Annotated in this window: 60 protein-coding genes and 1 tRNA gene (2 of these 61 running past the window's edge); 32 read left to right on the plus strand and 29 right to left on the minus strand. The window is 65.6% G+C overall.

The window, feature by feature from the left end; translation table 11 throughout:
- On the minus strand, positions 1–78 hold the 5' end (the start) of the coding sequence (locus tag ACODTW_RS06395) for a BolA family protein (protein ID WP_488945123.1). 210 nt of this gene lie to the left of the window's left edge; only the first 78 of its 288 coding nucleotides appear in the window; it begins with the start codon at positions 76–78; the stop codon falls past the left edge of the window.
- An 80-nt stretch (positions 79–158) separates the two neighbouring features.
- Between ACODTW_RS06395 and ACODTW_RS06400 the strand changes: the two genes are divergently transcribed.
- The 6 genes from ACODTW_RS06400 (at position 159) to cobT (ending at position 5847) form a co-directional block, all read left to right on the plus strand.
- Positions 159–1097 carry a DMT family transporter gene (locus tag ACODTW_RS06400; RefSeq protein ID WP_488945124.1) on the plus strand — a complete coding sequence of 313 codons (939 nt, stop codon included), beginning with the start codon at positions 159–161 and terminating at the stop codon, positions 1095–1097.
- Between the two features lie 71 nt (positions 1098–1168).
- Positions 1169–1765: a J domain-containing protein gene (locus tag ACODTW_RS06405; RefSeq protein WP_488945125.1), complete on the plus strand. Its 597-nt coding sequence runs from the start codon at positions 1169–1171 to the stop codon at positions 1763–1765.
- A 38-nt stretch (positions 1766–1803) separates the two neighbouring features.
- Entirely contained in the window at positions 1804–2796 is a 993-nt protein-coding gene (cobS, locus tag ACODTW_RS06410) for a cobaltochelatase subunit CobS (protein WP_488945126.1), read from the plus strand.
- Positions 2797–3132: 336 nt separating this feature from the next.
- Positions 3133–3411 carry a hypothetical protein gene (locus ACODTW_RS06415; RefSeq protein ID WP_488945127.1) on the plus strand — a complete coding sequence of 93 codons (279 nt, stop codon included), beginning with the start codon at positions 3133–3135 and terminating at the stop codon, positions 3409–3411.
- A gap of 122 nt (positions 3412–3533) precedes the next feature.
- Entirely contained in the window at positions 3534–3830 is a 297-nt protein-coding gene (locus ACODTW_RS06420; protein ID WP_488945128.1) for a hypothetical protein, read from the plus strand.
- 124 nt (positions 3831–3954) lie between these two features.
- Entirely contained in the window at positions 3955–5847 is a 1893-nt protein-coding gene (gene cobT / locus ACODTW_RS06425; RefSeq protein WP_488945129.1) for a cobaltochelatase subunit CobT, read from the plus strand.
- 33 nt (positions 5848–5880) lie between these two features.
- Here cobT and ACODTW_RS06430 read toward each other — a convergent pair whose 3' ends face one another.
- The 3 genes from ACODTW_RS06430 to ACODTW_RS06440 are packed head-to-tail and all read right to left on the minus strand — an operon-like array spanning position 5881 to position 7928.
- The gene (locus ACODTW_RS06430) at positions 5881–6303 is read right to left on the minus strand and encodes a DsrE family protein (RefSeq protein ID WP_488945130.1); all 423 of its coding nucleotides are present in this window, start codon (positions 6301–6303) and stop codon (positions 5881–5883) included.
- 18 nt (positions 6304–6321) lie between these two features.
- Entirely contained in the window at positions 6322–7119 is a 798-nt protein-coding gene (locus ACODTW_RS06435) for a HesA/MoeB/ThiF family protein (RefSeq protein WP_488945131.1), read from the minus strand.
- 8 nt (positions 7120–7127) lie between these two features.
- Positions 7128–7928, minus strand: coding sequence for a TSUP family transporter (locus ACODTW_RS06440; protein ID WP_488945132.1), 801 nt, complete (start codon positions 7926–7928; stop codon positions 7128–7130).
- A 141-nt stretch (positions 7929–8069) separates the two neighbouring features.
- On the opposite strand from ACODTW_RS06440, the gene ACODTW_RS06445 reads away from it, so the two are divergent.
- The 7 genes from ACODTW_RS06445 (at position 8070) to ptsP (ending at position 12838) form a co-directional block, all read left to right on the plus strand.
- On the plus strand, positions 8070–8312 hold the full coding sequence (locus tag ACODTW_RS06445) for a type II toxin-antitoxin system Phd/YefM family antitoxin (RefSeq protein WP_488945133.1): 243 nt from the start codon (positions 8070–8072) through the stop codon (positions 8310–8312).
- Positions 8312–8716 carry a type II toxin-antitoxin system VapC family toxin gene (locus ACODTW_RS06450; RefSeq protein ID WP_488945134.1) on the plus strand — a complete coding sequence of 135 codons (405 nt, stop codon included), beginning with the start codon at positions 8312–8314 and terminating at the stop codon, positions 8714–8716. The genes ACODTW_RS06445 and ACODTW_RS06450 overlap by 1 nt, the downstream gene beginning before the upstream one ends.
- Before the next feature lie 148 nt (positions 8717–8864).
- The gene (locus tag ACODTW_RS06455; protein WP_488945240.1) at positions 8865–9359 is read left to right on the plus strand and encodes an HPr kinase/phosphorylase; all 495 of its coding nucleotides are present in this window, start codon (positions 8865–8867) and stop codon (positions 9357–9359) included.
- On the plus strand, positions 9356–10300 hold the full coding sequence (rapZ, locus tag ACODTW_RS06460; protein ID WP_488945135.1) for an RNase adapter RapZ: 945 nt from the start codon (positions 9356–9358) through the stop codon (positions 10298–10300). Before ACODTW_RS06455 ends, rapZ begins: the two co-directional genes overlap by 4 nt.
- Positions 10297–10701: a PTS sugar transporter subunit IIA gene (locus ACODTW_RS06465; RefSeq protein WP_488945136.1), complete on the plus strand. Its 405-nt coding sequence runs from the start codon at positions 10297–10299 to the stop codon at positions 10699–10701. Before rapZ ends, ACODTW_RS06465 begins: the two co-directional genes overlap by 4 nt.
- 20 nt (positions 10702–10721) lie before the next feature.
- The gene (locus ACODTW_RS06470; RefSeq protein WP_488945137.1) at positions 10722–11015 is read left to right on the plus strand and encodes an HPr family phosphocarrier protein; all 294 of its coding nucleotides are present in this window, start codon (positions 10722–10724) and stop codon (positions 11013–11015) included.
- Between the two features lie 23 nt (positions 11016–11038).
- Positions 11039–12838, plus strand: coding sequence for a phosphoenolpyruvate--protein phosphotransferase (gene ptsP / locus ACODTW_RS06475; protein ID WP_488945138.1), 1800 nt, complete (start codon positions 11039–11041; stop codon positions 12836–12838).
- A gap of 129 nt (positions 12839–12967) precedes the next feature.
- On the opposite strand, the gene ACODTW_RS06480 is transcribed toward ptsP, so the two are convergent.
- From ACODTW_RS06480 to hisB, 7 genes are all read right to left on the minus strand, one after another.
- On the minus strand, positions 12968–13324 hold the full coding sequence (locus ACODTW_RS06480) for a histidine triad nucleotide-binding protein (RefSeq protein WP_488945139.1): 357 nt from the start codon (positions 13322–13324) through the stop codon (positions 12968–12970).
- A 41-nt stretch (positions 13325–13365) separates the two neighbouring features.
- A complete protein-coding gene (locus ACODTW_RS06485; protein WP_488945140.1) occupies positions 13366–13692 on the minus strand; it encodes a phosphoribosyl-ATP diphosphatase in 327 nt (108 codons plus the stop codon).
- A 301-nt stretch (positions 13693–13993) separates the two neighbouring features.
- Positions 13994–14767, minus strand: coding sequence for an imidazole glycerol phosphate synthase subunit HisF (gene hisF, locus ACODTW_RS06490; protein WP_488945141.1), 774 nt, complete (start codon positions 14765–14767; stop codon positions 13994–13996).
- A gap of 4 nt (positions 14768–14771) precedes the next feature.
- The gene (hisA, locus tag ACODTW_RS06495) at positions 14772–15500 is read right to left on the minus strand and encodes a 1-(5-phosphoribosyl)-5-[(5-phosphoribosylamino)methylideneamino]imidazole-4-carboxamide isomerase (protein WP_488945142.1); all 729 of its coding nucleotides are present in this window, start codon (positions 15498–15500) and stop codon (positions 14772–14774) included.
- Positions 15497–16099 (minus strand): GNAT family N-acetyltransferase, encoded by a 603-nt coding sequence (locus ACODTW_RS06500; RefSeq protein WP_488945143.1) that lies wholly within the window; start codon positions 16097–16099, stop codon positions 15497–15499. The genes hisA and ACODTW_RS06500 overlap by 4 nt, the downstream gene beginning before the upstream one ends.
- The gene (gene hisH, locus ACODTW_RS06505) at positions 16096–16746 is read right to left on the minus strand and encodes an imidazole glycerol phosphate synthase subunit HisH (RefSeq protein ID WP_488945144.1); all 651 of its coding nucleotides are present in this window, start codon (positions 16744–16746) and stop codon (positions 16096–16098) included. Before hisH ends, ACODTW_RS06500 begins: the two co-directional genes overlap by 4 nt.
- Before the next feature lie 55 nt (positions 16747–16801).
- Positions 16802–17434, minus strand: coding sequence for an imidazoleglycerol-phosphate dehydratase HisB (gene hisB, locus ACODTW_RS06510; RefSeq protein ID WP_488945145.1), 633 nt, complete (start codon positions 17432–17434; stop codon positions 16802–16804).
- 141 nt (positions 17435–17575) lie between these two features.
- Between hisB and ACODTW_RS06515 the strand changes: the two genes are divergently transcribed.
- The 3 genes from ACODTW_RS06515 to hslU all read left to right on the plus strand — a co-directional run bounded on the left by ACODTW_RS06515 (position 17576) and on the right by hslU (position 20797).
- The gene (locus ACODTW_RS06515) at positions 17576–18847 is read left to right on the plus strand and encodes a YajG family lipoprotein (protein WP_488945146.1); all 1272 of its coding nucleotides are present in this window, start codon (positions 17576–17578) and stop codon (positions 18845–18847) included.
- A gap of 61 nt (positions 18848–18908) precedes the next feature.
- On the plus strand, positions 18909–19469 hold the full coding sequence (hslV, locus tag ACODTW_RS06520) for an ATP-dependent protease subunit HslV (protein WP_488945147.1): 561 nt from the start codon (positions 18909–18911) through the stop codon (positions 19467–19469).
- On the plus strand, positions 19469–20797 hold the full coding sequence (gene hslU / locus ACODTW_RS06525; RefSeq protein WP_488945148.1) for an ATP-dependent protease ATPase subunit HslU: 1329 nt from the start codon (positions 19469–19471) through the stop codon (positions 20795–20797). Before hslV ends, hslU begins: the two co-directional genes overlap by 1 nt.
- A gap of 173 nt (positions 20798–20970) precedes the next feature.
- Here the strand turns inward: hslU and ACODTW_RS06530 are convergent, their stop codons facing one another.
- Positions 20971–21735, minus strand: a complete 765-nt coding sequence (locus ACODTW_RS06530; protein WP_488945149.1) for an SDR family oxidoreductase — start codon at positions 21733–21735, stop codon at positions 20971–20973.
- Positions 21736–21867: 132 nt separating this feature from the next.
- On the opposite strand from ACODTW_RS06530, the gene ACODTW_RS06535 reads away from it, so the two are divergent.
- From ACODTW_RS06535 to ACODTW_RS06545, 3 genes are all read left to right on the plus strand, one after another.
- Positions 21868–22779 carry a LysR family transcriptional regulator gene (locus ACODTW_RS06535; protein WP_488945150.1) on the plus strand — a complete coding sequence of 304 codons (912 nt, stop codon included), beginning with the start codon at positions 21868–21870 and terminating at the stop codon, positions 22777–22779.
- Positions 22780–22905: 126 nt separating this feature from the next.
- Entirely contained in the window at positions 22906–25119 is a 2214-nt protein-coding gene (locus ACODTW_RS06540) for a TonB-dependent hemoglobin/transferrin/lactoferrin family receptor (protein ID WP_488945151.1), read from the plus strand.
- A gap of 13 nt (positions 25120–25132) precedes the next feature.
- Positions 25133–26134, plus strand: coding sequence for a DUF6607 family protein (locus ACODTW_RS06545; protein WP_488945152.1), 1002 nt, complete (start codon positions 25133–25135; stop codon positions 26132–26134).
- A gap of 407 nt (positions 26135–26541) precedes the next feature.
- Here ACODTW_RS06545 and hppD read toward each other — a convergent pair whose 3' ends face one another.
- Positions 26542–27657, minus strand: coding sequence for a 4-hydroxyphenylpyruvate dioxygenase (gene hppD, locus ACODTW_RS06550; protein WP_488945153.1), 1116 nt, complete (start codon positions 27655–27657; stop codon positions 26542–26544).
- A 141-nt stretch (positions 27658–27798) separates the two neighbouring features.
- On the opposite strand from hppD, the gene ACODTW_RS06555 reads away from it, so the two are divergent.
- Together ACODTW_RS06555 and phhA are read left to right on the plus strand one after the other, a co-directional pair.
- Positions 27799–28275, plus strand: a complete 477-nt coding sequence (locus ACODTW_RS06555) for an Lrp/AsnC family transcriptional regulator (RefSeq protein ID WP_488945154.1) — start codon at positions 27799–27801, stop codon at positions 28273–28275.
- Positions 28276–28425: 150 nt separating this feature from the next.
- Positions 28426–29352, plus strand: coding sequence for a phenylalanine 4-monooxygenase (gene phhA, locus ACODTW_RS06560; RefSeq protein ID WP_488945155.1), 927 nt, complete (start codon positions 28426–28428; stop codon positions 29350–29352).
- Positions 29353–29426: 74 nt separating this feature from the next.
- Here the strand turns inward: phhA and ACODTW_RS06565 are convergent, their stop codons facing one another.
- Together ACODTW_RS06565 and ACODTW_RS06570 are read right to left on the minus strand one after the other, a co-directional pair.
- Complete coding sequence (locus ACODTW_RS06565; RefSeq protein WP_488945156.1) at positions 29427–30767, minus strand: class I SAM-dependent RNA methyltransferase; 1341 nt, start codon at positions 30765–30767, stop codon at positions 29427–29429.
- A gap of 19 nt (positions 30768–30786) precedes the next feature.
- Positions 30787–31230, minus strand: a complete 444-nt coding sequence (locus ACODTW_RS06570; RefSeq protein WP_488945157.1) for an acyl-CoA thioesterase — start codon at positions 31228–31230, stop codon at positions 30787–30789.
- A 153-nt stretch (positions 31231–31383) separates the two neighbouring features.
- On the opposite strand from ACODTW_RS06570, the gene ACODTW_RS06575 reads away from it, so the two are divergent.
- Complete coding sequence (locus tag ACODTW_RS06575) at positions 31384–31626, plus strand: hypothetical protein (RefSeq protein WP_488945158.1); 243 nt, start codon at positions 31384–31386, stop codon at positions 31624–31626.
- 57 nt (positions 31627–31683) lie between these two features.
- On the opposite strand, the gene ACODTW_RS06580 is transcribed toward ACODTW_RS06575, so the two are convergent.
- Positions 31684–32325 carry a phosphoribosylanthranilate isomerase gene (locus tag ACODTW_RS06580; RefSeq protein WP_488945159.1) on the minus strand — a complete coding sequence of 214 codons (642 nt, stop codon included), beginning with the start codon at positions 32323–32325 and terminating at the stop codon, positions 31684–31686.
- Positions 32322–33038, minus strand: coding sequence for an orotidine-5'-phosphate decarboxylase (gene pyrF, locus ACODTW_RS06585; protein ID WP_488945160.1), 717 nt, complete (start codon positions 33036–33038; stop codon positions 32322–32324). The genes ACODTW_RS06580 and pyrF overlap by 4 nt, the downstream gene beginning before the upstream one ends.
- Before the next feature lie 203 nt (positions 33039–33241).
- Between pyrF and ACODTW_RS06590 the strand changes: the two genes are divergently transcribed.
- Positions 33242–33832 carry a DUF2889 domain-containing protein gene (locus tag ACODTW_RS06590; RefSeq protein WP_488945161.1) on the plus strand — a complete coding sequence of 197 codons (591 nt, stop codon included), beginning with the start codon at positions 33242–33244 and terminating at the stop codon, positions 33830–33832.
- On the opposite strand, the gene ACODTW_RS06595 is transcribed toward ACODTW_RS06590, so the two are convergent.
- Entirely contained in the window at positions 33829–34329 is a 501-nt protein-coding gene (locus ACODTW_RS06595) for a DUF2244 domain-containing protein (protein ID WP_488945162.1), read from the minus strand. The genes ACODTW_RS06590 and ACODTW_RS06595 overlap by 4 nt on opposite strands.
- Positions 34330–34435: 106 nt before the next feature.
- On the opposite strand from ACODTW_RS06595, the gene nth reads away from it, so the two are divergent.
- From nth to ACODTW_RS06630, 7 genes are all read left to right on the plus strand, one after another.
- Positions 34436–35071: an endonuclease III gene (gene nth / locus ACODTW_RS06600; RefSeq protein ID WP_488945163.1), complete on the plus strand. Its 636-nt coding sequence runs from the start codon at positions 34436–34438 to the stop codon at positions 35069–35071.
- Positions 35072–35100: 29 nt separating this feature from the next.
- Positions 35101–36264, plus strand: a complete 1164-nt coding sequence (gene hemW, locus ACODTW_RS06605; RefSeq protein ID WP_488945164.1) for a radical SAM family heme chaperone HemW — start codon at positions 35101–35103, stop codon at positions 36262–36264.
- Positions 36265–36591: 327 nt separating this feature from the next.
- The gene (locus ACODTW_RS06610; protein ID WP_488945165.1) at positions 36592–39537 is read left to right on the plus strand and encodes a methyl-accepting chemotaxis protein; all 2946 of its coding nucleotides are present in this window, start codon (positions 36592–36594) and stop codon (positions 39535–39537) included.
- 79 nt (positions 39538–39616) lie between these two features.
- Positions 39617–39693, plus strand: a tRNA-Arg gene (locus ACODTW_RS06615).
- A 251-nt stretch (positions 39694–39944) separates the two neighbouring features.
- Entirely contained in the window at positions 39945–42251 is a 2307-nt protein-coding gene (locus tag ACODTW_RS06620; RefSeq protein ID WP_488945166.1) for a penicillin acylase family protein, read from the plus strand.
- 86 nt (positions 42252–42337) lie between these two features.
- Positions 42338–42715, plus strand: coding sequence for a hypothetical protein (locus ACODTW_RS06625; protein ID WP_488945167.1), 378 nt, complete (start codon positions 42338–42340; stop codon positions 42713–42715).
- Between the two features lie 11 nt (positions 42716–42726).
- A complete protein-coding gene (locus tag ACODTW_RS06630) occupies positions 42727–42918 on the plus strand; it encodes a helix-turn-helix transcriptional regulator (RefSeq protein WP_488945168.1) in 192 nt (63 codons plus the stop codon).
- Positions 42919–42971: 53 nt separating this feature from the next.
- On the opposite strand, the gene eat is transcribed toward ACODTW_RS06630, so the two are convergent.
- Entirely contained in the window at positions 42972–44342 is a 1371-nt protein-coding gene (gene eat, locus ACODTW_RS06635) for an ethanolamine permease (RefSeq protein WP_488945169.1), read from the minus strand.
- Positions 44343–44658: 316 nt separating this feature from the next.
- On the opposite strand from eat, the gene ACODTW_RS06640 reads away from it, so the two are divergent.
- The gene (locus tag ACODTW_RS06640) at positions 44659–45921 is read left to right on the plus strand and encodes an MFS transporter (RefSeq protein ID WP_488945170.1); all 1263 of its coding nucleotides are present in this window, start codon (positions 44659–44661) and stop codon (positions 45919–45921) included.
- On the opposite strand, the gene eutC is transcribed toward ACODTW_RS06640, so the two are convergent.
- The 3 genes from eutC to ACODTW_RS06655 form a co-directional block, all read right to left on the minus strand.
- Positions 45910–46698 (minus strand): ethanolamine ammonia-lyase subunit EutC, encoded by a 789-nt coding sequence (gene eutC / locus ACODTW_RS06645; protein ID WP_488945171.1) that lies wholly within the window; start codon positions 46696–46698, stop codon positions 45910–45912. The two genes, ACODTW_RS06640 and eutC, sit on opposite strands and share 12 nt — an antisense overlap.
- Positions 46695–48086: an ethanolamine ammonia-lyase subunit EutB gene (locus tag ACODTW_RS06650; protein WP_488945172.1), complete on the minus strand. Its 1392-nt coding sequence runs from the start codon at positions 48084–48086 to the stop codon at positions 46695–46697. Before ACODTW_RS06650 ends, eutC begins: the two co-directional genes overlap by 4 nt.
- Positions 48087–48181: 95 nt before the next feature.
- A complete protein-coding gene (locus ACODTW_RS06655) occupies positions 48182–48748 on the minus strand; it encodes a TrmH family RNA methyltransferase (protein ID WP_488945173.1) in 567 nt (188 codons plus the stop codon).
- A gap of 101 nt (positions 48749–48849) precedes the next feature.
- Here ACODTW_RS06655 and ACODTW_RS06660 point away from each other — a divergent pair, with 101 nt between their 5' ends.
- The gene (locus ACODTW_RS06660; protein ID WP_488945174.1) at positions 48850–49953 is read left to right on the plus strand and encodes an asparaginase; all 1104 of its coding nucleotides are present in this window, start codon (positions 48850–48852) and stop codon (positions 49951–49953) included.
- A 36-nt stretch (positions 49954–49989) separates the two neighbouring features.
- On the opposite strand, the gene ACODTW_RS06665 is transcribed toward ACODTW_RS06660, so the two are convergent.
- From ACODTW_RS06665 to purC, 7 genes are all read right to left on the minus strand, one after another.
- A complete protein-coding gene (locus ACODTW_RS06665) occupies positions 49990–51045 on the minus strand; it encodes a magnesium transporter CorA family protein (RefSeq protein ID WP_488945175.1) in 1056 nt (351 codons plus the stop codon).
- Positions 51042–51956 carry a bifunctional methylenetetrahydrofolate dehydrogenase/methenyltetrahydrofolate cyclohydrolase FolD gene (folD, locus tag ACODTW_RS06670; RefSeq protein ID WP_488945176.1) on the minus strand — a complete coding sequence of 305 codons (915 nt, stop codon included), beginning with the start codon at positions 51954–51956 and terminating at the stop codon, positions 51042–51044. The genes ACODTW_RS06665 and folD overlap by 4 nt, the downstream gene beginning before the upstream one ends.
- A gap of 23 nt (positions 51957–51979) precedes the next feature.
- Positions 51980–52297: an ACR/YggU family protein gene (locus ACODTW_RS06675; RefSeq protein ID WP_488945177.1), complete on the minus strand. Its 318-nt coding sequence runs from the start codon at positions 52295–52297 to the stop codon at positions 51980–51982.
- A gap of 1 nt (position 52298) precedes the next feature.
- Positions 52299–52592: a YggT family protein gene (locus tag ACODTW_RS06680; RefSeq protein WP_488945178.1), complete on the minus strand. Its 294-nt coding sequence runs from the start codon at positions 52590–52592 to the stop codon at positions 52299–52301.
- A gap of 133 nt (positions 52593–52725) precedes the next feature.
- Positions 52726–53262: a hypothetical protein gene (locus ACODTW_RS06685; protein WP_488945179.1), complete on the minus strand. Its 537-nt coding sequence runs from the start codon at positions 53260–53262 to the stop codon at positions 52726–52728.
- Between the two features lie 167 nt (positions 53263–53429).
- The gene (gene purS / locus ACODTW_RS06690; RefSeq protein WP_488945180.1) at positions 53430–53672 is read right to left on the minus strand and encodes a phosphoribosylformylglycinamidine synthase subunit PurS; all 243 of its coding nucleotides are present in this window, start codon (positions 53670–53672) and stop codon (positions 53430–53432) included.
- A gap of 243 nt (positions 53673–53915) precedes the next feature.
- Positions 53916–54422: the 3' portion of a phosphoribosylaminoimidazolesuccinocarboxamide synthase gene (gene purC / locus ACODTW_RS06695; protein WP_292910787.1), read on the minus strand. It continues 258 nt past the right edge of the window; only the last 507 of its 765 coding nucleotides appear in the window; its start codon lies beyond the right edge, outside the window; the stop codon is at positions 53916–53918.

The raw sequence follows: 54422 nt of genomic DNA on the forward strand, positions 1-54422 counted from the left end.
GACATCCTTGATGGTCAGGACCTGCGGGGTTAGAGCCTGTGTCAACTTGTCCCGCATGCGGGTCGCATAGATCGCCATGACGTCTTTCCTGGCCTTGTCCGGCCGACAGATGGACGGTCCCCAGCGGACCGGCATGGCCGAAGAGGTAGTGGAACATCATGTCGGTTACCAGCCCGCCGAAGCCCGCGGCGCGTTCCGCGGCCCCTGTGTCGCGCGGCATGGCGCTTGTCCTGCTGGGGCTGGTCATCCTGCTCTGGGGTGTGAACTGGCCTGTGATGAAGCAGGTGGTCGGGCATATGCCGCCGCTGACCTTCGTTGCCTCGCGCCTGGTGCTGGGGGCGTTCAGCCTGATCGCCTTCACGGCTGCGACCCGGCAATTGCGGGTGCCGTCGCGTGCCGACCTGCCCGTGATCCTGTCGGTGGGCGTGCTGCAGATGACCCTGTTCATGCTGATGGTCACCATCGCGGTCCAGCATGTGCCGGCGGGCCGGGCCGGCATCCTGGCCTATACGACCCCGCTCTGGGTGGTGCCGCTGGCGTTGATCTTCCTGCGCGAACGGCTGAACCTGCTGAAGGCGTTGGGCCTGCTGGTCGGGCTGGCCGGCGTGGCCGTGCTGTTCAATCCCGCGGCCTTCGACTGGACGCAGCGCCCCGTGCTGCTGGGCAATGGGCTGCTGATGGGGGCGGCCCTGATCTGGGCCTTCAATATCGTGCATGTGCGCGGCCATCGCTGGGTCGGCACGCCGCTGACCCTGGCGCCCTGGCAGATGGGGCTGGCCGCCGTCCTGGCGACGATTGCGGCCCTGGCGACGGAGGATGTGACGCGCATCGACTGGTCGGGCCAGCTGCTGGTGCTGCTGATCTATAACGGCCCCATTGCCACGGCCTTCTGCTTCTGGGCCATGGTGACCGTCAACCGCGCCTTGCCGGCCATCACCACCTCGCTTTCGGTGCTGGGTGTGCCGGTGGTGGGGCTGATTGCTTCTTCCCTCTGGCTGCGGGAGCCGCTGACGGCCACCAATCTGGCGGGCCTGGGCCTGATCGCGGGCGGCCTGGCGGCCGTGGCCCTGGCCGATACACGCAAGCCGCGCAGTTGAGCGCTTGATGCGTATCGGCTTTTCGTCGGGTCTTGCTTGTCAGGTGCGGGCCCGCCCCCCATACTTCGCCGATGCATAAGAACCGGCCCAACCTCAGTTTCGACTTCCGGGAGGCACCCCGCACACAGTTGCGGGCGTGTGACCATCCCGGCTGTCTGCAGGCGGGTGAACATCGCGCCCCCAAGGGGCGTGACCGGTTGAACGAATATTACTGGTTCTGCCTGGACCATGTCCGCGACTACAACAAGTCCTGGGACTATTACGCCGGCATGAGCCAGACGGAGATCGAGCGTCAGGTGCGCCAGGACACGACCTGGCAGCGGCCGACCTGGCCCATGGGGGACTGGCGCACGCGCGAGCGGCAGACCCGCGATCGGGTGTTCAGCGGTGGATTCGCCTTTGGCGCGGAATGGAGCGGGGATGAGTCGGAGACCCGCCGTACCCCGCCGCGCGCCCGCGCCCGCACGCCGGAGGAAGAGGCGCTGATCGCCCTGGACCTGCCGCCCGACGCTGATTTCACCGCCATCAAGGTCCGCTACCGCCAACTGGCCAAGCAGCACCACCCCGACGCCAATGGCGGCGCCAAGGAGGCGGAAGAGCGGCTGAAATCCATCAACCAGGCCTACAACATCCTGAAGGCCGCCTATGGCGGCGGCCCGACCACCTGATATCAACGGCAAGATCGAAGCGAAGAATGGCTCCCGACATGGCATCCAACAGCACGGCCACCCATCCCGAACTGCCCGACATCACCGTGTCCGTGCGTGAGACGTTCGGTATCGACAGCGACATGCGCGTCCCCGCCTTCTCCACCCCGACGGAACATGTGCCGGAACGGGACAAGGCCTATCGCTTCGACCGCGAGACGACGATGGCCATCCTGGCCGGCTTTGCCTATAACCGCCGCGTCATGATCCAGGGCTATCACGGCACCGGCAAGTCCACCCACATCGAACAGGTGGCCGCCCGTCTGAACTGGCCCTGTGTTCGCGTCAACCTGGACAGCCATATCAGCCGTATCGACCTGATCGGCAAGGACGCCATCGTCCTGCGCGATGGCAAGCAGGTGACCGAATATCGCGAAGGCATCCTGCCCTGGGCCTTGCAGCATGCCTGCGCCGTCGTCTTCGACGAATATGATGCCGGCCGCCCCGACGTGATGTTCGTCATCCAGCGCGTGCTGGAAGTGGAAGGAAAGCTCACGCTTCTGGATCAGAACAAGGTCATCCGCCCGCATCCGGCCTTCCGCCTGTTCGCCACGGCCAACACCGTGGGCCTGGGCGACACGACCGGCCTGTATCATGGCACGCAGCAGATCAACCAGGGCCAGATGGACCGCTGGAACATCGTGGCGACCCTGAACTATCTGCCCCATGCCGATGAAGTGCGCATCATCCTGGCAAAAGTGCCGGAATATGACACTGACGAGAAGCGGGGCACCGTCGCCTCCATGGTCCGTCTGGCGGAAATGACGCGCAGCGGCTTCATCGCCGGCGATATCTCCACGGTGATGAGCCCGCGCACCGTCATCAGCTGGGCACAGAACGCCGCCATCTTTGGCGGTGATATCGGCTTCGCCTTCCGCGTCACCTTCCTCAACAAGTGTGACGAGGTGGAGCGCGCGACCGTGGCCGAATATTACCAGCGCTGCTTCGGGCAGGAATTGTCGACGGGTGCCTTCAAAGGCTCCCTGGTCTGACCGTTTCCAGTTCAGCAAGTTAAGGGGGCCGGCCGGACAGACGTATCGGCCGGCCCTTTGTCCTGCCCATGGTGGTGGAACCTGGCGACATCGAGGATTGACTTGCTATTATCCAGTGAATTCATCGACGGGGAATGAGTTCGCCGTAATTCATTGCAATACTGCAATTGTCAGACCCAAAATATCACATCCGTCCAGGCCAATATCCGGACTCTGCCATTGGTACTATGCGACGATTGCACAGTGGCAATTGTCGACCCCAATAATTTCGGTTAGGTTGGGCCCGGGGCGTACTGAGCAGTTCTGGAGAATGCGATAATGAGGATATCGAGTCTTTTGCTGGGGGCACTTTTGCTCGCGGCACAGCCATTGATGGCAACGGCCGCGCTGGCGCAGCAAGATGCTGCGCCCTCGGCTGATGGCGCCAAGGCCCCCGTGGCCGAAGATGCCAATAAGGAAATCTGCAAGGGCGAGAAGCCCACGGGCACCCGTCTGGCCAAGAAGAAGATCTGCAGGACAAAGGCCGAATGGGACGAGTATTATCGCCAGCAGCGGGAAGAGACCGAGCACATGCAGCGGAACGATATGGCGAACAAGACGCCGCGTTCCGGCTGATCCGCGCGTGCTGACATCCGGGTCTTTGGGGGACCCGGCCGGTGGATGGGCGGCCTCCGCCCATTCCACCGCCCTGGCGGGACCGGGGAGCGCGTGACAGACCCCAACCACAGGAGGATTGGATGAAGCATCACGTCGCCTACCCCGTCGCCATCGCGCTTTATGCGATGGCCCTGGCCGCACCGGCCGCTTTCGCACAGCAGCAGCCGGCCCAGGACAGCCAGCCGCAGGCCGCGGCCCCCGTGGTCGCCACCGATGCGGACAAGCAGATCTGTAAGAAGGAAAAGGAACTGGGCAGCCGTCTTGGAGGCAAGAAGACCTGCAAGACGAAGGCCGAGTGGGACGAATTCAATCGTCAGCAGCGCGCTGAAACCGAGCAGATGCAGCGCAACGACATGGCGAACAAGACGCCGAAATAAGCGGCGTCTGTCGCGCAACAGTGGGTCGCACTGGCGACAATGGCAAAACGGATGGGCGGAACGCTGCCCATCCGTTATTGTTTTGGGCACCGCAGCATCCCGCGGTCAGGATTTGTGACGGAAAATGACCCAGGAATCCCCCCTTGAGACCTTCAAGCGCGCCACGACCGCCACCTTGCGGGCGATTGCGGACCGAAAGGATCTGGTGGTGGGCTTTTCCTCCGAACCGCCGGGGGTGAATGGTGCCCGCGTGCGCGTGCCCCTGCCGCCGCGCGACCTGAACCCCAAGGATGTGGCCAATGTCCGCGGGTCGGCCGATGCCGCGGCCCTGCGGCTTCGCCATCATGATGCCGGCATCCATGCCAACCGCATGCCCGTCAGCGAACAGGCCCGCCTGTCGTACGAGGCATTGGAACAGGCGCGGGTGGAGGCCATTGGCGCCACACAGATGAAGGGTGTCGCCGGCAATCTTGCCGCCGCCCTGGACGAAAAATACCGCAAGCTGGGCTTCGACCGGCTGAACGATCCCGAACAGGTGCCTGTGCCCGACGTGCTGCGCCTGCTGGCGCGGGAGGCCATGACTGGCGCCCCGCCGCCGGACAGTGCGCGCGCCGCCGTGGACCTGTGGCGGCAGAAGGTGGCCGACAAGCTGGGCACGGGGCTGGACAAGCTGGGCGCGGTCATGGAGGACCAGGACGCCTATGCCAGGGCCGTCCGCCGCCTGTTGACCGACATGGACATGGATGTCGGGGCCGAACCGGACAGCGAGGACGGGGAACAGGACAATGCCCCCGAAAACCCCGATACCGGCGACAGCGACAAGGAGATGGACAGCCAGGGCGGACAGCAGCAGTCCGGTGACGACCAGTCCCAGGACATGCAGGACCAGCAGCAACAGCAGCGCCGGTCCGAAGAGGTCGCCGAGGGTGAGGATGGTGAGCGCGCCGAGGGTGAACTGGCCGAAGGCGAAGGGTCGGAGGAGCCGGGCAATCCCGGTACCCAGCCGCGTCCGGAACGCAATCGCAATGAGCCCGACGCCGGTGCCTACAAGCCCTATACCACCGCCTTCGACGAGGTGGTGGATGCGGCCGACCTGTGCGATCCCGACGAACTGACCCGCCTGCGCCTGATGCTGGACCAGCAGCTTCAGCATCTCCAGGGTGTCATCTCCAAGCTGGCCAACCGGTTGCAGCGCCGGCTGCTGGCCAAGCAGACAAGGTCCTGGGAGTTCGACCTGGAGGAGGGGATGCTGGATGCGGCCCGTCTGGCCCGTGTCGTCATCAACCCGACCATGCCTTTGTCCTTCAAGCGGGAAAACGAGACGAATTTCCGCGACACGGTGGTGACGCTGCTGATCGACAATTCCGGGTCGATGCGCGGCCGCCCCATCTCCATCGCGGCGATGAGCGCCGATATCCTGTCGCGCACGCTGGAACGCTGCGGCGTGAAGGTGGAGATCCTGGGCTTCACGACGCGGGCCTGGAAGGGCGGACAGTCGCGCGAACGCTGGATTGCCGCCGGCAAGCCGCCGCAACCGGGCCGCCTGAACGACCTGCGCCATATCGTCTACAAGGGTGCCGACGCCCCCTGGCGCCGGGTGCGCCGCAATCTGGGCCTGATGCTGCGCGAAGGCATCCTGAAGGAGAATATCGACGGCGAGGCGCTGATGTGGGCCCATACCCGCCTGCTGGGCCGGCCCGAACAGCGCCGCATCCTGATGGTGATCAGCGATGGCGCGCCCGTGGATGACAGCACCCTGTCGGTCAATAACGGGTCCTACCTGGAAAAGCACCTGCGCGCCGTCATTGACTGGATCGAGACGAAAAGCCCGGTGGAACTGGTGGCCATCGGTATCGGCCATGATGTCACGCGCTATTACCGCCGCGCCGTCACCATCATCGATGCCGAACAGCTGGGCGGCACCATGATGGAAAAGCTGGCTGAACTGTTCGACGAGGATGACCGCCGCGGCTGGGGTGCGGCCGGCCCGCGCCGCGCCGCGGGTGGCCGGCGCTGACCAGGGGCGCCGGGCGGAAAGCGGCTATCCGTTCTAGATGAAAACCAGCTGGTCGCCCAGCCGCACCAGGCCCAGCAGGGTGACCATGCCGGTCGTTTCCACCGACAGGTCGGGGCGCAGCTGCGGATCGCGGATGCCCAGCGCGCGCCAACCCATCTCGCAGGCCAGGAACAGAGCACCCAGCTCGGCACAGGCCGACAGCAGCTCGTTCAGGGTGCCGACGCCGCGATGGGCCAGGGTCGCCTCCCGCGCTTCCGGGCTGGTGCCGTCATCGGAGAAATCCAGCCGCTTCCACCCGTCACGGTCCAGCAGCGCCGGCAGGGCGCGGCCTGTGAAGAACAGGGTCACCCGCCGGCCGGTGGCCACGGCGGCGGCGGCCATGACCAGGGCGTAATGCACGCGGTCATAGCCGCCGGCCTGGATGACCAGGGCCAAACCGGGGTTGGTATCGGACATGGGCCTTGCTCCACGGGATCAGAACGGGTGGTGCGACAGATCGGGATAGGCGGGATGCGTGCCGCAGACCGGACAATCCGGGTCGCGGCGGATCTTCACGGTGCGGAAACTGGTTTCCAGCGCCGAATACATCAGCAGCCGGCCGGACAGGCTGTCGCCGATGCCCAGCAATTCCTTCAGCACCTCCACCGCCTGCAGGCTGCCCATCGATCCGGCGAGCGCGCCCAGCACCCCGCCCTCCGAACAGGACGGGATCATGCCCGGCGGCGGCGGTTCGCGGAACACACAGCGGTAGCAGGGATGCGGATCACCCAGATGCGCCTTGAAGGTCGATAATTGCCCGTCAAAGCGCAGCATCGCCGCGCTGACCAGGGTCTTGCCCGCCAGGTAGCAGGCATCGTTGAGCAGAAAGCGCGTGGCGAAATTATCGGTACCGTCGGCCACGACGCCATAGCCGCCGATAATGTCCATGACATTGGCCCGGTTCAGGCGGGTCTTGTGGATTTCCACCTTCACATCGGGATTGATGGCATTGATGCGGGCGGCGGCACTTTCCACCTTGGGCGTGCCGATTCGGCCTGTGTCATGGATGACCTGACGCTGCAGGTTCGACAGATCCACGACATCATCATCGACGATGCCGATTCGCCCCACCCCGGCCGCCCCCAGATAAAGCAGCAGCGGCGCCCCCAGCCCCCCGGCCCCGACGATCAGCGCGGATGAGGACAAAAGCGTCGACTGTCCCTCCCCCCCGACTTCCCGCAGCATGATATGGCGGGCATAGCGGTCGATCTGGCTGTCGGTCAGGTCAAGCATCAGGTCCCTCAGGCAGCGAGCAGGTCGCGGACGAAAACATATAGAGGGTGGTCAGGCTGCGCCACCAGTCGGATGGTCATACCCAGACAGACCAGCACCAGCAAGGGTCGCACCAGCTTCGCCCCAAAGCGGATGGCGGCGTGGCTGCCGGCCCAGGCGCCCGCCATCTGCGCCACGGCCATGATCAGCCCGGCCTTCCACACGATCTGTCCGCCCAGCGCGAAGACACCCAGGCTGACAACATTGCTGGTGAAGTTCAGCAGCTTGGTATTGGCCGTGGCCCGGCGCATGTTCATGCCCAGCAGCGCCACGCAGCCCAGCGCGAAAAAGCTGCCTGTACCCGGCCCGAAGAACCCGTCATAGAAGCCGACGCCGAACCCGATCGTCAGGCTGAAGGCCGGCAGGGACAGGCGCGCCCTGGCCTCCACATCGCCGACACGCGGGCTGAACAGGAAATAGACGGCGATGGCGACCAACAGGATGGGAATGACCGTGGTCATGAAGCCCGACCCCGTCATGCGCACCGTCAGGGTCCCGGCCGCCGCACCCGCAAAGACGCAGGCGACCGGCAGGGCCATGGCCCGCAATTCGATCTGTCCCGCCCGCCAGAAGGTGGCCGTGGCCATGGCCGTGCCGAAACTGCCCTGGAACTTGTTGGTGGCCAGCGCCGCCGCCGGCGAGATGCCTGCCGACAGCAGGGCCGGAATGGTGATCAGCCCCCCGCCGCCTGCGATGGCATCGATGAAACCGGCCAGAAGGGCGGCGACGCCCAGGAAGACCAGCAGGTCGGGGGACAGAAGTTCGGCCAAGATCGGTTACCGTTCACGGTTGCAGCCCACCCCTTGATAGGCCGAACCCCCGAAGGGGGGAAGCGCTTGACGTTCGAAGCGGCGTGATCCACGCTTCGGAAAGATACAACCGGTCAGAACAACTGGTTAGAAGGCGGGATCATGCGTGAAGTCCAATCCACGGAAGCCAAGGCCCATCTGGCGCAGTTGCTGAGCGACGTGGAGCGGGGGGAGACTATTGTCATTACCCGCCACGGACGTCGCATCGCCCGTCTGACGCCGGAACCCGAAGATGGGGGGGAGCGGCGACGGGCCATTACCGAACTGCGGGCGCTGGGCCGAGAAAATGGTGCCATGTCGGTGACGGATATCCTATCGGCCAAGCATGAAGGGCATCGCTACTGATGCCGTTCATTCTTGATGCCTCCGTCGCCGCCGGCTGGGCGTTCGATGACGAGACCTTGCCGCTGCCTCGCATAGCCCTGGATCGTTTGGAGAATGACCGGGCCATGGCTCCAGCGCTCTGGTGGTTCGAGATATTGAACATCCTGACCGTCAACGAACGGCGGGGGCGATTGTCCCAGGCCACGGTCACGAAATTTCTGAATCTGGTCAGAAAGCTGGGGATCGAGATCGATCGTGATCCGGATGAGGGGGTGATACTGTCACTGGCCCGCATTCATCGACTGACCGCCTATGATGCCGCCTATCTTGAGCTGGCATTGCGTCTCGACCTGCCTTTGGCGACCCTCGACCGGGAGTTGGCCGATGCCGCATTGCGGGAAGGTGTCTCGCTGCTGAAGGCCTGATCCGCTTTCCCCCTCGCCCCGCGCTCCCGCGTTTGCTAAGAAGGTTGTTCCAGTCGAACTCGGGCGGGATGGCGGGAATGCCGGAAGATGTGCGGATGGGCTGCCGGACGTTGCCTTCCACGGCCATTGATCCCATCTGTTGGTGACCATGGTCCAGGTACATGCAAGCTGTGTCGCCATTGACGGCCAGGCCCTGCTGCTGCGGGGCCCGTCGGGGGCAGGCAAGTCCGATCTGGCGCTGCGCCTGATCGACGAGGGGGCCGCCCTTGTGTCCGACGACCGGGTTGATCTGATCCGCGACGAGGATGGCCTGCTGTTGGCTTCCTCCCCCCAGCCCATTGCCGGGCTGATGGAAGTGCGGGGCCTGGGCGTGCTGCCCGTCCCGGCGGTGGACATCGCCCCTCTGGTCCTGATCGTCGATCTGGACGGTGAGGGGGAGCGTCTGCCCGAACCGACATTCGAGATTCTGGCAGGCGTGACCCTGCCACGCCTGCGCCTGGACGCCTTCCACGCCTCCACCCCCGCCAAGCTGCGTCTGGCCATGGCGGCATTGGCCAAGGGCTGGCCGCTGGTCCCGGGGGAAACCGCGTGGCGCGCGCTGGCCGCCCCTCGTCCCGCGCTGCCGCCGGGGGGGCGGGCATGACCGGTCCGTCGCCCCTGGGCCCTGATGGCCGGCTGCCTGTGGTGGTCGCCACCGGCATGTCCGGGTCGGGCCTGTCCACGGCCATGAAATGCCTGGAGGATCTGGGCTATGAGGCGGTGGACAATCTGCGCCTGTCGCTGCTGCAGCCGCTGGTCAGCCAGCCACATGACCGGCCCCTGGTCATTGGCATCGACAGCCGTACCCGCGATTTCAACGCCCAGCAGCTTCTGGCCGAGATTGCCACGCTGCGCGCCCGGCCGGATCTGAAGGTCCGGCTGCTGTTCCTGGACGCGCATGCCGACGCGCTGCAGCGCCGCTATACCGAAACGCGCCGGCCGCACCCGATGGCGGCCGACCGGCCGGTACTGGACGGCATCGCCACCGAACGTGTGCTGATGCAGCCCCTGCGCGACGCGGCGGATGATGTGGTGGATACCACCAATTTCTCCGTCCATGATACGCGCCGGCACCTGTCCGGCCTGTTCCGCCTGGATGGCGGGCCGGGCCTGACCATCTTCGTCACCAGCTTTGCCTATCGCCACGGTGTCCCGCGTGAGGCGGATCTGGTGTTCGATGTCCGGTTCCTGGACAATCCGCACTGGGACAAGAACCTGCGCCCGCAGACGGGGCTGGATCGGCCGGTGGCGGATTACATCACCCGCGATCCGGACTATGCTGAATTTTTCGGCAACCTGACCCGGTTGCTGGAACCGCTGCTGCCCCGCTATGTGCGGGAAGGCAAGCATTACCTGACCATCGCCGTCGGCTGTACCGGCGGGCGGCACCGGTCGGTCTTCATCGCCCACGGTCTTGCCGATTGGTTGAAGGACCGGGGATACAAGGTGGGCGAGGCGCATCGCGATCTCGACCGCAAGGAGCAGGCCCCGCCTGTGCCCGAAGATCGGGCGGCGGCCGGCGCAAGCTTGAGGGAAAGCGCATGATCGGCTTGGTTCTGGTTACCCATGGCAGGCTTGCCGTGGAATTCATTGCCGCCCTGGAACATGTGGTCGGCCCGCAGAAGCAGGTCTGCGCCGTGTGCATCGGCCCGGAAGATGACATGGAGCAGCGGCGCAACGACATCCTGGCCGATGTCGCCAAGTGCGATGCCGGCGACGGTGTCGTGGTGCTGACCGACATGTTCGGCGGCACGCCCTCCAACCTGGCCATCTCCATCATGGACCGCGCCAAGGTGGAGGTGATTGCCGGCATGAACCTGCCCATGCTGATCAAGCTGGCCTCTGTCCGTAAGACGGGCGCCGACCTGAAGACCGCCGTCGCCGCAGCGCAGGAAGCGGGGCGCAAATATATCAACGTGGCCTCGGCGCTGCTGTCCGACGGCTGAGTTCAGGATAAAGACCCGGAATGAGCGAAAGCACCCTGCCGCCCGACGCGTTGTCGCGCACCGTCACCATCCGTAACCGCCGGGGCCTGCATGCCCGTGCCGCCGCCAAATTCGTGCGGTTGGCCGGCGAATATGACGCGCAGGTGGAGGTGGAACGCTGTGACACGGTGGTGTCGGGCGTATCGATCATGGGACTGATGATGCTGGCTGCCAGCATCGACACCACCATCGATATCCGGACCGCGGGACCGCAGGCGCAGGAGGTGCTGGAGGCGCTGACGGCCCTGGTCGATGAGAAGTTCGGCGAAGACTAAGAAATTTCGGGGGGAACCCGCCCATGACGTCGCGATACCATCCGCCCCATGTCGGCGCGGGGGACGGCAGCACGGCTGAACGCGTGCTGCGCGGCCTGGGCGTGTCCGCTGGCATCGCCATCGGCCCGGCCCATGTCATGGAAGCCGGTGCCATCCAGGTGCCCGAATATTGCGTGGCCGAGGATGGTGTGGCCGACGAGGTGGCGCGCTTCCACACGGCTGTGGAAAAGGCCCGGCGCCAGCTGGGCAAGCTGAAGGCCAAGGCCGGGTCGCTGCCGGCCGAAACGGCGGCCGACATTGCCATCCTGCTGGACGCGCACCAGGCCATGCTGTCGGGATCGCGCCTGATCCGCGGTGTGGAACGGCGCATCCGCAGCGAACGGCTGAATGCCGAATCGGCGGTCCAGCAGGAAATCGCCGTCCTGGCGCAGAGCTTTGCCGCCATGGACGATGCCTATCTGGCCGCCCGCGTGGCCGATGTGCGCGAGGTGGGGCGCCGCCTGATCCGCAACCTGATGGAAACGCCCTATCAGGCCTTCTCCCGCCTGCCCGACGGCGCCATCATCCTGGCCGAGGAACTGTCGCCTGCCGATACGGCCCTGCTGGACCCACGCCGCATCGGCGGCTTCGCCACGGTGCTGGGCGGGGCGGAGGGGCACACGGCCATCATGGCCCGATCCTTGAGCCTGCCGGCCGTGCTGGGGGCCGCGGGGCTGCTGCAGGGGGTCGAGACGGGCGATTTGGTCGTCGTCGACGGGCGCGCGGGCCGGGTGCTGGTCAACCCGTCAGAGGATGTGCTGGCCGATTACCGGCAGCGTCAGGCCCTGTGGCGGGCGGAACGCGAACAGCTGAAGGCGCTGGGCAGCCTGCCGTCGGTCACGCGCGACGGTACACCGGTCAGCCTGAGCGCCAACCTGGAGCTGCCGCGGGAGCTGGACGGCGCCCGCGATGCGGGGGCTGCCGGTGTCGGTCTGCTGCGCACCGAGTTCATCTATATGAACCGCGACGACCTGCCGGGGGAGGAAGAGCAGTACCAGATCCTGCGCGATCTGGTCATTGCCATGGAAGGGCGGCCGGTCACGGCCCGCACCCTGGATGTGGGCGGTGAGAAGCTGGCCGGGGCCCTGGCCGACCGCTTCGCCACCCCGGCCAACCCCGCCCTGGGTCTGCGTGCCATCCGGCTGGGGCTGAAGGAGCCCAAGCTGCTGGAAACACAGCTGGCCGCCATGCTGCGCGCCGGGGCCCATGGGCCGCTGCGTATCCTGGTGCCGATGATCAGCCAGCCGTCGGAAATGCGGAAGGTGCGCGAATTGATGCGCGCCGTGGCCCGCCGGCTGCTGCGCCGGGGCCATGCCATTGCCGATCCGCTGCCGCCATTGGGGGCGATGATCGAGATACCCGGTGCGGCCCTGGCGGCCGACAGTCTGGCCGCCGTGTCCGACTTCTTCGCCATCGGCACCAATGACCTGATCCAGTACACGCTGGCCATTGATCGCGGCGATGAACAGGTCGCCTATCTCTACGATCCGTTGCACCCGGCGGTGCTGCGGCTGGTTCAGTTCACGGTGGAGGCCGCGGGCCGGGCCGGCATTCCCGTGTCGGTCTGCGGTGAAATGGCGGGCGATCCGCGCTATGCCGCCATGCTGCTGGGCCTGGGCGTGCGGGAACTGTCGATGGCGCCCGGCAACCTGCCCCTGGTCAAGCGCCGCGTGCGCGGCCTGGACCTGAACGAGGCGCGGCGGCGGGCCGGCATGATCATGAGCCAGACCGACAGCGGCCGCATCGCGGCCCTGCTGGATGATTTCAACGAGGCGCTGGGCTAAGGCCGCCGGATGGCGGCGGCCTTAGCCTGAGGGACCACAAACAGGCCGGCGACCGCCGGCCCGCGACCGCGTGGTCGCGTAAGCCAAGCCGCCGGATGGCGGCGCCCGGCGCCTGAGGGCGCAAAGCAATTACGCCAGCAACTTGCCCAGCGGACGGCCGCCGACGATGTGCAGGTGGAAATGCGGTACTTCCTGATGGCTGTCGGGACCATGGTTGGCCAGCAGACGGTAGCCGCTGTCATCCAGGCCCGCCTGACGGGCGACCAGACCGGCGGCGCGCATAAAGCCCGCGATCTCTTCCACCGTGGCCTGGGAGCTGAAATCGGCGAAGCTGACGAAGGGCCCCTTGGGGATCACCAGGATATGAACGGGCGCCTGCGGATGGATGTCGTGGAAGGCCAGGGCATACTGGTCCTCATAGACCTTCTTGCAGGGGATTTCCCCGCGCAGGATGCGGGCGAAGATATTGCTGCGATCATAGACCAAGGTGCCGTTCCTTCCGCTGTTGTTCCCTTGCCGCCCGGCCGTCAGGCGGGCTTGCGGTTTTTCTTTTCCTCGATCCCGCTGACGCCCTGGCGTCCTTCCAGGATGGCGTAGACATCGGCGGGCCGCACCCCGGCGTCGGCCCAGAGCACCAGCAGATGGTAAAGCAGGTCGGCCGATTCCGATGCCAGTTTTTCAGGCGTGCCGGCTATGGCCTCGATCACGGTCTCCACCGCCTCCTCGCCCACCTTCTGGGCGATCTTGGCGCGGCCGCGATGGAACAGCCTTGCTGTGTGCGAACTGTCCGGATCGCCGCCCTTGCGCGACAGGATGGTGGCGTAGAGATCGTCCAGGATGGCTTGGGTCGGCATGGATACTCCTGCTTCCAACGGCTCTTTGTTCGTCATGCCGGTGATGAACGATGAGGCGCCAGGTTAAGCTATCGACAATTCGTTTCCCGGCCCTTCTCCCGTCACCCCGGCGAAAGCCGGGGCCCAGCGTGAGGCGCGGTCAGCGCCGATATAAGTCTTATCGCGGCAGACGCCACTCTGCGCTGGGTCCCGGCTTTCGCCGGGATGACGGGGAGAGAACTGAACGGGTTTACGACGTCCTTATCTTAGCACCTGCGGAATTGTCACCGGAATGACGACACAAACACAATAAAAGCTCAGATCAACTCCGTACCGGGATCCCCGCCTTGGCCATGTGTTCCTTGGCCTGAGCGATGGTGTAGGTGCCGAAATGGAAGATGCTGGCGGCCAGCACGGCCGAGGCATGGCCCAGTTTCACCCCATCGACCAGATGGTCCAGATTGCCCACCCCGCCCGAAGCGATGACGGGGATGGTGACGGCGTCGGCCACGGCGCGGGTCAGTTCCAGGTTGAAGCCCTGCTTCGTCCCGTCCCGGTCCATGGAGGTCAACAGGATCTCACCGGCCCCGTACTCGGCCATGCGCTTGGCCCATTGCACGGCGTCGATGCCGGTGCGGTTGCGGCCGCCATGGGTGAAAACCTCCCAGCGCTGCTCCCCATCGGGCCCGCGTTCCACCTCCTTGGCGTCGATGGCGACGACGATGCACTGCGCGCCGAATTTCTGCGCCCCTTCGCGCACGAATTCGGGGCGGTGGACGGCGGCCGTGTTGATCGACACCTTGTCGGCGCCGGCCAGCAGCAGCTTGCGGATATCTTCCACCACGCGCACGCCACCACCCACGGTCAGCGGCATGAACACCTGCTCGGCCGTGCGTCGAACCACGTCATAGATGGTGTCGCGGTTGTCGCTGCTGGCCGTGATGTCCAGAAAGGTCAGCTCGTCGGCACCAGCCGCGTCATAGAGGCGGGCCTGTTCCACGGGGTCGCCGGCATCGACCAGATCGACGAAGTTGACACCCTTGACGACGCGGCCGTCCTTCACGTCCAGGCAGGGGATGATGCGGGCCTTCAGCATGGGCTCACTCCCCGCGCAGGATGGCCAGCGCCGCGGCCGGGTCGATACGCCCGTCATAAAGCGCGCGGCCGGAGATGACACCGTTGATGCCGGTATGTTCAACGGCCTTCAGCGCCTTCAGATCGGCCAGGGAGGAAACGCCGCCGGAGGCGATGACGGGCGTGGTCAGGTGGCTGGCCAGATCGGCCGTCGCTTCCACATTCACCCCGCCCAGGGCGCCGTCGCGGTCAATGTCGGTATAGATGATGGCGGCCACACCGCAATCCTCGAACTTCATGGCCAGATCCAGGGCCTTCAGCTCGCTGGTCTCCGCCCAGCCTTCCACGGCGACATAGCCGCCACGGGCGTCGATGCCCACAGCCACGCGGCCGGGGAAGGTCTTGCAGGCCTCCTTGACCAGCGCCGGGTTCTTCACGGCCACGGTGCCCAGGATGACGCGGGTCAGGCCGCGTTCCAGCCAGAAGCCGATGGTCGCCAGATCGCGGATGCCGCCGCCCAGCTGCGTCGGCAGCTTCACACGGCGCAGGATGGACTCCACGGCGGCCCCGTTCACGGGCGATCCGGCAAAGGCGCCGTTCAGGTCGACCAGATGCAGCCATTCGAAGCCCTGGGCCTGAAACGTTTCCGCCTGGGCGGCGGGGTCGGTGTTGAAGATGGTCGCCTGCTCCATCTCGCCGCGCAGCAGGCGGACGGCGTTGCCGTCCTTCAGATCGATGGCCGGGTAAAGGATCATGTCGCTTGCTCCGTCACGGCGGCGGCATCGGCCTTGTCCTCGGGCCGTTCCAGCACCTTGAAATAGAAATGGCCGGCAATGGTCCGGCCCTTGGCGCGGGCATAGTGCGGGTGCGTGCCCCAGCGCGTGAAGCCCATATGGTCGTAAAGCGTGATGGCGGCGCGCTGCGTCTCGCGCACATCCAGGTTCAGGATGCCGAAGCCCAGCTCGGTGGCGCGGTCGATGACGGCTTGGGTCAGCCTGCGCGCCATGCCATGCCCGCGCGCCCAGGGGGCGACGAAGCTGGTGGTCAGGTTGCAGGCGAAGGCCTGCGCCTCGTTATTGCGGGTGGGCCGGATCAACTGGGCGGACCCGGCGATGACCCCATCCAGTCGGCCGACGAACAGGGTCCGTTCCGGCACGGCCAGCACGCCCTTCCAGTACCGTTCCATCACCTCGCGGTCGGGCGGGGTGACCCAGCCGAAGCCGCCGCCATCGATGATGGCCGCCTCTGCCGCGTCGCACAGATCATACAGGTCGGACCGTTTCAGCTCCGTCACCCGTTCGACGCTGATGGTGCTGTGGGAGCCCGCCAGCGGGTTGGGTATATCCGCGTTCATGGCCGCCACCGCAGGAAATTGCCGATGATCGACAGGCCGGCGGCCTGGCTTTTTTCCGGGTGGAACTGCGTGCCCACCAGATTGTCGCGACCGACGATGGCGGGGAATTCCCCGCCATAATCGCAGGCCGCCAGCACCAGGGCCGGATCAGCCACCTTCATGGCATAGGAATGCACGAAATAGGCATGGGTGCCCGGCGCGATGCCGGCCAGCACGGGATGGGCCGGCGTCTTCACGATCAGCTCGTTCCAGCCCATATGCGGGATTTTGAAGGACGTATCGGACGGCACCAGTGCCTCCACCGTCGCGTCCAGCCAGCCCAGGCCCGGATGCACGCCATGTTCGACGCCGGCTTTGGCCATCAGCTGCATGCCGACACAGATGCCCAGGAAAGGCACGCCCTGGCGGATCACGCGGTCGGTCAGGGCGTCGACCATGCCGGGCACGCCGTCCAGCCCGGCCTTGCAGTCGGCAAAGGCACCGACGCCGGGCAGGACCACGCGGTGGGCCCGGCGCACGATGTCGGGGTCGTTGGTGGTGACGATCCGGGCATGCAGCCCGCCATCGGCCACGGCGCGTTCCAGCGCCTTGGCGGCGGAACGCAGATTGCCGGAACCGTAATCGATCAGGGCGACGGTGTCGGTCATGTCGCAAACCCAGGACGCGAACGGAACGGGAAGGGGCAGTGGGATGCCGGGTCGCTTACAGCGACCCGCCCAGCACACCCTTGGTGGACGGCACGGCATCGGCCTTGCGCGGGTCGATCTCGACCGCGGCGCGGAACGCCCGGGCCAGGGCCTTATAGCTGCTTTCCACGATATGGTGATTGTTCTCACCATACAGGTTTTCGACATGCAGCGTGGCGCCGGCGGCCTGGGCGAAGGCCTGGAACCATTCCTTGAACAGTTCGGTGTCCATGTCGCCCAGCTTGTCGCGGGTGAAATGCACCTTCCAGATCAGATAGGGACGGTTCGACAGGTCGATGGCGACGCGGGTCAGCGTCTCGTCCATGGGGATCAGCGCGTCGCCATAACGCTGGATGCCCTTGCGGTCGCCCAGCGCCTTGGCCACGGCCTCGCCGATGGCGATGCCCGTATCCTCGGTCGTATGGTGGAAATCGATATGCAGGTCCCCCACTGCCTCGACCTCCAGGTCGATCAGCGAATGTCGCGACAGCTGTTCCAGCATATGGTCCAGGAAACCGATGCCGGTGGACACCTTGTAGGAACCGGTGCCGTCCAGGTCGACGGCGACACGGATGCGGGTCTCCTTCGTCGTGCGTTCAACAACGGCACGGCGCGGGGAACGGGCGGGGGTTGCAGTCTCGTTCGACATAGGAATTAGGTATCAACCTCCCTATGCCCTGTCCACCCGACCAGTTTGCAAGGCAGGGGACGGCAGGGCGCGCGGGGGCTGGACGGGTCCCTGATTATAATTGTAAATATTGATGCCCAATCCCCTTTTCGATTGTGTCCCATGCGGCGTGCCGGCGGTTCGATCCTTGTCGTTTGCCTGCTGGCGCTGTCGGCGTGCGGCAGCGACCCGGTGCCAGTGCGCCCTGTTACCGCCGCCCGGCCCGTGTCGCTGACGGTGGGCAAGGTGCAGGTGGACCTGCCGGCGGGGCATGTCGCCGGTTCCTATGGCTTCGGCCTGTTCTGCCTGCCGCCCTATAATGATGTGCTGTGGATCACCGAAACCCGCATGCCGGCCGTGCTGGGTCAGGCGGCACGCGACGGACTGACCGCGGCGGGAATGCGCCCGACGCCGGGGACGGCGCGGGTACTGACGGGGCGGCTGGTTGATGTGCATCTGGACCTGTGCCGCCGCACCGATTTCTGGTTCGGCAAGTCAGTGGGCACCACGGGGGAAGCCAGCGTGCGCATCCTGTGGGAACTGGCTGATCCGCCCGCCGCCCCCCGGCAGTGGCAGACGGACGGCAAGGCGGAAATCGACACGCCGGCGCTGGACAAGCGCTATGACATCATTCTGCGCCAGGCCGTGCTGGATGCGGCGGGAAAGCTGGCGGCCCTGCCGGATTTCCGGGACGCGGCGACGGCACCGCCGCCAGTTGTCGGCGGATTTGTCCCGGCGGCAGCGACCGTCCGGACAGGCGCCCTTGTCCCGGCGGTGCCGGCCCCCCCGGTTGTTGTGGCTGGCCCTGACGATGCGGAAAAAGCTGATCCCGCGCCGCCCCCCGGCTCCCCCCAGGCGGCCGGTGCGGCCCTGGTGAGGCATGGAGAGGTGACGGGGATCATCATCGATGCCGGCGGGCTGGTCCTGCTGCCCGATACGGGTTCGGCCCTGCCTGATCCGGTGCCGCTGACCCTGGCGGATGGACGTACCCTATCCGCCGCCGTGAAGGCGCATGGCTTTGGCTTCCATCTGCTGGCCCTGTCCGACCCGCCCGCGGCCATCGCCTCCGCCCGGCGGCAGCGACCAGCTGTCAGCCAATGGCTGTTCCGGCCGGGGCGCGACGGGGGGCCCGTCGGCATGGTGGCGGCCCATACGGGGCCGGAACGCAGCCAGGGCCGCCAAGTGCCCAGCCTGCTGGTCGACCTGGACCCCGACCTGTCGCGTGATCCGCCCTGGTTCCTGGTCGACGGCGAAGGACGGCTGGCGGGCCTGCGCATGGGCCGGCCGCTGGCGGGGGAGCCCGCATCCTATGTCGCCCCGCCGGGGGTGTTGTCCTGGCTGCGCGGACAGGTGGTTCCATCGGAGCCGGGGGGAACGGTCACCCTGTCGCCTTGACGGGGGCGCCCGCCTGCCCACATAGCAGGGGACCAATCCCCCTATCCGGGCAGTATTCCTGATGAACGGCAATTCCAATCCCCACGATCCCATCCAGTGGCATGGCACCACCATCATTTCCGTCCGCAAGGGCGGGCAGGTGGTCATTGCCGGTGATGGTCAGGTGTCGATGGGGCAGACGGTGATGAAATCCAACGCCCGCAAGGTCCGCCGCCTGGCCGGCGGGTCGGTCATGGCCGGGTTCGCCGGGGCCACGGCCGACGCCTTTGCCCTGTTCGAACGGCTGGAAGCCAAGCTGGAACAACATCCGGGCCAGTTGACGCGCGCCGCCGTCGAAATGGCCAAGGACTGGCGCACCGACCGTTACCTGCGCCGGCTGGAAGCGCTGATGGCCGTGGCCGACAAGGATGTGTCGCTGGTCATCACCGGCAATGGCGACGTGTTGGAGCCGGAGGACGGTATCATCGGCATCGGGTCCGGCGGTTCCTACGCCCTGGCCGCTGCCCGCGCCCTGATCGATATCGACGGGCTGGACGCGGAGACCATCGCGCGCCGCGCCATGAAGGTGGCGGCCGATATCTGCGTCTATACCAACCATTCCGTCACGCTGGAGAAGATGTGATGACCAGCACCGCCACCGCCTTCTCCCCGCGCGAGATCGTTTCCGAACTGGACCGGTTCATCATCGGCCAGAATGAGGCCAAGCGCGCCGTCGCCATTGCGCTGCGCAACCGCTGGCGCCGGCAGCAATTGACGGGCCAGATGCGCGAAGAGGTGTACCCGAAGAACATCCTGATGATCGGCCCCACGGGTGTGGGCAAGACGGAGATCGCGCGCCGTTTGGCCAAGCTGGCGCAGGCCCCGTTCGTGAAGGTGGAAGCCACCAAATTCACCGAAGTGGGCTATGTCGGCCGCGACGTCGAACAGATCGTCCGCGATCTGGTGGAAGCCGCCATCGTCATGACCCGTGAGCGTCTGCGAAAGGAAGTGGCAGCCAAGGCCGAACTGCATGCCGAGGAACGCGTGCTGAACGCCCTGGTGGGCGACACGGCCAGCCCGGAGACGCGCAGCAAATTCCGCAAGATGCTGCGGGAAGGCACGCTGAACGACAAGGAGATCGAAATCCAGGTCGCCGACAATGCCGTCCCCGGCATGCCCGCCTTCGACGTGCCCGGCATGCCGGGTGCCCAGATGGGCATGGTCAATCTGGGCGACATTTTCGGCAAGGCCTTTGGCGGCGGTCGCACCAAGACCCGCAAGATGAGCGTGTCGGAAAGCCATGAGGTGCTGATGGCGGAGGAAAGCGACAAACTTCTGGACAATGAGAAGGTGGTGGCCGAGGCCATCCATGCCGTGGAACAGAATGGCATCGTCTTCCTGGATGAAATCGACAAGATCTGTGCGCGCAGCGAACATCGCGGCGGCGGCGACGTGTCCCGCGAAGGCGTGCAGCGCGACCTGCTGCCCCTGATCGAAGGGACGGTCGTGTCCACCAAGCATGGCGCGGTGAAGACCGACCATATCCTGTTCATCGCGTCCGGCGCCTTCCACATCGCCAAACCCAGCGACCTGTTGCCGGAATTGCAGGGCCGCCTGCCTATCCGCGTCAACCTGCAGCCGCTGACCCAGGCCGATTTCCGCCGCATCCTGACGGAGCCGGAATGCAGCCTGATCAAGCAATATGTGGCCTTGCTGAAGACGGAGGAGGTGGATCTGGTCTTCACCGACGACGCCATCGACGAACTGGCGCGGCTGGCGGCGGAGATCAACCGTACCGTGGAAAATATCGGCGCCCGCCGTCTGCACACCGTCATGGAGCGATTGCTGGAGGAAATCAGCTTCGCCGCGACGGAGAAAAGCGGCCAGACCATCAGTGTGGATGCCGATTATGTCCGCACGCAACTGGACGGGCTGGCCCAGAACACAGACCTGTCCAAGTTCATCCTCTGACGGGGAAAAGGGGCGGGCTTGTCGGCGCCCGCCCCCATCGACACCATGGAACTGACGGTCCCCGCCACCGACCGAATGTCGCTGCTCCCATCCGGCACCAACCACATGTGACGCGGAACCCCGGTCGATGGTGGCCGGACCCTTCCCGTGACGATCGGGAATTGACCGGCGGATCAGCCGCGCGACACCGACAGGCCGCCATCGACCAGACTGGCCGTGCCGGTGACGAAGCTGCTGTCGTCCGACGCCAGGAACAGGGCTGCCTTGGCCAGTTCTTCGGGCTGACCGGCGCGTTTCAGGGCGTGCAGGTTGTTGATGAAGCTCTGCGCTTCCTCGGTGCTGTTGGCGGTGCGGTACATCTCCGTTTCCACGGCACCCGGCAGCAGGGCGTTCACGCGGATGGCCTTCGGCCCGTATTCGGTGGCCAGCGCCTGGGTCAGGCCGATCAGGCCGGACTTGCTGGCGGCATAGGCGGCCATGCCGGCAAAGGCGGCCGTATAGCCCACGAAGGTCGAGGTGAAGATCACCGAGCCACCGCCATTGGCTTCCATCGCCGGGATCTGGTATTTGGCCCCCAGGAAGGCGCTGGTCAGGTTGACGGCCAGGGTCTGGTTCCAGCCTTCAGCGTCGATGCCGTCGGTGGGGCCCATGGCGCCCAGCGTGCCGGCATTGTTGAAGGCGATATCGAGCTTGCCGAAGCGGCCGACGGCCAGATCAACCAGGGCCTTGGCGAAACTTTCGGACTGTACGTCACCAGCCAGCGCCACGGCCTCGCCGCCGGCGGCCTGGATTTCGGCGACCAGACTGTCCAGTTCGGCCTGGCGGCGGGCGCCAACCACCAGCTTCGCGCCCTCGGCGGCGAACAGGCGGGCGGTGGCGCGGCCGATGCCGGCGCTGGCGCCGGTGATGATGGCGACTTTGTTCTGCAAGCGGTTCATTTTCAGGTCCTCCGGTTTGGGGGGCGCCGCATCGGCGCCGTTCATGATTGGACCCTACGCCCCATGAAAACTTTCATCGACGGCATGAAAATGGTTCTATCATTCAGTTTTCATGAATGATTGAGGCCAGCCATGGACCGGTTGCGGGCGTTCGAGGTGTTTGTGGCCGTCGTGGGCAAGGGCGGCTTTGCCAAGGCGGCCGAGGCGTTGAACACCTCTCCCGCCAATGTCACCCGCTATGTGGCGGAGTTGGAGACCTATCTGGGTGTCCGGCTGCTTAATCGCACCTCGCGCCGGTTGTCGCTGACGGAAACGGGGCAGGCGCTGTTCGACCGGGGGCGCGCCATCCTGGACGAGGTGGCGGAACTGGAAGCGCTGGCGGGTGCGACGAGTATGAACCCGCGGGGACGCCTGCGCATCAACGCCCCTGTCAGTTTCGGCATCCGGCATCTGGCGCCACTCTGGCCACGTTTCATGGCCCTGCATCCGGATGTGATGCTGGACGTGTCGCTGATCGACCGTGTCGTCGATATCGTGGAGGAAGGCTTCGACATGGCGATCCGCATCTCCCGCGCTGGTCCCCAAAGCCATGTTGCCCGGCGGCTGGCGGTTTCCCGCAATATTGTCTGTGCGTCGCCGTCCTATCTGGCGCGCCATGGTCATCCGGAAAGCCCGGCCGACCTGGCGGCCAATCACCGGTGCATCCTCTACACGCATGCACTGACACCCGATGAATGGCCGCTGACGGGTCCGGACGGCAGGGAAGAGGTGATCCGGGTCAACGAGGCGATGTTGACCAATAACGGCGACACGGCCCGTCTGGCGGCCCTGGACGGGATGGGCATCATCCGCCAGCCGACCTTCCTGATCGGGGATGATCTGCGCGCCGGCCGGCTGGTCCCGCTGCTGCCCGGTTTCAGCCTGCCTGACATCGATGTACTGGCCGTCTATCCCACCCGCCGCCATCTCAGCGCCAAGGTCAGGGTCATGGTGGATTTCCTGGCCGATGCCTTCAAGGGCACGCCGCCCTGGGATCGGAACTGACCCCGGCTTTCCACCGGCATGCCACGGGCCGCTCGTTCATTTCAGGCCGCTCATAATTTGCGATTGATTCTCATTATGAATCTTGATAGTCAGTTGCGAGTGGTTCGCAATTGAGGGAAGTGGGACGTGAAACGGTTCGGTATGACGGCGTTGCCGCTGGTTCTGGCTGCACTGGGGGCGCCGGCCTGGGCGCAGGCCACGGCAATGGACGCGACGGGCGGCGAGACCCAGGTCAGCGAGATCACGGTAACCGCCACCCGCACGCCCAAGGAAATCGTGGAGGCGCCGGCCACGGTCAGCACCATCGACCAGGGCAAAGTGCGCGACCGTCTGGTTACCGACATCAAGGACCTGGTCCGTTATGAACCCGGCGTGTCGGTACGGACCGCCGCGGGCCGTTTCACCGCCGCCGGCGCCCACACGGGCCGCGACGGCAACAGCGGCTTCAACATTCGCGGCCTGGAAGGCAACCGCGTGCTGATCCAGACCGATGGCATCCGCGCCCCCGACGCCTTTGCCTTCGGCGGGCAGTCGGTGGGGCGTGGCGATTATGTCGATCTGGATCTGGTGAAGAAGGTGGAGATTCTGCGCGGCCCCGCGTCGGCCCTTTACGGGTCCGACGGGCTGGCCGGTGCTGTCAGCTTTGTCACCAAGGACCCTGCCGACTTTATCAAGGGCGATGCCACCTATGGCGGAGAGGTGAAGACCGGCTACAGCAGTGCCGATGAAGGCTGGGGCAAGGGTTTCGTCCTGGCCGGGCGCAGCGGCGACTGGTCGGCCATGGTCGCCTATAACCGCCGCGACGCGCATGAGACGAAAAACCAGGGCGCGGTCGATGCGGCCAACAGCAGCCGCACCAAGCCCAACCCGCAGGACATCACCGACAATTCGGCCCTGGCCAAGCTGGTCTGGCAACCCAACGCCGACCATATCCTGCGCCTGACCTATGAACTGCTTGACCATGACATGGAAGCCGACGTGCTGACGGCCGTCGCGGTTCCACCACTCAGTTCCACCAGCACGCTGGCGCTTTACGCCCATGACATGATCCGCCGTGACCGCATCAGCCTGGATCATCGCTATGATCCGGCCGATGGCGGCTGGCTGGACAGTCTGCACTGGACGCTGTACCGGCAGGACAGCGACACCAAGCAGTTCTCCGCCGAAGACCGCAACACGGCCGCCGACCGCCTGCGCGTTGGCACCTTCAACAACAAGGTCACCGGCTTCAACGCCGACGCCACCAAGCATCTGAAGACAGGCGATGTCGACCATCTGATCGTCTATGGCGGCGACGCTTCGCTGACCCGGCAGGACGGCATCCGCACCGGCACTGTGCCGCCGGCCGGCGAAAGCTTCCCGGCCCGCGCCTTCCCCACCACCGACCACACCCTGGCCGGCCTGTTCGTGCAGGACGAGGTAAAGCTGCTGGGCGGTGCCCTGTCGCTCTATCCGGCCCTGCGTTTCGACTATTACAAAATCGATCCCAAGAGTGACGCGCTCTATGTCGGCACACCGACGGGTCAGAATGGGGATCATGTCTCCCCCAAGTTCGCGGCCTTGTACTGGCTGACAGACAATGCCGGCCTGTTCGCCAACTATGCCGAAGGGTTCAAGGCGCCGGCCCCATCGCAGGTCAATAACGGCTTCAGCAACCCGACACAGAATTACCGCTCCATCTCCAACGCCGATCTGAAGCCGGAAACCAGCCAGACCGTGGAACTGGGTCTGCGTTTCCGTGGTGCCGGCTGGCAGGCCGCGGTCACGGGCTTCAGGGGCTGGTACGATGATTTCATCGATCAGGTGCTGGTGTCGGGTAATTTCACCGCCGCCAACCCCGCGACCTACCAGTATGTCAACCTGGGCAAGGTCACCATCCAGGGGCTGGAAGCCAAGGGTAACTGGGAGGTCGGGTCCGGTTTCGGCCTGATTGCCGCCGCCTCCTACACCAAGGGTGACCAGAAGGACGGGGGCACCTCCAGACCGTTGGACAGCATCGACCCGGTGAAACTGTCGGCGGGGTTGAGCTGGGAGGAGCCAGCGGAAGGCCGCTTCGGCGGGGAATTGTCGGCAACCTATTCGGCATCGAAAAAGGCCAGCCGCATCGGCACTGCCTGCACGCCATCCTGCTTCACGCCGGGTGAATTCGTGCTGCTGGACGCCACGGCCCATTGGCGGGTGGCGGACATGGCGACGCTGCGCGCCGGCATCTTCAACATCCTGGACAAGAAATACTGGTGGTGGAGCGACGTGCGCGGCCTGTCCGCCACATCGGCCACCCGCGACAGCTACAGCCAGCCGGGCCGCAATGCCAGCGTCTCCCTGACCGTGTCATTCTGAGGAACCCCCGATCATGAAGAACCTGTTTCGCTCAGCAGTGCTGGCGTTGACCGTCTCGGTCAGCGTCCCCGCGCTGGCCCAGACTGCGGCTGATTGCGGCAAGGCTGACTGCACCCGTTTCAACGCCGACCGCGCCGCCATCCTGGCCATGGCTGGCACCTATCGCGTGAAGTTCGACTTCCGCGAAACGGTGGCCCTCGTCCCCGGGTACGAGCTGCTGGAGCCCAAGCGCAGCGGCGGGTATGAGGCTGTGCGCGTCATTGAGGATACGGGCCGGACCATCCGCCTGCAGCATCTGCTGGTGGTCAAGGACGAGGAGGACAAGCCCGCCATCGTCAAGCATTGGCGCCAGGACTGGACCTATGAGCCGGAAAAGGTCCTGACCTATACGGGTCCGGACCAGTGGAAGCTGACCCCGGTGCCCGCCGCGGAGCGGACCGACGCCTGGTCGCAGACCGTCTGGCAGACCGATGACAGCCCGCGTTATGGCGGGGTGGGGCAATGGCGGCATGACCGGGGCGAGGATCGCTGGATCAGCGCGGAGACGGCCCGGCCCCTGGCCCGCCGCGACGCCGTGCGCCACCCGGTCTATGACCGCTATATCGGCACCAACCGCCATGCCCTGACCCATCAGGGCTGGGTGCATGAACAGGACAATGCCAAGGTCGGCGCGCGCGACGGTAAGCTGACCACCTTCGTGCATGAGGTGGTGCTGAATTCCTATGTCCCGTCCACCGATTTCGATTTCAAGGCGGCCGATGATTACATGGCCAGAACGGCCACCTTCTGGGCCGCCGTACGCGCTGCCTGGGACGCTGTCGCCACGCGCGATGGCGGCATCCATCTGGTGCAGGAAGCGGAAAGCGGGTCCAGCACGGGCAAGGAGCTGATGACCATGGCCGATGATCTGGCCGCGGGCAAGCTGGCGCTGTCCGACGCGGTGGCCCGTGCCCGTTTCCTGATCGACCGATCCACCAAACCGGCCGCTGCCACGGCCGGCGCGTCGCTTGGGTGACGCGGGGGCTCCCCGGTGGAAGAAGTGACCAGCTTCCACCGGGGAGAGTTTCAAGGGTTCGGCAGGACGGTCCCGCTGTCCTGCCGCCGATCCGGCCACCGCCATGGCCGGCGCGTCGCGGGGGTGACGCGTGAACCGGGGGGATGCCGGGATATTACCGCCGGCATCCCTTCGGCATTTCTCCGACCCATGAAAAAGGGGCCGGACAAGCCGACCCCTTCTCACAAGCAAATCAGGCCGCAAAGCCTTATACCAAGCTGCGGTGAGTGAAACTCATCGTAGCCTGGTTGGCGCATTGAGCGCCCGCGACCCCATGGTCGCGCGAATCCAAGCCGCCGGATAGCGGCGCCCGGCGCCTGAGGGCTGCATTGATCTGAACCGCAAGTTCTGATCAATGCAGATCAGTATCAGTCAGCCGACAGCACGCCGCGTTCCACCTGATCACGTTCGATGCTCTCGAACAGGGCGCGGAAATTGCCTTCGCCGAAGCCGTCATCGCCCTTGCGCTGGATGATCTCGAAGAAGATCGGGCCGATGACCGTGCTGGTGAAGATCTGCAGCAGCAGGCCGCCACCCGGCGCGCCGTCCAGCAGGATGCCGCGCTTGCGCAGCTCGTCTGTCGGCTGGCCATGGCCCGGCAGGCGTTCTTCCAGCATGTCGTAATATGTGGCCGGCGGCGGGGTCATGAACACCACGCCATTTTCCTTCAGCGCATCGAAGGTCTTGATGATGTCGTTGGTCGAGAGCGCGATGTGCTGGATGCCCTCGCCCTTATATTCGCGCAGATATTCCTCGATCTGGTCGACGCGGCCTTCGACGCCGGCACTTTCATTGATCGGTATACGGATCTTGCCGCAAGGCGCGGTCAGGGCCCGGCTCTTCAAACCGGTCAGCTTGCCTTCGATGTCGAAGTAGCGGATCTGGCGGAAGCTGAACAGCTTGGCATAGAAGTCGTACCAGACATCCATGCGGCCGCGATGGACATTGTGGGTCAGGTGGTCAACCTCGACCAGCCCGCAGCCGACCGGATTCTGTTCGGCCCCGTCGACGGGCACGAAGTCGATATCATAGATGGAGGTGGGGGACGTGTAGCGGTCCACCAGATAGATCAGGCTGCCGCCGATGCCTTCGATGGCGGGAATGTTCAGTTCCATCGGCCCGACGGTACCCTTCACATCCTTGGCACCCAGTTCGACGGCGCGCTTGTGCGCGGCCGCCGCATCCTTGACGCGGAAGGCCATGGCGCAGGCGCTGGGCCCATGGTCGCGGGCGAATTGCTGCGCCATGCTGTCCGGCTCGCCATTGACGATGAAGTTGATGTTGCCCTGGCGGTAGAGCGAGACATTCTTGGACCGGTGACGGGCCACCTTGGTGAAGCCCAGGACCGTGAACAGCTTGTCCAGCGCCACCGTATCCTCGGCCGTGTATTCGACAAATTCAAAGCCGTCGGTGCCCATGGGATTGTCCCACAGGTCGCCTACCAGCTTGCCGTTTTCCACGCGCGCCGTACCGCCGTCAGCCATCATCGTCTCCCTGATCATCCGCTTGGTTGGGGAATGATTGGATAATAGGGCTGAACCCACGGGCATGTCCTTGCGAACTGCATTCGGAATCTGGCAGTGTCTGGTGAGAAATTGCGCCGATAGCCGGATTGAGGGCAGAAGATGAGTGCAAGCGGTTTGGACGCAGCAGATATCCGCATACTTGCTGCATTGCAGCGCAATGGGCGCCTGTCCAATGTGGACCTGGCCGATCAGGTGGGGCTGTCGCCCAGCCCCTGCCTGCGCCGCGTGCGCGACCTGGAGGAAAAGGGCTTCATCCAGGGCTATACGGCCATCCTGGACCGGCGCAAGCTGGGCATGGGCGTCGTCGCCTTTGTCGAGGTGAAGATCGACCAGAATGCCGAAGGCGATGCCGATTTCCGGCGCGGCATCCTGCTGCTGCCGGAGGTGGTGTCCTGCTTCGTCATGACCGGCAACATGGATTACCTGCTGCAGGTGGTGGTGGAGGATCTGGACAGCTTCGCCGACCTGTCCATGCGCAAGCTGCTGTCGATCAAGGGGGTGAAGGAGGTGCGGTCCAGCTTCGTGCTGGATGTGGTCAAGCACTCCACATCCCTGCCATTGCCGAAACCGACCTGAACCCGGCAGGAGATGGCGCTGGACCGACGCGATACCCGGATATAATTGCGCAAACACCCCCAACCTGGAGCATATCCGCAAGGAAATGCCCCGGCGCTGACGCTATGATGGCTTCCAACATATCCCGCATGATTTGGGGACGGAGCCATCATGAAGACGACCAACGCGCCCGCTGGCAACGCCTCCGCTGGCGATTTTGCGGCACGCCTGGCCGACAGCGGCAAGACGGACAAGGCGCTGCGCGGTGATTACAGCCGGGTACAGGCCGACTACACCACCGACCAGCGCTGGGAAGATTACAGCGCTGGAGAGCATACGCTGTGGCGCACCCTGTTCGACCGGCAGTCGGCGCTTCTGCCCCGTTACGCGGCGCCGGAATTCATCGAAGGGCTGAAGCGGCTGGACGTGCGCGACGGCATCCCGGATTTCCGCCGTGCATCGGATGTGCTGATGAAGGCCACGGGCTGGTCGCTGGTGGCTGTACCGGGCCTGATCCCGGACAAGGAATTCTTCGAACATCTGGCCGCCCGCCGCTTCCCCGTCACCAACTGGATCCGCACGCCGGAGGAGATGGATTATCTGGTGGAACCGGATGTGTTCCACGATTTCTTCGGCCATGTGCCGCTGCTGACCCATCCCGTCTTCGCCGATTACCTGCAGGCCTATGGGCATGGCGGGGCCAAGGCGCTGGCGCTGGGCGGTCAGGAACAGCTGGCCCGGCTTTACTGGTACATGGTGGAATTCGGGCTGATCAACACGAAGGACGGTCTGCGCGCCTATGGTGCGGGCATGCTGTCATCGCGGGGGGAGACGCAGTTCTGCATCGACAGCCCGATGCCGCACCGCATCGGCTTTGACCTGGAACGCGTCATGCGGACCCGGTATCGCATTGATGATTACCAGCAGACCTATTTCGTGCTGGACAGCTATGACCAGCTGATGGACGCGACGGCGGTGGATTTCACCCCGCTCTACGCCCGCCTGCGCACCCTGCCGGAGATTGCGCCGACAGAGATGCTGTCCACCGACCGGGTGTTCACGCTGGGCGCCCAATGCGAAGGCCACAAGGCGGCGTAAGGGTTCCCCCGACCTTTCCCGCCTGTACCGCACCCCGGTCCCCATTGCCGGGGCCGGGGTGCGCCTGTTCAGGTTTACCGCCGGAACCAGCCCACCAGTTCCAGATGCGATGACCACAGGAACTGATCGACGGGCCAGATATCGGTCAGGCGGTAACCGCCTTCGATCAGCAGGGCCGCATCCCGGGCAAAGCTCACGGGGTTGCAGGATACGCCCACGGCGACGGGCACGGTGGATGCCGCGATCTGCGCGGCCTGCGCCTGGGCCCCGGCCCGCGGCGGGTCGAAGACCACGGCCTGGAACCGGTTCAGGTCATAGGGGGGCAGCGGGTCGCGGAACAGGTCGCGCTTTTCCACCGTCACCTTGCCGCCTGTCTGCCGCGCCCCGGACGACAGGGTGTTGAAGGCGTCCGGCTCGCTTTCCACCGCATGCACCTTGCCCTTGGCGGCCAGCGGGAAGCTGAAGGTGCCGCTGCCGGCGAACAGATCGGCGATGGCAGCGGCATCCCCCACGCCAGCCAGGGTGGCGGCCACCAGCGCCGCCTCTCCCTCGCGGCTGGCCTGCAAAAAGGCGCCAGGTGCCGGTGAGACGGTGACCGACCCGAAACCCAGCACGCCCGACCGGCGCATGGCGATGGGTTCGGCCGGCTGCCATTCCCGCGCCCGCCAGGACAGGCGGGCCAGATCCTGGGCCGTGGCGAATTCGACCAGATGTTCCAGGGTGCGCAGGTCCGGGCGGCTCAGCCCTTCCAGCACCATGTCCACCCCGTCATCCAGCAGGGTCATGGCCACGTCCAGCGACTGCCCGTCGGCCAGCAGCGGGGCCAGCGCCTGACGCAGCGGGGCGATCAGCGCCACCAGCGCCGGGGCCAGCACGCTGCAATCACTCAGGTCGACCAGCCGGTGCGAATGCGCCTCGTTAAACCCCAGCCAGACGCGGCTGCCCCGGCGCGCGGCATTCATCACGGCGCGGCGACGGCCACCGGGAGAGGTGCGGGCCATCGGATGCAGTGTGACACCGTCGCCCAGCAGACCCGACCGGCCCAGCACGGTGGTCAGCGCCTCCATCTTCCAGGTCGCATAGGCGGCGTCGTCCATATGCTGGGCCACGCAGCCGCCGCAGCTGCCGAAATGCGGACAGGGCGGCTCCGCCCGTCCCTTGCCTTCTTCCAGCAGGGTGACGGGCACACCTTCCCAGCCATCACCGCGATGGGCGCCGAACTTCACCATCAGCCGGTCGCCCACCAGGGTCTGCGGCACATAAAGCCGGTGTCCATCCCATTCCGCTAACCCATCGCCGCGCCCGCCGACGCGGGTGATGACCACTTCCACCGGGCCATGCGTGGGCGGCTCCGGTGTGTGACGCTGAGGCGGACGGGCGGGGCCGGAACGACGGGCGGGCTTGCGGGGTGGCATTGTTACGATTCCAGAATAATCACAGTCGGAAGGGGGCAAGGGCGGTACGGGCAGCATCGGGGATCGGGACCGGCCGGCGGGTCGCACGATCGATCAGCACCTGGGTTGCGTCATGCGTGGCCTTGATCGTTTCGCCAACGAAAAGGGCACCTGCAACCCGGATGGAACTCGTGCCCAGCGCGATCACCCCCAGGCCGATGCGCAAGGGTGCCGGATAATGGATCTCGCCCAGGAATTCGAACACGGTGCAGCGCAGAACCACGGCCTGGCCCGGCAAGTGCGCATACACGTCCGCCGCGGTCAACAGGCCGACACGGGCATTTTCGAAATAGGCCCCGATGGCGTTGTTATTGGCATGCCCGACCGGGTCCAGGTCGGCGAAACGCACATGTTCATCCTGCCAGAACCGGTAGAGTGCCGGATCGGTCAGACGGGCATGATCGACGCTGCTGCCAGCTTTCATGGCACGGGTCCCCGGGGGCCGGTGGCACCGGCGTGATATCCATCAAATTTCATCTTGGGCATAGGGGGGCGGCGCGATTTTGGCAAGCCGTCCGGCGGAAAGGATGGTAGAAGGTCGCTACTTGAACACTTTGCCCGGAAGGGAGCCCCCACCATGACCGATGCCAACACCAGCGCCGCCGAGCAGCTTTTCGACAAGGCGCTTGATCTGGCCGAAAAGCACCTTGAAGCGGCCATGAAGGAAGGTGGCGCGCTTTCCGGATACGTCGCCATTGCCATGATCGAAGCCGCCGTCAACCAGGCCGTCGAAGAGACGAGCCATGAGGATGTGGCCGACATGCTGCGCGATCTGGCCGACCAGATCGAAGCCGATGCCGAGGAAGGCGAGGACGAGTAATCGTCACGTCCACCTTGTTTTCTGGAAGAACCCCGCCGGATTGCCGGCGGGGTTTTTTCATGGCCGTGCAACGGCTTGCAGGAACGCGCGGATCAGGGCCGGACTTTTGACCCCCGGCGCCTCTTCCACGCCGGACGACACATCGACGGTCGTCGCGCCCGTGGCGCGGATGGCGTCGGCCACGTTGGCCGGGTCCAGCCCGCCCGACAGCATCCAGGGCTTTTCCCAGGTCCGGCCCGTCAGCAGCGACCAGTCGAAGCTGACGCCATTGCCGCCGGGCAGCACCGCGCCCTTGGGGGGCTTGGCATCGAACAGCAGCAGGTCGGCCACCGGCTCGAACAGCTTGGCCGCATCCAGATCGGCCGGTTCGGCCACCTTCACCGCCTTCATGACGGGCAGGTTGAAGCGGGCCTTGATGGCCGCCACGCGCTCTGGCGTCTCGCCCCCATGCAACTGGATCAGGTCCAGCGGCACCTGTCCCGTCACATCGTCCAGCAATTCATCCGTCGGATCGACAAACAGGCCGACGACGCGGGTACCCGTGCCCACCATGCGCGACAGTTCGGCCGCCGTGGCGATGGAGACATTGCGCGGCGATTTGGGGAAGAAGACCAGCCCCACATAGCGGGCCCCGCCATCCAGGGCCGCCTGCATGGCGTCCGGTGTGCTGATCCCGCAGATCTTGGCCTTGGCACTCATGCGCCCAGTTCCTTGGCGATGCGGGCGGCGGCGGCGGCGGGGTCGGCATCGGCCGTGATGGGGCGGCCGATGACCAGATGGTCGGCCCCGGCCGCCACCGCGTCACGCGGGCCCATCACCCGCTTCTGGTCGTTGGCGGCGGCCCAGGTCGGGCGGATGCCCGGCACCATCAAGGTGAAATCGGCCGGCAGGTCGCGGCGCAGCAAGGCCACCTCCGCCGGGGAACAGACCACACCGTCCGCCCCGTTCGCCTGCGCCACCCCGGCCAGACGCCGCACCTGATCGGCGGCCGGCACGGACTGGCCCACCGCCGCCAGATCTTCGTCCGACAGGCTGGTCAGCACGGTGACGGCCAGGATGCGCATGCGCGGCAGCGACAGGCGTTCCGCCTCCTCCCGCGCGGCATCGGCCGCCGCCCGGATCATGGCCGGTCCGCCCGACGCATGGATGGTCAGGAATTTCGGTGCCAGCGGCGCGACAGAGCGCACGGCGCCGGCCACGGTATTGGGAATGTCGTGCAGCTTCAGATCCAGGAACAGCGGCAGGTCACCGGCCGCCACAACCTCGCGGATGCCGGCCGGCCCCTGGGCCATGAAGAATTCCAGCCCCAGCTTCACGCCCCCCACCAGGCCGGCAACCTTCGCCGCCATCGCCTTGGCCCCCGCGATGTCCTGCATGTCCAGGGCGACGAAGACGCGATCGGTGGGGCGCATGGGGGGGCTCCGGCAAGGGTCAAATCCGGGTGCTGGTTTAACGCGGATCGATGGACAAGCGAAGGGCCGATCGGGCAAGCGTGCCATACGCGGCTTTTCCACATTACGAAAACGTAAAGGGAAGGCTTGACCCTGATCATGGCGGCAACCCAGAATGCGGCCTGCCCACCGTGCAGGAACTGGTCAGGACCGGGAGATCATCGATGCCGTTGCCGCCGCCCGAGGTACCGCGTGAGCGCATGCATGTGCGCAGGGTCACCTGCTCCGGCTATCGCCGGGCGGATGGGCTGTGGGACATCGAGGGCCATATCACGGACGTCAAGGACCACCCGTTCTTCCGCGGGGAACGCGGAGAGATCGCGCCGGGCGAGTTCGTTCACGAAATGTGGATCCGTGTCACCTTCGACAACCGCCTGACCGTGCGGGCGGTGGAAGCGGTGACGGATGCCGCCCCCTACACCCTGTGCCCGTCCATCACGGCGAATTTCCAGCGCCTTGTGGGCCTGTCCATCGCCAGCGGCTGGACGGCCGCCGTGAAGGAACGCCTGGGCGGCACCGAAGGCTGCACCCATATGGTGGAATTGCTGGGCCCGGTGGCAACCACTGCCTTCCAGACCATTGCCACCTGGCTGGATGATCGTGACCAGGAGGCACGGGCTGCCATGGTCGCACGGGGGGAAACGCCGCCAAGGCGCCGCCGGCCGCCTATGATCGACACCTGTCATGTCTGGGCCGCCGATGGTGAGGTCGTGGCGCGTGAATGGCCGGAATTCGCGGTGGCGAAGGGGGATTAATGCCCGCGGCGCCAGCGTTCCAGCGCGTCCCGCAGGGCGCGCGCGAAGGCTTTGCGTTCTTCCGGTGACAGAAAACTGCCCACGACCAGATGCCGTCCGTGCGAGGACAGGGTGATCTGGCTGCCTGGCCGCAGCGGTTCATCCAGGTTCACGCGCAGCCAGGTCGGTTGCAGGGTCCAAAGCTGTCGCCGGTTGGCGGGATCGACCCGTTCCACGGTCAGGGCCCGGTCGGTCAGTTCCACCGTCTCATGCGCCTGTGCGCTGCGGTAACTGGCCTTGAACGCCCAGTAAAGCAGGGCGACATCGACACCCATGAAGCCGATGATGGGCCAGGCCCCGTTCAGATAGAAGATCAGACCCGTCCCCAGGCTCAACCCGCCCACAGCCCACATGATCCGCCGGAATCCGGCCGGGCTCAGGCTGCGATGCGGGTACAGCACGGCCCGGAACAGGACCGCGGCCGGATCGTCCGGTGATGGGGCGGCGAAATCGTTCATCGGCGATACGATAGGGCGGAAGGTTTGAACCGGCAAGGTGGGGAGATTGCGACAGGCTGTCCCGCCGACTATGGTAGGGCCCCCGACATCAGCCCGGTTTCCTGCTTTGAAGCGCGCCCAGATCGACGAATTCTTCCGCCGCCTGTCGGAACGCAATCCAGAGCCGCAGACGGAACTGGAATATTCCAACCCCTACACGCTTCTGGTTGCCGTCGTGCTGTCGGCACAGGCGACCGATGTGGGGGTGAACAAGGCGACCAGGGCGCTGTTTGAAAAGGCCGACAATCCCGCCGCCATGCTGGTGCTGGGGGAGGCGGTGGTGCGTGATCATGTGAAGACCATCGGCCTGTTCAAGACCAAGGCCGCCAATGTCATCAAGCTGTCGGAAATCCTGGTCGCCAAGCATGGTGGCCAGGTTCCGCGCAGCCGCGAAGCCTTGGAAGAACTGCCCGGCGTGGGCCGCAAGACGGCGAATGTGGTGCTGAACGTGGCCTTTGGGGAGCCGACCATCGCCGTGGACACCCATATTTTCCGCGTGTCCAACCGCACGGGCCTGGCGCCCGGCAAGGATGTGGAGGCGGTGGAGCAGGCGCTGCTGAAGCGCGTACCCAAGGCGTGGCGGCTGCATGCCCACCATTGGCTGATCCTGCACGGACGCTATGTCTGCAAGGCGCGCAAGCCGGATTGCGGTGCCTGCACCGTCCGTGATCTTTGCGAATTCCAGGGCAAGGTGCTGGAATAGGCGCCGGCCGTTCCGAAGAAGGACCAGAGATGACCAATGCGCCCGATCCGGGTTTCGCGCTTTATGTGCATTGGCCGTTCTGCGCGTCCAAATGCCCCTATTGCGACTTCAATTCCCATGTGCGGGAAAAGGTGGACCAGGAACGCTGGGCCGCCGCCATGCTGCGCGAACTGGATCATTTCGCCGACCTGACGCCGGGGCGCCGCCTGACTTCCGTGTTCTTTGGCGGCGGCACACCGTCGCTGATGCCGCCATCAACGGTGGAGGCCATCCTGCGCCGGGCCGATGAACGCTGGGGCCTGCCCGCCGGGACGGAAGTGACGCTGGAAGCCAACCCGACCAGCGTGGAGGCCGACAAGTTCCGCGCCTTCCGGGCCGCCGGCGTTAATCGCGTCAGCCTGGGCATCCAGGCCCTGAACGAGGCCGATCTGAAGGCGCTGGGCCGCCGCCATTCGGCGGCGGAGGCGCTGACCGCCATCGGTCTGGCCCGGTCCATCTTCCCCCGCTACAGCTTCGATTTGATCTATGCCCGGCCCGGTCAGACCGTGGCTTCGTGGCGGGAGGAACTGTCGCGCGCCCTGGACCATGCGGTCGGACACCTGTCGCTCTACCAGTTGACCATTGAGGAGGGCACGCAGTTCCATACCCTGCATGCGCGCGGGGAACTGGTCCTGCCGGAGGAGGAGGTGCAGGGCGACCTGTACGCCGCCACGCAGGAGGTCCTGAACCGGGCGGGCCTGCCCGCCTATGAAGTGTCCAACCATGCCCGGCCCGGCGAGGAGAGCCGCCATAACCTGACCTATTGGCGCTATGGCGATTATGTGGGCATCGGGCCGGGCGCGCATGGAAGGCTGACCCTGGATGGTACCAAGATTGCCACCCGTACCCACCGCGGGCCGGAAATCTGGCTGGAACGCACCCTGTCATCGGGGACGGGCGCCAAGCCGTTTGAGCCGGTGGCCCCGGCCGACCGTCTGACCGAGATGCTGATGATGGGACTTCGCCTGTCCGAGGGCGTGCCCCTTTCCCGTATCGAGACGGAAACAGGCAGACCGCTGGAAACCTGGATCGAAACGGCGCGTCTGGAAAGCCTGATCCGGCACGGCATGCTGGAGCGGCGGGGCGCCGTTCTGGCGGCCACGACCGATGGACGCGAGCGCCTGAACGCCGTGCTGGCCAGCCTGCTGGGCTGATATTCCGCCGGTCTGGTGACGACGGCTTATACTTTCTGCCAATAGGCTACTATCCCCACGGATAGGCAGTTGCATATGGAAAACCTAATATAGTTCTATAGATTTTTAACCAATTACGTTGGGCTGGAAATGATTCCCTATCCGTTTGGATATTTCCATTTCAGCGCGTCATGGAAAATGGTGGGCGAATGCCCCGACAAGGTGGAAATCTCAGTGGATTGACCTGTGGTGGCATAACCTGACGGATAATCTTCGTTTGGTCGCTTCAGTTCGTTCCGGTGGGCGCACATCATTGTCGAAGCCAGATATCGCGGAATGAGGCAATTTATGCGTGACAATGGACCGGTGACCAAGCACGAAGTCATGATGACCGACGGGGATATGCTCGTCTCCAAAACGGACACCGGCGGCCGGATCACCTTCGTCAACCAGGCTTTCATTGCGATCAGCGGTTATGCTGAGCATGAATTGCTGGGAGCCCCCCACAATATTGTGCGCCATCCGGACATGCCGAAGGAGGCGTTCGCCGATCTGTGGGCGACGGTGAAGCAAGGCAGGCCCTGGGAAGGGCTGGTCAAGAACCGTTGCAAGAATGGCGACCATTACTGGGTCCGGGCCAATGTCACGCCGTTGATCGAAGACGGCGCCGTCACCGGCTATATCTCCATCCGCACCAAGCCGACGCGGGACGAAGTGGCGGCCGCGGAGGCGCTTTATGCCGATCTGCGCGCCGGCCGCGCTAAGGATATTTTGCTGAAGCATGGCAATGTGGAGAAGGTCGGCGTCGCAGCCCGGCTGCAACGCTGGGCCCAGTCCGTGCGCGGGCGGCTGATGCTGGCCTTCGGCCTGATGCTGGCGTTGCAGCTGCTGATCGGTGCCGTTGGCATGAAGGCCGCTGATGACGGCAATGAGCGCGTCGTTGAATTGAACAATGAGGCCGTGGTCCATCTGCGCCGGCTGAAGATCGTTTCCGACGCCTATGCCGTGTTCATCGTCGATGCCTCCCACAAGGTCCGCAACGGCAACTTCGCCTGGGAAGAGGGCGTCAAGTCGATCGAAAAGGCGCGGGCCGATATTCAGCGGGAATGGAACGGCTTCGCCAGCGCCGCCTTCGACGAGGATGAGAAGCAGAACGTTGCCAAGGTCACAAAACTGGTGGCGTCCGCCGACCAGACGGTCAACGCGCTGCTGGCCGCCATGAAGGCACAGGATCGGGCGGCGCTGGATGATCTGGTCAAGAACCGGCTGTACCAGACCATCGATCCGGTGACCGACGTCATCAGCACCTTGAGCGACATCCAGATTGCGCATGGTCCGATTTTCATCGCGGAAGCGGAAGTGGCGCACAATCTGCTGATCTGGATCCAAAGCATCATTGCCGGTATCGGCATGCTGCTGACCATCGGGGCGGCCTGGTGGCTGATCGCCACGATCCGTCGGCCGCTGAACGACATGCGTATTACCTTCGACGCCATTGCCGCCGGCCGCTTCGACTATAATGTGAAGCTGCCGACGGTGCGGGAATTCCGCAGCGTCTTCGGCCAGTTGCGTGCGACCAAGGCCAAGCTGGGCTTCGGGGCGGAAGAACGGCAGGTGCTGGAAGCCAAAGCCCAGGCCGAGACCCGCACCCGCCTTTTGGAAACCACGGAAGCGATCGAAGCCGATCTGATCGCCACCTGGCAAAGTGTCGAGCAGAGCTCAAGCCGCGTTTCCAACGGCATGGTGCGTCTGAACACGGCCGTGGGGTCGGTGCGGCAGAACGCCGTGCTGCTGGCTTCCATCGCTGAACAGACGTCTGCCAATGCCCAGAATGTGGCGGCGGCCACGGAAGAACTGGGCGCCACGGGCAATGAGATCGCCCGACAGGCGGCCCTGTCGAACCAGGTCGTGGCCCGTGCCGTCGCCAGTGCGCGTGATGCCGAGGCAGCTGTCGAGCGAATGGCGGAAGCGACAGGCGAGATCCGACAGGTTGTCGGTCTGATCGCGGAGATCGCCGAACAGACCAACCTGCTGGCGCTGAACGCCACCATCGAGGCGGCCCGGGCCGGAGAGGCCGGCAAGGGCTTCGCCGTCGTGGCGGGTGAGGTGAAAAGCCTGTCGACCCAGACCCGCAGCGCCACCGACGACATCGCCCGCCGCATCGCCGCCGTACGCGATGCCGTGGATGGCAGCGTCGAGGGCATCCGCGCGGTGATCCGGGTGGTGGAGGAGATCAACCACACGGCCACCGCCACTGCTGCCGCCGTCGAGGAACAATCCGCCGCCAGCGCGGAGATTGGGCGGAACGCCGAGGAATCGGCGTCCGGTGCCACCCAGGTTTCTGGCAGCGTCACCCATATCAGCAACGAAATCGAGCAGGCCAAGAATGTGGCCGACGAAGTGGAACTGCGTGTCAACGAAACCCAGCGCGCTGTGGGGGCCCTGCGTCATCGGCTGCTGACCACCCTGCGCCAGTCGGTTGCCGGCGATCGCCGCACGCATGACCGCATCCCCACTGATATCCCGATCAAAGTGACCACGGGCGGCCATGATCTGTCGCTGCGGCTGCTGGACCTGTCGGAAGAAGGGGCGCTGCTGTCGCAAGTTGATGGCCTGCAGATCGATGCCGGTGCGCGTGCCCAGATCACCATCCCGGGATTGAGCATGATCGTCGGGCGCATTGTCGGCAGCAGCGACCTGGGCATCCATGTCAATTTCGAGATCACGTCGCGCCAGCAGACCGAAATCGCCGCCTTTGTGCAAAAGCTGATCAGTGAAGAGGCCAAGTATGTGACGGCGGCGCAGAAGGCGGCGGCGCAGATGTCCGACGCCCTGACCAGCGCCGTGAACAATGGCCGGATCAGCGAGGATCAGTTGTTTGCAACCGACCTGACCCTGATCCCGGACACCGATCCCCAGCAATTCATGGCCCCCTTCACGGAACTGACCGACAGCCTGTTCCCGGCTTTCCAGGAAGCGGCCCTGGCGCTCGACCCGGCTATCCAGTTCTGTGCCGCCGTGAACACGGTCGGCTATCTGCCGACCCACAATAAGAAATGTTCAGCACCGCAACGGCCCGGGCAGGTGGACTGGAACATGGCCAACAGCCGCAACCGTCGCCTGTTCGATGATCGCGCCGGCCTGGCCGCCAGCCGCAATAGCCGGCCCTTCCTGCTTCAGTCCTATATGCGTGACCTTGGCGGCGGCACCGTCGTCCGCCTGATGGAAGCCGATGCGCCGATCATGGTGAATGGCCGCCGCTGGGGCAATGTCCGCCTCGCCTACAAGAAGTAACCCCCGGATGCCCTCATGGTCGATCGCCATGGGGGCTTTTCCGTCGGGTCGATTGCCGCTATATGGTGGCCCGTGGTTTGCGTCCGTAGCTCATCAGGATAGAGCGCCGGTTTCCTAAACTGGAGGCAGCAGGTTCGAGTCCTGCCGGGCGCGCCACCGCCATCCCGCCGATGTCCATGCCGGACCTTGCTTTGATCTCCGCCGGAAGGGGATCGGAACGACGCCGCAGGCGTTGTACCGATCAAAATGCCGCGCCATCGCCATTCCGCTTGCCGCGCGACTGACCAACAGGGAAACTGCCGCCACCATCTATGGTTAAAGGGGGGGGGACCTTGGCGCGGAGACGGAACGGCAGGCGTGGATCGGGGTCGGCCTTCGGGCGCGGTTTGCGGATCGGGGTCGGCAGCTTGCTGGGTCTTGTCGGTTTTGCGGCCGGCGCCTTCGGTATCAACCTGCAGCTGTCCAAGCCCGTTCTGGAAGGGACGGTGTCCGTCCGCGGCCTGACATCCGCCGTCACCGTGGCCCGCGATGACCATGGCGTGCCCGTGCTGGATGGGGCCAACCGGCTGGATCTGGCGCGGGCGCTGGGTTTCCTGCATGGACAGGAACGCTTTTTCCAGATGGACCTGATCCGGCGCAGCGCGGCAGGCGAATTGTCAGGCCTGCTGGGCCCGATCCAGGTGGTGAAGGACATTGACCGGCTGCGCCGGGTCCATCGGTTCCGCCATCGGGCCCGGACGGTCCTGGACGGGCTTGCCCCCGACCAACGCGCCTTGCTGGAGGCCTATGCCGACGGTGTGAACCAGGGGCTGGCCGCACTGGGCGGCCGTCCCTTCGAATATGCCCTGCTGCTGTCCACCCCACAGCCCTGGCGGGCGGAAGACAGCGCGCTGGCCGCGTTCGCCATGTATATCGACCTGCAGGACCGTGACGGTATCGACGACCGTATCCGCGCACGCGCGCTGGAGACGCTGGGCCCGGAGCTGGCCGCCTTCCTGCTGCCGCGCGGCACGTCCTTCGATTCGGCCCTGGATGGCACCACTATGCCGGAACCGCCGATGCCGGACAGCATGGTCAAGCCGGCGCCGGTGCAGAAGGCGGATGCCGGAACCGACGGGGACGCGGTGACCTTGGGCAGCAATGCCTGGGCCGTTGGCGGCGCCTTGACCGGCACGGGGGCGGCCCTGGTCGCCAATGACATGCATCTGGGCATCAGCGTGCCCGGCACCTGGTACCGGGCGCGGCTGCGCCTGTCGGGCGAAGCCCCCATGGATGTCACGGGCGTCACCCTGCCCGGCACGCCCCTGGTGGTGGCCGGCAGCAATGGCAAGGTGGCCTGGGGCTACACCAATTCCTATATCGATACGGTTGATGCCGTGCTGCTGGACCCTGTGGAAGGGGCACCTGATCAGTACAAGACCCCTGACGGTCCCCGGCCAGTCGAGAAGGTGACGGAGCAGATCTGCCCGCATTTCGCCGATTGCGAGCCGTTGGTCGTGGAAGAGACGATCTGGGGCCCGGTGGTGGAGAAGCGGGCCGACGGTACCCGCATTGCCATGCGCTGGACGGCGCATGATGCCGATGCCATGAATCTGACCGGCATGCTGGGCATGGAGACGGCGACGTCCGTGCCCGATGCCATTGCGCTGGCCCATCAGGCCCGCCAGCCGCAGCAGAATTTTGTCGTCGGTGATGCCGCCGGCAATGTCGCCTGGACCATCATCGGCGCGGTGCCGGCCCGGTTCGGCATGGATGGCAGCCAGCCCACCAGTTGGGCCGATGGCACGCGCGGCTGGAACGGCATGCTGCCACCCGACCAGATTCCCGTCATTGCCAATCCTGAAGATGCCCGCATCTGGACGGCCAACGCCCGCATCGTCGGCGGCGACGCCTATGCCAGGCTGGGCGACGGCGGCTATGACATGGGCGCCCGGCAGGGGCAGATCCGCGACGCGCTGTTCGCCCGCGATCGGTTCGAACCGCGCGACATGCTGGCCATCCAGCTGGATGATCGGGCCACGGTGCTGGATTTCTGGCAAGGACAGCTGCTGACGGCGCTGGAGGCGCGAAAGGATGACCCGGCCTTTGCCGCCTGGCTGCCGCTGGTGCGTGACTGGGGCGGGCGGGCCGTGCCGGACAGCGTCGGCTATCGGCTGGTGCGCAGCTTCCGCCTGCTGACGGCGCAGAATCTCTACACCGCCTATCTGGGGGCCACACCCCGTCACCGCGCCGCATCCCAGCAGGAAGCGGCCCTGCGCCGGCTGTTGACCGACCGGCCGGCCGGCCTGGTTCCCGCCGGTGCCAAGGATTGGGACGGGGTGCTGGACAGCATCCTGGCCGATCTGACGAAGCAGGTGGAGGAAGCGGGCGGCATCGACACCTTCACCTGGGGCCAGCGCAATGTCGCGGCCGTGCAGCACCCGCTGGTCAAGATCCTGCCGCCCGTGGCCTGGCTGACCGATCCGCCTGAACAGGCCATGCCCGGTGACAATCTGATGCCCCGCGCCCAGGCGCCGGGCTTCGGCGCCAGTGAACGGTTTGCCGTGTCGCCGGGGCATGAGGGCGAGGGCTATTTCCATATGCCCGGCAGCCAGAGCGCCCACCCCCTGTCGCCCTATTATCTGGCCGGGCACCAGGACTGGGTGAAAGGCAATCCGACACCCTTCCTGCCCGGCGCCGCCCGCTGGACCTTGTCGCTGTCTCCCGGCGGCTGATGGAAAGTTTGCTTTCCATGTAAAGTATGCTTGACATGCTGGCCGATGGCCGGCATATGTAAAGCACACTTTACATGGAGGTTGCGATGAATATGCGGCGTTACATTGTGGAACTGGGCTCAGCGATTGCTGCCTATGGCCTGGTACTGACGGGATCCATCCTGTCGATCAAGAATGGCTGGGTGGAGGGGGACTGGCAGGTGCCCGTGGCCGTCCTGCCGATGCTGCCCATGGGGCTTGCCGCCTGGGCGATCCTGCGGCAGATCCGCCGGCTGGACGAGCTTCAGCGCCGCCAGCAGCTGGAAGCCCTGGCCTTCGCCTTTGCCGGTACGGCCATGATCACCTTCACCTATGGCTTCCTGGAAGGCGTGGGGATGCCCAAATTGTCAATGTTCTATGTCTGGCCGCTGATGGCGGCGCTGTGGAGCCTGGGCGGCTGGATCGCCCATCGCCGCTATCGCTGAAAGGACCTTCAATGAAAAACCGATTGAAGGACCTTCGGGCCGAGCGTGGCTGGTCCCAAGGCGATCTGGCGGAAAAACTGGCCGTGTCGCGGCAGACGGTGAATGCGCTGGAAAATGGTCGCTATGACCCCAGCCTGCCCCTGGCCTTCGCTATCGCCCGGCTGTTCACCCTGCCGATTGAGGCGATCTTCGAGGAGGATTGAAAACCGAACCCGGCAGGGGTTTCCTTGCCGGGTTCGGTCATGTGCGCCACAGATCAAAGATCGGTATCGCCGCGGGCCAGCACGCCCTCACCCGCCGAAACGGCGATGACGCCGCCCACGATCTCCACATCCTTTTCCGCCCGCACCTTGGCGGTCGCGATGAAATAGAGATAGGCGGGCACGAACAGGCCGACGAAAATGATGGCGATCATCGCGTTGAACCAGGCCATCACCACCAGGAAGAACAGCGACAGGCCCAGGGCGATGCCCGGAAACAGCGGATAGAGCGGGGCCTTGAACGGCCGCTCCATCGCCGGGTCGCTGGCGCGCAGCTTGAACAGGGCTGCCATGGAGATGATGTAGAGCACCAGGGCGCCGAAGGCCGACATGGTGATCAGCTCCGCCGTCTTGCCCGACAAGAGCGCAATGATGCCGATGACCCCGCCCGCGATCAGGGCCCAATGCGGCGTGGCATATTTCGGATGCAGGGTCGCCAGCACCGCCGGCAGATAGCCGGCGCGGGCCAGCGCGAAAATCTGCCGCGAATAGCCCAGGATGATGCCATGGAAGCTGGCCACGATGCCGAACAGGCCGATGGAGACCAGCATGTGGGTCCAGCCGCTATCCTTGCCCACGACGACGGCCATGGCCTCAGGCAACGGATAATCGACCGTGCTGAAATTGCGCCAGTCGCCCACCCCGGCCGTCAGGATCATGACGCCCAGCGCCAACACGACCAGGGTCCCGATGCCGGCAATATAGGCGATGGGAATGCTCTTGGTCGGTTCCTTCGCCTCTTCGGCCGCCATGGCCACGCCTTCGATGGCCAGATAGAACCAGATGGCGAACGGAATGGCGGCCAGGATGCCGGCCGTGCCGAATTCCTCGTTATTGGCGACGAAGTTGGTGACGCTGAAGGCCGGGGCCACGACACCCATGAACACCAGCAGCTCGATCACGGCCAGGATGGTCACGATCAGCTCAAAAGCCGCCGCCTGTTTCACGCCCACGATGTTCAGCCCCACGAAGACGATATAGGCGGCGATCGCCACCCCCATCACCGGCACGTCGGAGAACATGAAATGCACATAGGCGCCCAGGGCCGCCGCGATGGCGGGCGGGGCAAAGACGAATTCCACCAGCGTGGCATAGCCGGCCACCAGCCCGCCCAGTGGCCCGAAGGCCTTGCGGCTATAGGCGAAGGGACCGCCTGCCTGCGGGATGGCTGTGGTCAGTTCGGTGAAGGAGAAGATGAAGGTGGCGTACATCGCTGTCACCAGCAGCGTCGCCCACAGGAAGCCGATGGTGCCCGCTTCCTTCCAGCCATAGTTCCAGCCGAAATATTCGCCCGAAATCACCAGGCCGACGGCGATCCCCCACAGATGCACCGGCCCCAGCGCCTTTTTCAAACCCGTACCGCCCATGCCGTCCCCGCTCTTGGCAATGGGGCCGCAGCCCCGGTTGATCGAAGAATGGACTGTGATCCGGCCGGTCTTCTTCCCAAAGCGTGACCGGATGGTGCGCCGCAGCAAGTTTCACGCCACGGCCCGATGGTGCGGGATTCCGGCCTTTTGCCGCTCACCGCACCAAGGGGTGCCGCTTAGAATTTCAGCAGTTCTGTCGGCGCTGCCCGTCGAACGGGCATCTTGGTTAATATCCACCCTTCTTTGCGCATTGTCGATGGACGGACCGGGCCGCCCGTTCTATCAAAGGCATCGCAATTAAAGCCGGAACCGCCGGATGTCTTCTCTTCCCGCCCAGGAACGCCGCATCGCCTGGCTGATGACGGCGGTGCAGTTCGTCAGTGTCCTGTCCTTCATGGTCATCATGCCGCTGGGGCCGGATTTCGCGGCGGACCTGGGGATCGACACCGCCCGCGTCGGCTGGGTGCTTGCGGCCTATACCATTTCATCGGCTGTCATCGGGCTGCTGGCGGCCATGGTGCTGGACCGGTTTGACCGGCGGCCGGCGCTGGGCCTGTGCATGGTGGGGCTGGTTCTGTGCAATGTCGCGGCCGCCCTGGCCCAGGATTTATGGACCTTGCTGGCTGCCCGCGCGGTGGCCGGCCTGTTCGGTGGCCCGGCCGGTGCCCTGTCAGTGGCGATTGTCGCCGACAATGTCCCGCCCGAACGCCGCGGCAAGGCGATGGGCATGGTGATGAGCGCGGTGTCCATCAGTGCCGTGGCCGGCGTACCCGCGGCCCTGGAACTGTCGCATCTGTTCGGCTGGCGGGTGCCCTTCCTGGCGGTGGCCGGGCTGGGCCTGAGCATCATTCTGGTGGCCCTGCGCCTGATGGGGCCGCAGCGCCTGCACATGGCAGCACCGCCTGTTCCGCTGAACGAGGCGCCGGGCCATCTGCTGCGTATCGCCCGCGGCGTGCTGCCGGGTCTGGCCTTCGCCCTGTCCTTCATCGCCATCGTGCCCAGCTTCATGCTGATTACCAACATGGCGGTCTTCGTTCAGTTCAATCTGGGCTTCCCCCGCGAACAGCTGGGCATGCTCTATATGGTGGGCGGCATCCTCAGCTTCTTCGGCATGCGGGCCACGGGGACGCTTGTCGACCGGTACGGATCGGCGCCGGTCACCACCGGCACGGCGTTGGGATTGGCCAGCCTGATCTGGCTGCTTTATTACGACTGGCACTGGGCGTCGCTGCCCATCGTGGCCCTGGTGCCCGGCTTTATGCTGTTCAACACGGCCCGCATGGTGGCGCAGAGCGCCGCCGTGTCCAAGGTGCCGGCCCCGCCCGACCGCGCCGGCTTCATGGCCCTGGTGCAGTCGGTGACGCAGGTTGCCGGCGGGCTGGCGGCCATGCTGGCGTCGGCCATGCTGGAGACCGGGTCCGGTGGCGAGCTGCGGAACATGGACAATGTGGCCCTGGTGGCCCTGGTCGTCACGCTGCTGGCCCCGCCCCTGATCTGGGCCCTGGAACGGCGCCTGCCCAAGGGGGCCGGCATCAGCCACCGCGTGAACGCGGCCATGAAGGGGTCGTCAGGCGGGTGAGCGCGCGCCGTCTGTGATCTCCACCGGGCGGTCCTGCTTCAATCCGATGCCGGTCAGCTTAAGCCGCCGCGCCTCCGCCATCAGCCACGCGATCAGGTCGGCCGCCAGCGGCAGGGCATAGCCGTCGGGCCGAATGTTGGACACGCAGTTGCGTTCGGCATCGCGGGTGGTGCCCGGCCGGGGCGCGAAGGTAAGGTAGGCGCCGATGCTGTCTGCTGCGGTCAATCCCGGCCGTTCCCCGATCAGCATCACCACCATGGCCGCATTCAAGGCAGCCGCCACATCGTCACCCAGCGCCACCCGCGCCTGCTGGGCCAACACCAGGGGCGCCAGGTCCCATCCCGCCAGCCGGGGCAGCAATTCCCCCACCAGCGCGGCACCATGATCGTGCAGGGCGCGCGCCGACAGCCCATCGCCCAGGACGATGACAGCATCATAGGCCTTCTTGGGCCCCTGCCCGTGACAGCGCATGTCCGTGATCCGAGCTGCGTCGTCGGGGTGCAGCCGGCGGCCCAGGTCGGGGCGTTGCAGATAGGTCGACCGGTCCGGCGCCTGGCTGCGCACGACCAGAACCGGATGGTCGGACAGCCGCTCGGCCAGGCCATCGGCATCGAACGGCTGATGCACGGCATCACGGGCCAGCGCATGCGCCCCCTGGAACTCCAGCAGCCGCGCCACCGGCAGCGCGTCGCCCGTGCGGCCCAGCGCAATGCGGGCCGGGGTGAAGCGCCGCAGGTTGAACCAAGGATCAAATCCGGAATCGACCTTGTCACTCATGCTGCCACCCCTTCGATGAGGCGCAGCGCGCCGCTGCCCGCCGCCAGGGCCGGGCGTACCCGCGCATCCTCATCCATGACGCCCATTTTCTTGAGCCAAGCCTCAAATTCCGGCGCCGGTCGCAGGCCCAAGACCGAGCGGACATAGTTGGCATCATGGAAGCTGGTGCTTTGATAGGACAGCATCACATCATCGGCCCCGGGCACGCCCATGATGTAGGAACAGCCCGCCGCCCCCAGCAGGGTCAGCAGATTGTCCATATCGTCCTGATCGGCCTCGGCATGGTTGGTGTAGCAGACATCCACCCCCATCGGCAGGCCCAGCAGTTTGGCCGTGCAATGATCCTCCAGCCCGGCCCGGATGATCTGCTTGCCGTCATACAGATATTCCGGTCCGATGAAGCCGACGACACTATTGACCAGCAGCGGGTCGAAGGCGCGGGCCACGGCATAGGCCCGCACCTCCATCGTCTGCTGGTCCAGGCCGTGATGGGCGTCGGCCGACAGGGCGCTGCCCTGGCCCGTCTCGAAATACATGACATTCTGCCCGACCGTGCCGCGCTTCAGGGCCTGGGCCGCCTCATGCGCTTCCTTCAGGATCGACAGGTCGATGCCGAAGGACCGGTTCGCCGCCTCTGATCCGGCGATGGACTGGAACACCAGATCGACGGGACCCGCCCGCTCCATCACCTGGATCAGGGTGGTGACATGGGCCAGCACACAGGATTGCAGGGGCGCGTCGAAGCGGCGGCGCAGATCGTCGATCATGGACAGAAGGTCCAGACAGCGCCCTACCGAGTCGGTGGCCGGATTGATGCCGATAACGGCGTCACCGCTTCCATACATCAGCCCGTCCAGGATGCTGGCGGCGATGGCCTTGGGATCGTCCGTCGGGTGGTTGGGCTGCAACCGCACTGACAGGCGGCCGGCCAGGCCGATGGTGGTGCGAAAGCGCGTCACTACCCGCGCCTTGCGCCCCACGGCGATCAGGTCCTGGTTGCGCATCAGCTTGGACGTGGCCGCCACCATTTCCGGTGTCAGGCCGGGGGCCAGCGCCGACAGCGCCTCGGAAGTGGCTGCATCCGACAGCAGCCAGTCGCGGAACTGCCCCACACTCATGCCGGCGACAGGGGCGAAGGCCGCCGCATCGTGGCTGTCCAGGATCAGGCGCGTGACCTCGTCCACCTCATAGGGTACCAGGGCTTCGGCCAGGAAGGTTTTCAGCGGCACGTCGGCCAGGGCCATGCGGGCGGCCACCCGCTCCGCATCGCTTCTGGCGGCGACCCCGGCCAGATAATCGCCCGATCGGGCCGGGGTGGCGCGGGCCAGCAGGGTCTTCAGGTCATCGAACCGGTAAAGGGTCTTCGCCAAGGTCGCGCTGTAGGCCATGCCTGCCCCCTGCTGTCAGACCTGGAAGCGTAGCAAAGCCCTGGAAACTGGCAAGATGCTGCGGTGCGAAAATGATGCGCCCGGCTTTGTTCTGTCTATTCCCACCCACCCAGCAGCGGTCGCATGCGCAGGCTTTCCTTGTTGCGCACGCGGACCTTGCCATGGACATGGTCCGGCATGGCGTCGCGCGGGCCCCCCACGCGCACAGGCCGTTCCGCGAACCGGCCGAGCGAGATCATGCGGTCATAGGTGACGATGGCGGCCGCCACCGAGACATTGACGCAGAACTTGGTGGGGATCTTCACGACATGATCACAGCGGGCCAGCATGGCGGCCGACAGGTTTCCGCGCTCCGGCCCGAACACATAGGCCGCGCGCAAGGGGTGGCGGAAGCTGGGCAGCTCTGCCGCGTCATCCGTCAATTCGCACCCGACCAGCTGGCACCCCGACGGCAGTGCCATGTCGGCGATGGAGCCCCAGGGATAATAGGGCACATGGTCGACGCCGCCGGACGTGTCGGTGACGCGCAATTCGTCCATATCGACGACGCTGTTGACGGAAAAGACAAAGCTGGCCCCGAAGGCGTGGCCCGTGCGCATGATGGTGCCGAGATTGCCGGCCTTGCTGATGCCTTCCGCACCCAGGGCGAAATAACCGCGCATGATGATCCGCTGCAAACAAAGGTGAATTGCCGCGACTCCTTGCACACAAAGGGCCGGCACGGCAAGGTTCGTCCCCCGTTCCCCACCAATGCCGCCCGATCATGACCGCCTCCAATCCGCCCCATACCCCGCATGTCCATGGCCCCGGCTGTGGCCATGACCATCCCGCCCCCACCCTTGAAGCGGTCGCCGTCACGCTGCCCGACCGGGCGGCGAACCCGATCCTGATCCAGGTGACGCGCGGGCCCATCGTGGAAAGCATCCATCGCGGCCGGGCGGTGGCCGTGGGGGCGGACGGGGCCGTGCTGGCCGCCTGGGGCGATGTGACGGCTCCCGTCTATCCCCGGTCCGCCAACAAGGCGCTGCAGGCGCTGCCGCTGGTGGAGACCGGCGCCGCCGACGCCTTCGGCCTGGGTACGGAGGAACTGGCACTGGCCTGTTCCAGCCATCATGGCGAGGCCATGCATACCGAGCGTGTGGGCGCCTGGCTGTCGCGGCTGGGTCTGACCCCGGACCATCTGGAATGTGGCAGCCACGCCCCCTATCACGTTCCCACCTGGGAGGCGATGCTGCGCCGGGGGGAGGCGCCGACGACCCTGCACAATAATTGTTCGGGCAAACATGCCGGCATGCTGACCACGGCCCTGCACCGGGGGGAGGCGTTGCGCTTCTATGTCGGCTATCAGCACCGGGTGCAGCAGCGCATCCTGGGCGTCATCGAACAGGTGACGGCGCAGGATCTGTCGCGCGCGCCCTGGGGCACGGATGGCTGTTCCATCCCCACCATCGCCCTGGCCCTGGAGGCGCTGGCCTTCGGCATGGCGCGGCTGGCCGATCCGCAGGACCTGCCGTCCGCCCGCGCCGACGCCGCCACGCGGTTGCTGGACGCCTGGGGCCGACATCCAGACCTGATCAGCGGCAGCGACAGTTTCGACACCGGCTTCATGCAGGCGCTGAACAGCCGCATCCTGTGCAAGGGCGGGGCGGAGGGTGTGTCGGTGGCCGTGATCCCGGCGGAAGGCATCGCCATCGCCGTGAAGATCGATGACGGGGCCGCCCGCGCCGCCGGCCCGGCCATGGCCACGATGCTGCGCAAGCTGGATCTGCTGACGCAGGCGGAATGGACGGCCCTGGAACCGCTGGTCAACCCGGCCCTGCGCAACCGGGCGGGCGTGAAGGTGGGGGCGGTGGGGGCCGCCTTCTGACGCCGCGGGAATGCCTTAAGATGAGCCTGACCGACCCTACAGCCAGCCGCGCTTGCGGAAGTACAGCAACGGCCCGATGGCCGACAGCACCATCAGCAGCAGGGCGACAGGATAGCCCCAGACCTCGTCCAGTTCCGGCATGAAATGGAAATTCATGCCGTACATGCTGGCCACCAGCGTCGGCGGCAGAAAGGCGACGGAGGCGACGGAGAAGATCTTGATGATGTTGGTCTGCTGAATATTGATGACGCCCAGCGTGGCATCCAGCAGGAAATTGGTCTGCATGGCCTGGAAGGCGGCGTGTTCCACCAGGGAATGCACGTCGCGGGCCACGGTTTTCAGCCGGGCGCGCTGATCCTTGCCCATGTATGGCCCGGCCACGGTCACGGCAAAGGCCACCAGCCGCTCCAGGCCGGCCAGGCTGTCGCGCACCTTCTGGGTCAGGTCGCCGGCACGGCCGATGGCGGTGATGGTGGCGCGCATGGATACCGTCGTCGGCGGACGGCGGCGGGCGCGCTCACGCGTCACCACCTGCCGACGCTGCACCAGACTGCCATCCCGCCCGACCAGCGGTTCGACCGCCTGTTCCTCATGCTCGGCGAAGACACGGTGGGACAGCCGGTCCAGATCGGCAGTGACCCGTTCCAGGACGTCGGCGGCCCGGTCGACCACCGCTTCCAGCAGGCCCAGGAACGCATCCAGGTGCGTCATGACCAGTTCCGGCTGGCGCTGGGCGCGGGCAGCGAAGATGGCGAACCACAGGGGCTCCGTATGCCGGATGGTGACCAGCAGGGAAGGGGAGGTGACGAAGGTCAGCAACCCCCGCTCCAGCGGCCCGGTGGAGGATCGGACCAGCACGGGCGTGGTCATGAAGGCGCAGTCGCCCTCGGTATAAAGCCGGGAGGAGGTCTCGATCTCGCTGATATCCTCCTGCGTCGGCAGATCGACCGACAGCAGGGCGGAAACGGCCAGCCGTTCGGATTCGTCCGGATACAGCAGGTCAAGCCAGATGGTGCCCGCGGGCGGCAACTCGCCAGCCGGCAGGGCCTGCGCGCGCAGGCCCGCTTCGTCGCGGATATAGGCGGTGATCAAAGCCCGACCCCGGCGGGCACCGGCACGCCCGCCGACCGGCAGGCCGCCGTCACCGTGTTGGACAGCAGGCAGGCAATGGTCATCGGGCCGACCCCGCCCGGAACCGGCGTGATGGCGCCGGCCACTGCGGCGGCTTCGGCATAGGCGACGTCACCGACGATGCGGGTCTTGCCGGCCGCCGCCGCCGCCGGGTCACGGGCCGGGACGCGGTTGATGCCGACATCAATGACGGTCGCCCCCGGCTTCACCCAGTCGCCGCGCACCATCTCCGGCCGGCCTACGGCCGCCACCAGGATATCGGCCTGACGGCAGACGCCGGGCAAATCCCGGGTGCGGGAATGGGCGATGGTGACGGTGCAATCGGCCTGCAACAGCAGCTGGGCCATCGGCTTGCCGACAATGTTGGAACGGCCGACGACGACGGCGTTCAGGCCGCGCAGGTCACCCAGCGTATCCTTCAGCAGCATCAGGCAGCCCAGCGGCGTGCAGGGCACCAGGGCCGGCAGCCCCACCGACAGGCGCCCGGCATTGACGACATGGAACCCGTCCACATCCTTGGCCGGGTCGATGGCCGACAGCACGGCCTGGGCGTCGATATGGGCCGGCAGGGGCAACTGCACCAGGATGCCGTGGATCGACGGGTCATTGTTCAACTGATTGACCAGACGCAGCAGCGTTTCCTGCGTGGTATCGGCCGACAGCTTGTGGGTGACGGAATGCATCCCCACCTCGCGGGTCTGCTCCCCCTTGTTGCGGACATAGATGGAACTGGCCGGATCCTCACCCACCAGCACGACGGCCAGACCAGGAACCAGGGCGTGCGTGGTGCGCAAGCTGGTCACCGCCTCGGCGATGCGCGCGCGCAAACCGGCCGCGAAGCCCTTGCCATCGATGATGCGTGCCTCGGCCATGCCAATCTCCTGTCTTGTCGCTGCTACAGCCCGCCCAGCCAGTCCGACAGCCGGGTCATCAAGGCCTCTGTTTCGCCGGCAACGAATAATATCTTTGACCGGTCGGTGCCACCCGCGACGACGCCGATACTGCTTTTCGGAATCCGCCACGCTTTGGCCAGCAGCTCGATGATGGCGGTGTTGGCCTTGCCGTCTTCCGGCACGACCGTGACCGATATCTTGACCTGTTGGCGCTGGTCCGCCCCTTCGGCCACGCCTTGCACGGCATTGCGGCTGGCACGCGGGGTGGCGCGCACGAACAGCCGCACACCGCCGGCCGCAGGCTCCAGCGCCGGCTTCACCTTACAGCAGCCCGTAATTCAGGATCAGGCGCTGCGCGAACATGATGATCAGGATCAGCACGATCGGCGACAGATCCAGACCGCCCAGATTGGGAAGCACATTGCGGATGGGGCGCAGTGCGGGCTCCGTCAGGCGGTAAAGCGCGTCCGACACCTTGTAGACGAAGGCATTGCGGGTATTCACCACATTGAACGCAATCAGCCAGGACAGGATGGCCGAGATGATCAGCACCCAGACATAGAGGTCCAGGGCTACATAAAGGATCTCGGCGATGGTGCGCAGCAGCGGGTCCATGATCCATCCAGGAAGGTGGGGCGGGACAGGAAGGGCGTCCCCCATGCTGTGGAACGTAATGTCGCCACCTGCCCCTGTCCACCCCTGCAGGTCCGGGAATGCCAATCGGACGCGCTTTGGTCCGATCCGACACTCACTTGGTGCGGCGGACCTTGATGATGCCGGTGACGCCGTCAATGGTCATGGAATAGCTGCCGAACAGGCCCTTTTCGATCTGGACCTTCTTGCCTTCCTTGGCATTGGGGACGCTGCGGGCCACCACCATGCTCCAGACCTGACCATTGTCCAGGGTGAAGCTGTAGCGATCGATGGTCAGCTGCTTCACTTCCTTCAGCTTGGCGGTGATGCTCTCGGCTTCTTCGGGCACACCTGCGTCGGGCGCGCGGGCGATGCGCTCGGAACCAAAGGTTTGTTCGCGGGGGACGGGGGCGGTGACCGACGGGGCTGCCGGGGCCTGGGGCGCGGCTTGGGCCTGCGGGGTGGCCGGCGCCAGCTGGCGCAGGGCGCCGACCGTGCGATCATAGCAGGCCAGACGCGCGGTCGCGTCAACGATGCCCAGGCACTTGATCACATCGTCCGTGCCGGCAGCATGGGCTGATGAAATCGGCACCAGCGACGTCAGGGCCAGCAGGGTGGCGCTGAACAGGCGGGGCAGGCGGAAATCACGCATCGGTCTCGCATCCCTTTGAAGGGTTGGGGCGGACCTGTCATGCGCAGCCGGGGCGGCCAAGGCACACCCCATCCGGCATCGGGTCCGTCGATAAAGCCAAGCTCTACCCGCCGATGCCGAATTTCTCAATCAGCATCCATCATCATTGCCCGAAGGCGATAGATGGATCAGGCCACCAGCTCGATGGCGTAATTCTCGATGACGGTGTTGGCCAGCAGCTTGCGGCACATGTCCTCGATCTGGGCCTTGGCCTTCACCGGATCGGTTTCGGCCACTTCCAGTTCGATCAGCTTGCCCTGGCGGACCTCGCCAACGCCGTCGAAACCCAGGTTGGTCAGCGCATGGCCGATGGCCTTGCCCTGCGGGTCCAGCACGCCGTTCTTCAGGGTGACGATGACTTTGGCCTTCATGGGAACACCCGTTCTCTAGAGAGTGCGGTCGCTTCAAGCGGAACCGCTTGAAGCGTGAATCGCACGACAACCCAAATGGAAAGCGATGGCCGTGGGATAGCAAAAACCACTCAGCTTGGCGACGAGGAAAGATAGCGCCGCAACGCAGGGAAGCCTTGCCCCAGATGGAGATACGACAAGGGCCGGAACGGTTAAACCGCTCCGGCCCTGTCATCAATCGTCCGGACAGCGAAGCGCCCGCGCTTACTGCACCAGCTTGGGTGCCGTATGGTCGCCGGGGCCGGCCTCGGGCAGGATGCCCAGGCGGCGGGCCACTTCCTGATAGGCCTCGGCAACATTGCCCAGGTCCTGGCGGAAACGGTCCTTGTCCAGCTTCTCGTTGGTCTTAGCGTCCCAGAGACGGCAATTGTCCGGGCTGATCTCGTCCGCCAGGATGATGCGCATCTCTTCATTTTCATACAGGCGGCCGAATTCGACCTTGAAGTCGACCAGCTTCAGCCCGATGCCCAGGAACAGACCGTTCAGGTAATCGTTGATGCGCAGGGCCAGCGACAGCATGTCGTCCAGGTCCTGCGGGGCGGCCCAGCCGAACGCCGTGATGTGCTCTTCCGACACCATCGGGTCGCCCAGCTCGTCGTTCTTGAAGTAATATTCGACGATGGAGCGCGGCAGCGGCGTGCCTTCGGGGATGCCGAAACGCTTGGTCAGCGAACCGGCGGCGATGTTGCGGACTACCACCTCGATCGGGAT

It is taken from the genome of Niveispirillum sp. FG148, from assembly GCF_057809655.1.

What these genes read in the sequence shown, in the direction of transcription:
- ACODTW_RS06400 (WP_488945124.1), top strand. Translation starts at nt 159, where the DNA reads ATGTCGGTTACCAGCCCGCCGAAGCCCGCGGCGCGTTCCGCGGCCCCT.
- ACODTW_RS06405 (WP_488945125.1), top strand. Translation starts at nt 1,169, where the DNA reads ATGCATAAGAACCGGCCCAACCTCAGTTTCGACTTCCGGGAGGCACCC.
- cobS (WP_488945126.1), top strand. Translation starts at nt 1,804, where the DNA reads ATGGCATCCAACAGCACGGCCACCCATCCCGAACTGCCCGACATCACC.
- ACODTW_RS06420 (WP_488945128.1), top strand. Translation starts at nt 3,534, where the DNA reads ATGAAGCATCACGTCGCCTACCCCGTCGCCATCGCGCTTTATGCGATG.
- cobT (WP_488945129.1), top strand. Translation starts at nt 3,955, where the DNA reads ATGACCCAGGAATCCCCCCTTGAGACCTTCAAGCGCGCCACGACCGCC.
- ACODTW_RS06430 (WP_488945130.1), bottom strand. Translation starts at nt 6,303, where the DNA reads ATGTCCGATACCAACCCCGGTTTGGCCCTGGTCATCCAGGCCGGCGGC.
- ACODTW_RS06435 (WP_488945131.1), bottom strand. Translation starts at nt 7,119, where the DNA reads ATGCTTGACCTGACCGACAGCCAGATCGACCGCTATGCCCGCCATATC.
- ACODTW_RS06445 (WP_488945133.1), top strand. Translation starts at nt 8,070, where the DNA reads ATGCGTGAAGTCCAATCCACGGAAGCCAAGGCCCATCTGGCGCAGTTG.
- ACODTW_RS06450 (WP_488945134.1), top strand. Translation starts at nt 8,312, where the DNA reads ATGCCGTTCATTCTTGATGCCTCCGTCGCCGCCGGCTGGGCGTTCGAT.
- ACODTW_RS06455 (WP_488945240.1), top strand. Translation starts at nt 8,865, where the DNA reads ATGGTCCAGGTACATGCAAGCTGTGTCGCCATTGACGGCCAGGCCCTG.
- rapZ (WP_488945135.1), top strand. Translation starts at nt 9,356, where the DNA reads ATGACCGGTCCGTCGCCCCTGGGCCCTGATGGCCGGCTGCCTGTGGTG.
- ACODTW_RS06465 (WP_488945136.1), top strand. Translation starts at nt 10,297, where the DNA reads ATGATCGGCTTGGTTCTGGTTACCCATGGCAGGCTTGCCGTGGAATTC.
- ACODTW_RS06470 (WP_488945137.1), top strand. Translation starts at nt 10,722, where the DNA reads ATGAGCGAAAGCACCCTGCCGCCCGACGCGTTGTCGCGCACCGTCACC.
- ptsP (WP_488945138.1), top strand. Translation starts at nt 11,039, where the DNA reads ATGACGTCGCGATACCATCCGCCCCATGTCGGCGCGGGGGACGGCAGC.
- ACODTW_RS06485 (WP_488945140.1), bottom strand. Translation starts at nt 13,692, where the DNA reads ATGCCGACCCAAGCCATCCTGGACGATCTCTACGCCACCATCCTGTCG.
- hisF (WP_488945141.1), bottom strand. Translation starts at nt 14,767, where the DNA reads ATGCTGAAGGCCCGCATCATCCCCTGCCTGGACGTGAAGGACGGCCGC.
- hisA (WP_488945142.1), bottom strand. Translation starts at nt 15,500, where the DNA reads ATGATCCTTTACCCGGCCATCGATCTGAAGGACGGCAACGCCGTCCGC.
- ACODTW_RS06500 (WP_488945143.1), bottom strand. Translation starts at nt 16,099, where the DNA reads ATGAACGCGGATATACCCAACCCGCTGGCGGGCTCCCACAGCACCATC.
- hisH (WP_488945144.1), bottom strand. Translation starts at nt 16,746, where the DNA reads ATGACCGACACCGTCGCCCTGATCGATTACGGTTCCGGCAATCTGCGT.
- hisB (WP_488945145.1), bottom strand. Translation starts at nt 17,434, where the DNA reads ATGTCGAACGAGACTGCAACCCCCGCCCGTTCCCCGCGCCGTGCCGTT.
- ACODTW_RS06515 (WP_488945146.1), top strand. Translation starts at nt 17,576, where the DNA reads ATGCGGCGTGCCGGCGGTTCGATCCTTGTCGTTTGCCTGCTGGCGCTG.
- hslV (WP_488945147.1), top strand. Translation starts at nt 18,909, where the DNA reads ATGAACGGCAATTCCAATCCCCACGATCCCATCCAGTGGCATGGCACC.
- hslU (WP_488945148.1), top strand. Translation starts at nt 19,469, where the DNA reads ATGACCAGCACCGCCACCGCCTTCTCCCCGCGCGAGATCGTTTCCGAA.
- ACODTW_RS06530 (WP_488945149.1), bottom strand. Translation starts at nt 21,735, where the DNA reads ATGAACCGCTTGCAGAACAAAGTCGCCATCATCACCGGCGCCAGCGCC.
- ACODTW_RS06535 (WP_488945150.1), top strand. Translation starts at nt 21,868, where the DNA reads ATGGACCGGTTGCGGGCGTTCGAGGTGTTTGTGGCCGTCGTGGGCAAG.
- ACODTW_RS06545 (WP_488945152.1), top strand. Translation starts at nt 25,133, where the DNA reads ATGAAGAACCTGTTTCGCTCAGCAGTGCTGGCGTTGACCGTCTCGGTC.
- hppD (WP_488945153.1), bottom strand. Translation starts at nt 27,657, where the DNA reads ATGGCTGACGGCGGTACGGCGCGCGTGGAAAACGGCAAGCTGGTAGGC.
- ACODTW_RS06555 (WP_488945154.1), top strand. Translation starts at nt 27,799, where the DNA reads ATGAGTGCAAGCGGTTTGGACGCAGCAGATATCCGCATACTTGCTGCA.
- phhA (WP_488945155.1), top strand. Translation starts at nt 28,426, where the DNA reads ATGAAGACGACCAACGCGCCCGCTGGCAACGCCTCCGCTGGCGATTTT.
- ACODTW_RS06565 (WP_488945156.1), bottom strand. Translation starts at nt 30,767, where the DNA reads ATGCCACCCCGCAAGCCCGCCCGTCGTTCCGGCCCCGCCCGTCCGCCT.
- ACODTW_RS06570 (WP_488945157.1), bottom strand. Translation starts at nt 31,230, where the DNA reads ATGAAAGCTGGCAGCAGCGTCGATCATGCCCGTCTGACCGATCCGGCA.
- ACODTW_RS06575 (WP_488945158.1), top strand. Translation starts at nt 31,384, where the DNA reads ATGACCGATGCCAACACCAGCGCCGCCGAGCAGCTTTTCGACAAGGCG.
- ACODTW_RS06580 (WP_488945159.1), bottom strand. Translation starts at nt 32,325, where the DNA reads ATGAGTGCCAAGGCCAAGATCTGCGGGATCAGCACACCGGACGCCATG.
- pyrF (WP_488945160.1), bottom strand. Translation starts at nt 33,038, where the DNA reads ATGCGCCCCACCGATCGCGTCTTCGTCGCCCTGGACATGCAGGACATC.
- ACODTW_RS06590 (WP_488945161.1), top strand. Translation starts at nt 33,242, where the DNA reads ATGCCGTTGCCGCCGCCCGAGGTACCGCGTGAGCGCATGCATGTGCGC.
- ACODTW_RS06595 (WP_488945162.1), bottom strand. Translation starts at nt 34,329, where the DNA reads ATGAACGATTTCGCCGCCCCATCACCGGACGATCCGGCCGCGGTCCTG.
- hemW (WP_488945164.1), top strand. Translation starts at nt 35,101, where the DNA reads ATGACCAATGCGCCCGATCCGGGTTTCGCGCTTTATGTGCATTGGCCG.
- ACODTW_RS06610 (WP_488945165.1), top strand. Translation starts at nt 36,592, where the DNA reads ATGCGTGACAATGGACCGGTGACCAAGCACGAAGTCATGATGACCGAC.
- ACODTW_RS06625 (WP_488945167.1), top strand. Translation starts at nt 42,338, where the DNA reads ATGAATATGCGGCGTTACATTGTGGAACTGGGCTCAGCGATTGCTGCC.
- ACODTW_RS06630 (WP_488945168.1), top strand. Translation starts at nt 42,727, where the DNA reads ATGAAAAACCGATTGAAGGACCTTCGGGCCGAGCGTGGCTGGTCCCAA.
- eat (WP_488945169.1), bottom strand. Translation starts at nt 44,342, where the DNA reads ATGGGCGGTACGGGTTTGAAAAAGGCGCTGGGGCCGGTGCATCTGTGG.
- ACODTW_RS06640 (WP_488945170.1), top strand. Translation starts at nt 44,659, where the DNA reads ATGTCTTCTCTTCCCGCCCAGGAACGCCGCATCGCCTGGCTGATGACG.
- eutC (WP_488945171.1), bottom strand. Translation starts at nt 46,698, where the DNA reads ATGAGTGACAAGGTCGATTCCGGATTTGATCCTTGGTTCAACCTGCGG.
- ACODTW_RS06650 (WP_488945172.1), bottom strand. Translation starts at nt 48,086, where the DNA reads ATGGCCTACAGCGCGACCTTGGCGAAGACCCTTTACCGGTTCGATGAC.
- ACODTW_RS06655 (WP_488945173.1), bottom strand. Translation starts at nt 48,748, where the DNA reads ATGCGCGGTTATTTCGCCCTGGGTGCGGAAGGCATCAGCAAGGCCGGC.
- ACODTW_RS06660 (WP_488945174.1), top strand. Translation starts at nt 48,850, where the DNA reads ATGACCGCCTCCAATCCGCCCCATACCCCGCATGTCCATGGCCCCGGC.
- folD (WP_488945176.1), bottom strand. Translation starts at nt 51,956, where the DNA reads ATGGCCGAGGCACGCATCATCGATGGCAAGGGCTTCGCGGCCGGTTTG.
- ACODTW_RS06680 (WP_488945178.1), bottom strand. Translation starts at nt 52,592, where the DNA reads ATGGACCCGCTGCTGCGCACCATCGCCGAGATCCTTTATGTAGCCCTG.
- ACODTW_RS06685 (WP_488945179.1), bottom strand. Translation starts at nt 53,262, where the DNA reads ATGCGTGATTTCCGCCTGCCCCGCCTGTTCAGCGCCACCCTGCTGGCC.
- purS (WP_488945180.1), bottom strand. Translation starts at nt 53,672, where the DNA reads ATGAAGGCCAAAGTCATCGTCACCCTGAAGAACGGCGTGCTGGACCCG.